Consider the following 55,873-nt stretch of genomic DNA (forward strand, 5'->3'; position numbering starts at 1 on the left):
CGCGGCCCAGCCGGCCCCCCTGAAAGCGAGCTCCGCTCGCTCCAGGGGAAGCTGCGCGCAGCGCATGCTTCAGGGGCGCGGGGAACTGCGCGAGAAGCCACACCGGGCCGCACCCGGCCACGGTCCCCCTCACGCCCCGGCCCCCTTGTCGGACCCGGCCGCCGCGCGGGCGATGCCGTCGGCGATCAGGTTCGTGCCCAGGGCGAGCACGGCGATGGCGACGACGGGCGCCAGGATCGCCCACGGCTGGACGGCGAGGGCCAGCCGGTTCTCGTTGATCATCAGGCCCCAGTCGGCGGCGCTGGGATCGGAGGCGAAGCCGAGGAAGCCGATGGAGGCGACCAGGCCGACCGAGTAGGTGAGCCGCAGGCCGAGTTCGGCGAGGAGCGGGGCCGACATGTTCGGCAGCAACTCGCGGAAGAGGATCCGGGTGCGCTTCTCGCCGAGCGCCTCGGCGGACTGGACGAACTCACGGGTCGCGAGGCCGGTCGTCATGCCCCGGGTGAGGCGGGCGACGCGCGGCGCGTGCGAGACGCCGACGACGAGGACGACCAGCCAGCGCTTGGGTCCGGCCACCGAAAGCAGCACCAGGACCAGGACGATCTGGGGGAAGGCGAGGATCACGTCGCAGATCCGCATGATGACCTCGTCGAGCCAGCCGCGCGCGTATCCGGCGACGAGTCCGGCGGCGACGCCGAGCACCATGCCGAGGACGGTGGCGGAGACGGCGGTGACGACGACCCAGTTGCCGCCCGCGAGGAGCCGGCTCCACACGTCCTGGCCGAGATAGTCGGTGCCGAGCAGCGCGCCGGGCGCGGCGTCCGAGTAGGGGGCGCCGACGATGTCGTTCTCGCCGTGCGGGGAGAACAGCGGGCCGAGGAAGGCGATGCCCACGATGACGACGGTGAGCACGAGGCCGACCCAGGTGCGGCCGGAGGCGAGCGCGCCGCGCAACCGGAACTTGCGGGCCGCGGGGTCCGCCCCGGTCGGCTCGGTGTTGGTGTCGAGAACGGCGGTGGCCATCACCGCACCCCCGTCCGGAGTTTGGGTGTCACGAGGATGGTCAGGACGTCGGCGATCAGGTTCACGACGACGTAGACGGCGGCGATCAGCAGGGCGAGTGCCTGGATCACCGGGACGTCGCGGTTGCGTACGGCGTCGACCAGGGCGGTGCCGATGCCGGGGTAGAGGAACAGGCTCTCCACCACGACGACTCCCCCGGCGAGCCAGGCGAGTTGCAGCGCCATGACCTGGATGGCGGGGACGACGGCGTTGCCGAGGGCGTGCCGGGCGACGGCGCGGCGCTCGGGGACTCCCTTGAGCCGGGCCATCTCGACGTAGTCGCTCTCCAGGACCTCGATGAGGCTGGCGCGCAGGATCCTGGCGACGTACGGGACGACCGCCAGGGTGAGGGTCGCCACCGGCAGGATCATGACGACGGGGTCGGTCCAGGGGCTGCCGGCCCAGGAGACCGCCACGGACGGCAGCCAGGTGAAGACGACCGTGGAGAAGAGGGTGACGAGGAGGATGCCGATCACGAACTCGGGGAGCGCGGCGGTGCCGAGCAGCGCGACCTGGATGACGTGGTCGACGGCGGTGTCGCGGCGGCGGGCCGAGTAGAGGGCGACGAGCGCCGACAGCGGGGCGATGACGACGGCCGACAGGGCGACGAGTACGGCGCTGTTGAGGATCTTCCCGCCGATGAGGGCGGAGACCGGTCCCTTGGTGGCGAGGGAGGTGCCGAAGTCGCCGGTGAGCACTCCGCCGAGCCAGGAGAAGTACTGGTGCACGGCCGACTGGTCGAGGCCGAGCTCGGAGCGGAGCGCGGCCAGGCGTTCGGGGGTGGCCGAGCGGCCGAGGATGGCCTCGGCCGGGTCGCCGAGCAGGTGCGTGGCGGTGAACACCAGCAGGGAGATCAGCCAGAGGGTGAGTACCGCCATGCCGACGCGGCGCAGCGTCCACAGGGTCCAGGTGCGTATGGGGCTGGGGGCGTCGTCGCGGTGGATGGACCCGTCCGCCGCGGGGACCGCCGCCGCCTCAGTCGCTGATCGAGACATTGCGGAACTCGTAGTTGGAGAGGGGGAGGTTGGCGTTCGGGGTGAAGCCGGTGACGTTGGCCGCGTAGGCGTCCACCTGGTTCTTGAACCCCCAGACGATGTGCCCGCCGCGGTCGTACTCGATCTTCTGGGCGGCCTGGAGCAGTTCCTTGCGTTTGTCGGCGTCGAATTCGCTTCTGGCCCGGGCCATGAGGCTGTTGAACTCCGGATCGTTCCAGTGGGTTTCGTTGTACGGGGAGGACTTCAGGGAGCCGGAGTCCACCTGCGGGACGTAGTTCCGGGTGATCCAGTAGTCCTGGGCGAGCGGCCAGCTGAGGTAGCGGTCGCCGTAGAAGGTCGCGGCGTCGGTGATGCGGACGTCGACCTTGACGCCGGCGCCCTTGGCCTGCTGCGCGAAGAGCTGGGCCGCCTCGATGGAGCCGGCGCCGATGCCGGAGGAGGTGACGAGCTCCACGCTGAGGTTCTCGTGCCCGGCGGCCTTGAGGAGCGACCTCGCGCGGCCCAGGTCCTGGTGGCGCTGGGGCAGTTGACTCGCGTAGGCGACGTCGAGCGGCGCGTACATGTCGTTGCCGACGCGGCCCTGGCCGCCGAGCGCCTGGTCGACCATCTGCGGCCGGTCGACGATGAGCCGGAGGGCCTGGCGGACCCGGACGTCGTCGAAGGGGGCGGTGTCGACGCGCATCGTGATGGGGTTCCAGGAGCCGGTCTTCGAGATCAGCACCTGCCCGCCCTGGTTCTTGATCATGTCGATGTAGGCGGGCGGCAGGTTGTCGATGGCGTCGAGCTGTCTGCTCAGCAGTGCGTTGATCTTCGCGGTGTCGTCGGCGAAGTCGAGGATGACGATCTCGTCGAGGTACGCGGGCCGCCGCCAGTAGTCGGCGAACCGCTTGAAGGTGGACCGGTCGCCGGGCTTGAAGGACTGGTACGTGAACGGCCCGGTGCCGACGGGGCGCTTGAGGTCGAAGTCCTCGGGGATGACGCCGAGCGTGTACTGGGCGAGCAAATCCTCGAACAGGGCGTACGGGGTCTTCAGCGGGATCCGCACCGTGGTGGCGTTCTCCCGCTTCAGGCCCTTCGCGTCGAGCATCGCGAGGCTGCCGGCGCCGGCGGTGGGCGCCTTGGGGTCGACGACGCGGCGCAGGGTCGCGATGACATCGTTGGCATCGAGCGTCTTGCCGTTGTGGAACTCGATCCCCTTGCGCAGCTTCACCACCCAGGTCTTGCCGTCCTTCGACGATTCGAGGGACTCGGCGAGCAGCGGCTTGATGCGGTACTCGGCGTCGTGCGTGAAGAGCGGCTCGAAGAGGTTCACGACGCGCGACTGGTCGGGGTAGGTCAGCGGGCTGTGCGGGTCGAGGCTGTCCTTGGCGCTGCCGCCGCTGACGCCGACGCGCAGCACGCCGCCGCGCTGGGGCTTCCCGTTCGAGGCGGCGACGCTGGGCCGCGAGCAGGCGCTCAGCAGGCCCGCGGCCGGGACGGTGCCGGCGAGCAGGGCGCCGCCGCGCAGCACGCCGCGGCGGCTCAGCCCGCGGGACCTGACCCGGGAATCGTCGCCGGGCGGAGAAACACTGTCGGACATGGTGGGGCCTCGCCTCCAGATCACAAGACGTGCGTGACGTTCACATGGCGCGATCGCCGCTCGGATGCTGAGAACATAGGTACGGCCGTGAGGGAGGTCAAGTGAGGAAGATCCAGGTCGCAGGCCGTGCGCCTGCGCTCCTGCCCACGTTGAACACTTGTATTCCCCCGCATGAATATCCGGGCGAGAGAGCCGAGGGACAGATACCTATGCCGAACACACGGCACAGCACGGACGACAGTGAATCCGCCCAGGTCAGCGAGGGTGCGAGCCCTTCGGGCAAGGTCCAGTCCCTGGAGCGCGCGATCACCTTGCTGCGGGCGACGGCGGACAGCGCGCCGGACGGCGACACCGCCACGAATCTCGCCGCCCGCTGCGCGCTGAACCGGGCGACGGCCTGGCGGCTCCTTTCGACCATGGAGCAGTTCGGCCTGGTGGAGCGGAGCCCGGTCACCCACCGCTACACGATCGGCTTCGAGGTGGCCCGGATGGCGTCGGTCGCCGGGTACGACGGGCTGATCCGGCGCGCGCACGGCACGCTGCGCCGGGTCAGCGAGCAGACCGGCGAGACGGCCGACCTCGCGGTGGTGCAGCAGCTCGGGCTCACCTATGTCGACGAGGTGACGCCGCCGGTGGTGCTCAGCGCCAAGTGGCTCGGCCGGCAGGTGCCGCTGCACGCCACGTCCACCGGCAAGGCCCTGCTGGCCTGGCTGCCCGAGGAGGAGGGGGACGCCCTGCTCGGCGACGCGCTGGAGGCGTACACGGACACGACGATCACCGACCGGCGACGGCTGCGGGCCGATCTGGAGCGGACCCGGGAGCGCGGCTACAGCGTCTGCGTGGGCGAGATGGAACGCAGCCTGTACGGGGTCTCCGCGCCGGTGCTCGGCAGCCGGGGCCGGCCGTTCGCGGTGGTCAGCATCTGGGGTCCGCACGACCGGGTGCCGGAGTCGCGGTTCGAGACCCTCGGGCCGCTCGCGCGGGCCGCGGCGGAGGAGATCGCGCGGGCCACGGAGACGCTCTGACACCCATCTCGGAGGCATGTCCCGGCGTTCATTTCGTGCGACGGTCGCTCGCATCATGAAACACGGGACTTGAGATGGGCGCCGGTCCGCGGTTACGGTCGTGACGTCCCGACCCCGAGCCGCCCGCCGCCTTTTCCGGCGAACCCCCTGAGCGGCGAACCTCTTTCCGTCGCCCGCCCGCCTCCCTCCCGAGAGGAACCGACGCGACCCATGAACCAGGACGTCATCATCACCTGCGCCCTCACCGGCGCCGGTGACACCGTGCGCAAGAGCCCCCACGTCCCCGTCACCCCCGAGCAGATCGCCGCCTCCGCGGTGCAGGCCGCCGAGGCCGGTGCCGCCGCGGTCCACATCCACGTACGCGATCCGGAGACCGGCGCGCCGTCGCGCGATCCGCGGCTGTACCGCGAGGTCGTCGAGCGCATCAAGGAGACCGGCACCGACGTCGTCATCAACCTCACCGCCGGCATGGGCGGCGACCTGGTCGTCGACCCCGACGAGCCGCTGCGGCACCTTCCCGGCACCGATCTCGTCGGCGGCCTGGAGCGGCTGCCGCACGTCGAGCAACTGCTGCCGGACATCTGCACCCTGGACTGCGGATCGCTGAACTTCGGCGACGGCTCGAACCTCTACATCTCCACGCCCGACATGCTGCGGGCCGGTGCCAAGCGCATCCAGGAACTGGGCGTGCGCCCCGAGTTGGAGATCTTCGACACCGGACACCTCTGGTTCGCCAAGCAGTTGCTCGCCGAGGGGCTGCTCGACGACCCGACCGTCTTCCAGCTCTGCATGGGCGTCCCGTGGGGCGCGCCCGCCGATCCCGGGGTGCTCCAGTCGATGGTCAACATGCTGCCCGAGGGCGCGCAGTGGGCCAGTTTCGCGCTCGGCCGGATGCAGATGCCGTGGGTGGCGCAGTCCGTCCTGCTCGGCGGGCACGTCCGCGTCGGCCTGGAGGACAACCTCTATCTCGGCAAGGGCGTCAAGGCCACCAACGCCCAACTGGTGGAGCGCGCCGTGACGCTCGTCGAGGCGATGGGCGCCCGGGTCGCCACGCCCGACGAGGCCCGCCTCAAGCTGGGCCTCAAGCCCCGCAGTTGAGCACCGCCCATCCCAAGGAGCCTTCCGTGAACATCCCGAAGAGGACCTCCCCCGAGACCGTGCGCCGGGTCGCCTGCGTAGGCGCCGGAGTGATCGGCGGCGGCTGGGTCGCCCATTTCCTCGGCCGCGGCTACGACGTCACCGCGTGGGATCCGGCGCCGGACGCCGAGGCCCGGCTGCGCCGCCTGGTCGACGCGGCCTGGCCCGCCCTGGAGCAGCTGGGACTCGCTCCCGGCGCGTCGCCGGACCGGCTGACCGTCACCGCCACCCTCGAAGAGGCCGTCGCGGACGCCGAGTTCGTGCAGGAGAGCGCGCCCGAGAAGCTGGAGCTGAAGCGCGAGCTGCTCGCGAAGCTGGACGCCGCGACCCCCGCCGGAGTCGTCATCGCCTCCTCCACCTCCGGCTATCCGATGACGGACATGCAGACGACGGCGGCCGCTCCGGGCCGTCTCGTCGTCGGGCATCCCTTCAATCCGCCCTACCTCATACCGCTCGTCGAGGTGGCGGGCGGTGAGCACACCGACGCGGACGCCGTGAGCTGGCTGTCCCGCTTCTACGAGAGCGCGGGCAAGTCCGTGATCACCATGGACCGGGAGGTCCCCGGCTTCATCGCCAACCGCCTCCAGGAGGCCCTGTGGCGCGAGGCCCTGCACATGGTGGCGAACGGCGAGGCGACGGTCGCCGACATCGACCGGTCCATCACCGAGGGGCCGGGGCTGCGCTGGGCGGTCATGGGGCCGATGCTCACGTTCGCCCTGGCGGGCGGCGAGGGCGGCATGGCCCACATGCTCGACCACTTCGGGCCGTCCCTGAAGTCCCCGTGGACCCGGCTCGAGGCCCCGGACCTCGACAAGGAGCTGTACGACGCCGTGGTCTCCGGCTGCGAAGACGCCGCAGGCGGGCGCACCGTCGCCGACCTGGTCGGCGAGCGCGACCGAGGTGTCATCGCCGTCCTGCGCGCCACCGGCCGACTGCCCGGGACCGGTGACGCGTGAGCGGCCTCCCCCTGTTCCACGAGACCGTGCGGCCGGAGTGGATCGACTACAACGGCCACATGAGCGAGGCGTTCTACGTCCTGGTCTTCGGGTTCGCGACCGACGCGCTCATGGACCGTACGGGCGTCGACGCCGCGTACCGCGAGCGGACCGGCTGTTCGATGTACACGGTCGAGTCCCACGTCCGCTACCTGCGGGACGTGCCCGAGGGCACCGCGCTCACGGTACGGACGCGGGTGCTCGGGGCGGCCGGGAAGAAGGTCCGGTTCGCGCACGAGATGTTCGCGGGCGGTCCGGACGCCGTCGCCACCATCGAGCTGCTCGCCCTGTACGTCGATCAGAAGGCGGGCCGGGCGGTCCCCTTCCCCGACGCGCTGCGGGACCGGCTCGCGGCGCTGTCGGAACCGGCGCCGCCGTGGGCGGGACGGTCGGTCACCGGCCCCTGAAAACCATTGCGGCACACGGCCCCGCCTGATTGCCTACGCGCCATGAACGATCTCCGAATCCGGTCCGCCGCCCCCACCGACCTCGACGCCGTGCTCGCCTTCTGGAAGACGGCCGCAGAGGGCACCAGCATCAGTGACGACCGGGCGGGCGTGGAGCGCCTGGTCGCCCGCGACCACGAGGCGCTGCTGCTCGCCGAGCGGGACGGAGAGCTGGTGGGGACGGTGATCGCCGGATTCGACGGCTGGCGCTGCCATCTGTACCGGCTCGCCGTCCACCCCGACGCACGCCGGCAGGGCATCGGATCGGCGCTGCTCGCGGCGGCCGAGGAGCGGTTCCTCGCGCTCGGCGGGCGGCGCGGCGACGCGATGGTCCTGGACCGCAACGACCAGGCGCACCACGCGTGGCAGGCCGCCGGCTACGCGCCCGAGCCGCAGTGGACGCGGTGGGTCAAGCCGCTGACCGAGCGGTAGCCGGAGCGGGGGCGGACCGTCGCTTTGCCGGTCCTTTACCATGGGCATGTGCCTCGCGCTCTGCGAGGCACACCAAGATCTCCCTCGAAAGGTGTGAGCGTCCGCCCATGGGCGAGCCTCCCAGTACCCGGTCCCTTCCCCTGCACGGTCCCCGAGACCGCGCGCCGCAGCCGTCCCTGGCCGATCATGGGACGGAGGTGACGACCCGATGACGACCGAAGTGCTCCTGCTCGCCGTGGCAGTCCTGCTCTCGCTGATCTGTGGCGCCTTCGTGGCCGCGGAGTTCTCGCTCACCACCGTCGAGCGCGGCGACCTCGAGGACGCCGTCGAGCGGGGCGAGCGCGGTGCCGCCGGCGCCCTGAAGGCCGCGCGCAACCTCACCTTCCAGCTCTCGGGCGCCCAGCTCGGCATCACCGTCACCAACCTGGTCGTCGGCATGCTCGCCGAGCCGTCCATCGCCAAGCTCATCGCGGGGCCCCTCGAAGCCGTCGGCATCCCGAAGAGCGCGTCGTCGTCGGTGGCGCTGGTGCTGGGCACCGCGCTGTCGACCGTGTTCCTGATGGTCGTCGGTGAACTGGTGCCGAAGAACTGGGCCATCTCGTCCCCGCTGGCGGTCGCCAAGCGGGTGGCGACGCCGCAGCGCTGGTTCAGCGCGGTCTTCCGGCCGTTCATCACGCACCTCAACAACACCGCGAACCGGCTCGTGCGCCGCTTCGGCATCGAGCCGACCGAGGAGCTGGCCTCCGCGCGCGGTCCGCAGGAGCTGATGGCCCTGGCCCGCCACTCCGCGAAGGAGGGCGCGCTGGAGGCGGACACCGCCGAGCTGTTCGTGCGCACCCTGAACCTGGCCGACCTGACCGCGGAGAACGTGATGACGCCGCGCGTCCAGGTCGTCGCCCTCGACGTGCAGGCCACCTGCGAGGACGTGGCGAACGCGACCCGCGCGACCGGGCTGTCCCGCTTCCCCGTCTTCCGCGGCAACCTCGACACCGTCGTCGGCATCGTCCACATCAAGGACGTTCTCGCGGTGCCCGCCGGGCAGCGCGCCCGCAAGGGCGTGTCCGAGCTGCTGCGCGAACCGCTCCTGGTGCCCGAGACGCTCTCCGTCGACCAGCTCCTCGACCGGCTGTCCGGCAAGCGCACCATGGCCGTGGTCATCGACGAGTACGGCGGCACGGCCGGTGTGGCCACGCTGGAGGACATCGTCGAAGAGGTCGTCGGCGAGGTGCGGGACGAGCACGACCCGCACGAGACGCCCGACATCGCGGCCGCCGGCGCGGACGCCGAGGGCCGGACCGTGTACTCGGCCGACGGCGCCGCCCGCACCGACCAGCTCGCCCGCGTCGGACTGCGCGCGCCCGACGGCCCCTACGAGACCCTGGCGGGGCTCGTCGCCACCGAGCTGGGCCGCATCCCCGACATCGGCGACAGTGTCGAGGTCGCCGGGTGGCGGCTCGACGTCGTAGACGCGCACGGACACCGTGCCGCCCGCGTGCTGCTGCACGCCCCGCTCGCCACCGACGCCGTGCGGGAGGACGCCCGATGACCGCGATCCAGCTCCTGATCGGTCTGGCGACCCTCGTCGTCAACGCCTTCTTCGTCGGCGCCGAGTTCGCGCTGATCTCCGTACGCCGCAGCCAGATCGAGCCCCATGCCGAAGAGGGGGACCGCCGGGCGCGCAGCGTCCTGTGGGGTCTGGAGCACGTGTCGGCGCTGCTGGCCGCGGCCCAGCTCGGCATCACGCTGTGCACCCTGGTGCTCGGCATCGTCGCCGAACCGGCCATCGCGCATCTCGTGGAGCCGGTCTTCGACGCCGTCGGTGTGCCGCACGGCCTGGTCCACCCGATCGCGTTCGTGCTCGCGCTGGTCGTGGCGACCTACCTGCACATGCTGCTCGGCGAGATGGTGCCGAAGAACATCTCGCTCGCCGAGCCGGTGCGCTCCGCGCTGCTGCTCGGCCCGCCGCTGGTCGCCCTCGCGCGCGCCCTGCGCCCGGTGATCTTCGCCGTCAACGCCTTCGCGAACGCGCTGCTGAAGCTGCTGCGCGTGGAGACGAAGGACGAGGTCGCGGCGACGTTCTCGGACAGTGAGCTGGCCCGGCTGGTCCGGGACTCCTCGGAGGCCGGCCTGATCGACGACCGCGCGCAGGAGCGGCTGCGCGACGCCCTGGAGCTGGGGCGCCGCCCGGTCAAGGACGTCGTGCTCCCGCTGGAGAAGGTCGTCTACGCGCGCGTGGGCGTCACCCCGGAGCAGTTGGAGCAGCTGTCCGCCGAGTCCGGGTTCTCGCGGTTCCCCGTCGTGGACGAGAGCCGGCGCATCGTCGGTTACCTCCATGTGAAGGACGCGCTGGACGCGATGCCGCGCGATCTCCCGTTCCGGGTTCCGGACATGCGGTCCATCGCGCGGGTGCGCGAGGCGACGCCGCTGGACGACGTGCTGACCGCGATGCGGCGCAGCCGGACGCATGTCGCGGCGGTGCTCGGCGCGGACGGCCGGCTCGCGGGTCTGGTCACCATGGAGGACCTGCTGCGCGAGCTGTTCGGCCAGACCGCCTGAGCGTGTGGTGAGGGAGCGGCGTCGCGGGCTCAGTCCGCGCGCCGTCCCGCCGGCTCCGGCGTGGGGGTCTCCAGCACCCCGGGACCGTGCGGGCCGACGCCCGCGGTGCCGACCGCGGTGAGCACCGCGAGCACCGTGGCCAGGCCCGCGGTGCCGAGGGCCGCCAGCCAGTCGACGTCCAGCAGATTGGTCGCCCCGGCGACCAGGACGGCCGCCAGGGACTGCGCGAAGGTCCTGACGGCGCGCTCGGCGGTGGCCTTCCAGAAGCTCACCGTCCACATGCTGCTCATACCCATGCCACTCTCCCCCGTTCTCTTCCCCGACCCCGGGTCCCGGTGCTCGGGTGCCCCGGTGTTCCCGGCATACCGCGGCTGCCTCCCGCTGCCCAGACCTGCGGCGCGCGCGGCCGGGGAGGCCGGGATAACATCACTGGCGCCATGCAGATGAATGCCAAATACACCAGTCTTGTCGCGGTCGGCGACTCCTTCACCGAGGGCATGTCGGACCTGCTGCCCGACGGCTCCTACCGCGGCTGGGCCGACCTGCTGGCCGAACGGATGGCGGCCGAGGCCCCCGGCTTCCGCTACGCGAACCTGGCGGTGCGCGGCAAGCTCATCCGCCAGATCGTCGACGAGCAGGTCGACGTCGCCGCCGCCCTGAAACCCGACGTCATCACGCTCGTCGGCGGCCTCAACGACACCCTGCGCCCCAAGGTCGACATGGTCCGGGTCCGCGATCTGCTCACCGAGGCCGTCGAGAAGCTCGCGCCCTCCTGCGGGCAACTGGTCCTGATGCGCAGCCCCGGCCGCAACGGCCCGGTCATGGAGCGGTTCCGGCCCCGCATGGAGGAGCTGTTCACGTGCATCGACGACCTCGCGGCCCGGCACGGTGCCGTCGTCGTCGACCTGTACGGGTCCGGCGCCCTCGGTGATCAGCGGCTGTGGGACGTCGACCGGCTGCATCTGACGGCGGAGGGCCACCGCCGGGTCGCCGAGGCGGTCTGGCAGACACTCGGGTACGAGCCCGGGGACGACTGGGGCGCGCCGCTGCCGCCCGCGGTCAGGGCGACCTGGGCGACGCGCCGGGTCAGCGACGCCCGCTTCGCCAGGCAGCACCTGGTCCCGTGGATCGGGCGGCGGCTGACGGGCAGGTCGTCGGGGGACGGCAGGACGGGCGCCCAGTACAGCGCCGAGCTGGGCAGGGCCTTCTGGATCACCCCGGCGGACCCCGCCGACCCCGGCCCCGTGACGGGCTGGCGACGAGCGGAGTCCTGACCCCGGACGCCGGGCCCCGTCACCTGATGCGGTGGGCCTTCCAGAAGGGGGCGAGGTCCTTGTCCGTCAGGGACTGGGCGGCCCGCCGGAAGTCGGCGGTGGTGGAGACGCCGTACCAGTGGTCCCGGGCGTACCGCTTGAGCAGCCGGGCCATGGTGCCGGAGCCGAGTTCGCGTTCCAGATCGGCCAGGGCGCAGGGCCCGGCCGTGTAGACCAGGTGGTAGGTGCCGGGGTGCTGCGACCAGTAGGCCATGGAGCCGGTCAGCGCGGCACCGGCGTCGGGCCACTGAACGTCCGACCAGCAGTCCCGGGTGTCCCAGCCGTAGAAGCGGCCGTTGGCGTACTGCGCGAAACTCTCGTCCAGCCACGGTGCGGAGTACTCGTCGTTGCCGACGATGCCGTACCACCACTGGTGCGCCACCTCGTGGACGGCGGCGCCGCCTTCCTCGGTGGTGCCGAGGACGACGAGGCCGGGATACTCCATGCCGCCGCCGAACCGGCTGGTCATCACGAGGTCGATCTCGCCGTACGGGTAGCGGCCGAACTCCCGGCCGAACCGGTCGAGCGCGGCGACCGCGTCCGCACGGTTGCCGCGCACGCCCGCGGCAGGGGTGTCGGGCGCCCAGTACGACTTCACGAGCACGCCTCCGGGCGTGGTGTCGGTCGCCGTGCGGAACCGGCCCGCCGCCCAGGCGAAGTCCCGCACCCGCTCCGCGACGCCGACCGTGACCGTGCGGCCGGCCCGTCCGGGCAGCGTCCCGGTGCGGCCGGTCGTCGGCACCTTCAGGGACGACGGGTGGTCGAGCCGGACCCGGAAGTCGGCGGCCAGGGCGTAGAAGCTCTCGCCGGCCGACACGTAGGGATCGAGGTGCCACCCCTTCGCGTCGTGCACGGCGAGCACCGGCAGCGCGTTGCCGAGGAAGCGGGAGGCGCCGTCGTGGCCGAAGCGGGCGGTGCGGTCGGGCACGGTGATGGAGACGTCGAAGGCGATGGACGTCCGCTGGTCGCGCGCGAGCGGCTTCGGCAGTGCGACCCGCAGGGCCGTGCAGTTCACGGAGAGGGGGTCCGGGGTGCCGCCGCGCATCGTCGTCACGGTGACGGGAGAGGGCGCGGCGGGCGTACCGCACCGGTCCTCGCCGTTGCCCCACAGGCGGAGGTACACCTCGCGCAGAGGCCGATCGGACCCGTTGCGGAACGACACCCGCTGCCGTCCCGTCCAGTGGGCGCCGTCGGCGTCGGAGCGCAGATCCACGTCGTAGCGGGCGCGATCGGGCGTCGCGGCGGTGGTGGACCGTCCCTGCCCGGACGCCACGCCCGCGTCACTCATGCTGCCGCCCAGTGCCGTCACCAGCATGAGCAGCACGACGAACAGCCGACCACCGGACCTGGGCGAACACCACAATGACGGTGACATGCCAGCGGATACTGCCACATCGCACCGTCCCGGGAACCCACTTGGGCGGAAGTGGGTCCGAGCGCTCCGGATCCCCGGCCCCGGGCCTGTGACCTGTACGTTCCTACATTCGATGGACGGTTCGGAGCCTGTAGGGACGCCCGGTAAACTCCGTACACGTGACTGCGCCTGCAAAGCCCCGTATCCCGAACGTTCTCGCCGGACGCTACGCCTCCGTCGACCTCGCCGTCCTCTGGTCCCCCGAGGAGAAGGTGAAGCTGGAGCGCAAGCTCTGGCTCGCCGTGCTCAAGGCCCAGAAGGACCTCGGGATCGAGGTGCCGGACGCCGCGATCGCCGACTACGAGCGGGTGCTCGACCAGGTGGACCTGGCCTCGATCGCCGAGCGCGAGAAGGTCACGCGGCACGATGTGAAGGCCCGCATCGAGGAGTTCAACGCGCTCGCCGGGCACGAGCAGGTCCACAAGGGCATGACGTCCCGCGACCTGACGGAGAACGTCGAGCAGCTGCAGATCCGGCTCTCCCTGGAGCTGATCCGCGACCGCTCCGTCGCCGTCCTGGCGCGCCTGGGCAAGCTGGCCGGCGAGTACGGCGAGCTGGTCATGGCGGGCCGCTCGCACAACGTCGCCGCGCAGGCCACCACCCTCGGCAAGCGCTTCGCGACCGCCGCCGACGAGCTGCTCGTCGCGTACGGCCGGGTCGAGGAGCTGCTGAACCGCTACCCGCTGCGCGGCATCAAGGGCCCGGTCGGCACCGCGCAGGACATGCTCGACCTGCTCGGCGGCGACGCCGACAAGCTGGCGGACCTGGAGCAGCGGATCGCCGTCCACCTGGGCTTCTCCCAGGCGTTCACCTCCGTCGGCCAGGTCTACCCGCGCTCGCTCGACTACGAGGTCGTGACCTCGCTCGTGCAGCTCGCCGCGGCGCCCTCCTCGCTGGCCAAGACGATCCGCCTGATGGCCGGGCACGAGCTGGTCACCGAGGGCTTCAAGCCGGGCCAGGTCGGCTCGTCCGCGATGCCGCACAAGATGAACACCCGCTCCTGCGAGCGCGTCAACGGCCTCATGGTGATCCTGCGCGGCTACGCGTCGATGACCGGCGAGCTGGCGGGCGACCAGTGGAACGAGGGCGACGTGTCCTGCTCGGTGGTGCGCCGGGTCGCGCTGCCGGACGCGTTCTTCGCGCTCGACGGTCTGCTGGAGACGTTCCTGACGGTGCTCGACGAGTTCGGCGCGTTCCCGGCCGTCGTCGCCCGTGAGCTGGACCGCTACCTGCCGTTCCTCGCCACGACCAAGGTGCTCATGGCGTCGGTGCGCGCGGGCGTCGGCCGCGAGGAGGCCCACGAGGCCATCAAGGAGAACGCCGTCGCCTCCGCTCTCGCCATGCGCGAGCAGGGCGCCGAGCGCAACGAACTGCTCGACAAGCTGGCCGCCGACTCCCGCATCCCGCTGGACCGTGCCGGGCTCGACGAGCTGATGGCGGACAAGCTGTCGTTCACGGGCGCCGCCGCCGGTCAGGTCGGCCAGGTCGTCGGCCGGATCGAGGAGATCGTGAAGCAGCACCCGGACGCCGCCGGCTACACGCCGGGGGCGATCCTCTGACGCGGTTCACCGCGGCGGACCTGGAGGCCGCTCGCGACCGTCCGGTTCCGGACGTCGTCGCGAGCGGCCTTCGCGTGCTGTTCTGCGGGATCAATCCCGGCCTGATGACGGCGGCGACCGGACAGCACTTCGCCCGTCCCGGCAACCGCTTCTGGCCGGTGCTGCACCTGTCCGGCTTCACGCCGCGGCTGCTGAAGCCGGCCGAGCAGGACGAGCTGCTCGGGTACGGGCTCGGCATCACGAACGTCGTGGCACGGGCCACGGCACGCGCGGACGAGCTGAGCGCCGAGGAGTACCGGGAGGGCGGCCGTCTCCTGGCGGAGAAGGTCGCGCGGCTGCGGCCCGAATGGCTCGCGGTGGTGGGCGTGACCGCGTACCGGTCCGCCTTCGGCGAGCCCAGGGCGAGGATCGGGCCGCAGGAGCGCGTGATCGGCGGGGCGCGGGTGTGGGCCCTGCCCAACCCCAGTGGGCTGAACGCGCATTGGACGGCGGCGACGATGGCGGAGGAGTACGCGCGGCTGCGGGAGGCCTCCGCCGGCGCGGCGCCGTCGTCGTAGCGCTACGGCTTGCGTGCCACCACCCCGAACTGGGCGACCAGCGGCCCCTCTTCGGTGCCCTCGGTGCGCCAGCGCGCGCAGGAGACGAGGCCGGGCTCGACCAGGTCCAGGCCGTCGAGGAACGCGCTCACCTCGGCGCCGGTGCGGGCGGTGATCGGCGGCGTCGCGTTCTCGTTCCAGAACTTCATCGCCGCCTCGTTGCCCTCCCCGCCCAGCTCCAGGGTGGGGTGGGTGAGGACCAGGTAGCTGCCGGAGGGGACGGCTGCGACGAGGTCGCGCACGATGGACGTCGCCTTCTCGGTGTCGAGGACGAAGTTCAGGATGCCGAGCAGCATGATCGCCACCGGCTCGTCGAAGTCGAGGGTCCCCTGCGCGGCCTCGATGATCGCCTGCGGGTCGTGGGCGTCGGCGTCGACATAGCTGGTGGCGCCCTGCGCGGAGCTGGTCAGCAGCGCGCGGGCGTGGGTGAGCACGATCGGGTCGTTGTCCACGTAGACCACTCGGGAGTCGGGGGCGATGCGCTGGGCGACCTCGTGCGTGTTCTCCACGGTCGGCAGGCCCGTGCCGACGTCGAGGTACTGCCGGACGCCCGCCTCGCCGGCGAGGAACGTGACGGCGCGGCCGAGGAAGGCGCGGTCGGCGCGGGCGACCTCGCCGATGCTCGGGTACATGGACGTGACCATGTCGCCGACCTGCTCGTCCACCTCGTAGTGGTCCTTGCCGCCCAGCCAGTAGTTCCACACACGGGCGTTGTGCGCGATGTGGGCGGAGATCCGCTGCTCGATCCCTTGCTGCTGCGCGCTGTCGTCGCTCATGTGCTCTCCGTTCCCGCGGTCCTGCCGGGGTGCCGCGTGCGGTGGTGATGAGGGGTGCCGCTGGTGATCAAGATGCCATGGTGGCACGGGAGTTCCTCCCGCGCGTCCCCGGTCCGGCGACTCCCGCCTGTGGTGACTCCCTTCGGTGCCGCTAGGGCCTGTCTTCACACTCCCCTCGTCGCCCGGAGGGCGGCCCTGCGGCGTCTGGTACGTGCTCTCGGCCTGTGCCGGGTGCAGGGCCTCGTACTGAACCTACTCGGCCTGGTGCCCGGTGCGGCGAGAGCGTGTGCCAGGCGTCGCGGGGCAGAGGGGAGTGTGAAGACAGGCCCTAGGGCGGCGCCACATCGGTGACGACGGCCAGGAGTTGGTAGGGCTGGTCGTCTCCCTGGTGGGCCACGGCGAGGGCCACCCACCGCTCGCCGACGCACCACGCGTGCAGTTCCTGGGCGCAGGCGCTGAGCCAGCCCCAGGGCTCGGGCACCACCGCGCCCTGCTCCAGCGCACGGGTGTGCACGCTCCACAGGCTGAACCGGTACGGCGCTCCCCAGCCCTGCGCGAGCAGCGCCGACAGGTCGTCGCGGTCCGTCTCCGCCCGGTCCTCGGCCTCCTCGCGGACCCCGTCGCGCCGGGTCAGCTCCGCCACCGCGTAGCCGGGTCCGGCGAAGCCCGCGCCGGATCTGCCGTGGTCGTCCGGGAAGGGAGCCGCCCACAGCTGGTCGATGATCGCGCACTGCTCCGCGAGGTTCACCGTTCCAGTAAAGCGCCCACCACCGACAACGGACCGGCCGCGCGTCAGGCGTCCCTGCGGCGCACGCTCCACCACCCGGCGAGGACGGCCGCGGCGGCCCACAGCGCGGTCACCGCGAGCCCCGTCCAGGGACCCAGGGAGCCCACGGCGTCCTGGCGGAGGACCTGTTGGCCGGCCCGGTCGGGCAGGTAGTCGGCGGCCGAGCCCGCCACGTCGCCGATCACGAACGGCACGATCAGCAGGAACGGTACGAGGATGCCGAGCACCGCCGCGGCGCTGCGCAGCACGGCGGTCAGGCCCGCCGCGAACAGCGCCATCAGCGCGAGATACACACCGCCCCCGAGGCAGGCCCGCACCGCCCCCGGATCGCCGAGGCTCAGCGCGTCGTCTCCCATGAAGGCCTGTCCGGCGACGAACGCCGTGCAGGTGGTGACCGTACCGACGGCGAACGCGCAGCCGCCGACGACCGCGGTCTTCGCCGCGTAGAAGAGGTCCCGGCGCGGGACGGCGGCGAGGGAGACGCGCAGCGCTCCGTTCAGGAACTCGCAGGAGACGGCGGTGGCGCCGAAGGCGACGGCGGCGATCTGGCCGAAGTTGAGGGCGTAGAAGGCACCGAGGAGGAGGTCGTCACCGCTCTCGACCTCGGACCGGCCGACGGTGGCGAAGACCAGGACCGTGACGCCGACGGTGGCGGCGAACACGGCGATCAGCGAGCCGAGGCTGCCGCGCAGCGACCTGATCTTGATCCACTCGGAGTGCAGCACGGCGGTGAGCGGTACAGGGGTGTGCGGTACAGGGGTGTGCGCTACAGAGGTACTGGACATGGTCACGCCTCCTGGAAGGGCGCCGCGGCGAACTCGGCGTCGCCTGCGGTGAGGGTGAGATAGGCCTGTTCCAACGAGACCTGCTCGTCGGTGAGTTCGAGGACGGGGATGCCGTCGGCGGCGGCGAGGGCGCCGACCTCCGCGGCGAGGGCTCCGTCGACCGTGCAGCGGCCGTCGTCGGCGAGTGTGACGGTGTGGCCGGCACGCGTGAGCACGGCGCGCAGCCGCGCCGGGTCCGTGCTGCGCACCCGGGCCCGGCGGGCGCTGTGGGCGGCGATGAAGTCGGGCATGGGCGTATCGGCGAGCAGCCGGCCGCGGCCCAGGACGACGAGGTGGTCGGCGAAGGTGGCGGTCTCGTTCATGAGGTGGCTGGAGACCAGTACCGTGCGTCCCTCGCGCGCGAGGTCGCGCAGCAACTCCCGGATCCAGACGATGCCTTCGGGGTCGAGTCCGTTGGACGGTTCGTCGAGGAGCACCACCTCGGGATCGCCGAGCAGTGCGGCCGCGATGCCGAGCCGCTGCCGCATGCCGAGCGAGAAGGTCTTCACGCGGCGCTTCGCCACGGCGGCGATACCCGCCTGTTCGAGCACGTCGTCGACGCGGCGCACGGGAAGGCCGTTGCTGACGGCGAGCGCCAGCAGGTGGTCCCGCGCGGTCCGGGCGCCGTGGGCGGCCTGCGGGTCGAGCAGCGCGCCCACGTGGCGCAGCGGTGCGTCGTGCGCCGCGTAGGGGCGGCCGCCGATGAGCACCGTCCCCGAGGTGGGGCGGGCGAGGCCGAGGGCGAGCCGCAGGGTGGTGGACTTCCCGGCGCCGTTCGGGCCGAGGAATCCGGTGACGCGGCCCGGCTCGACGCGGAAGGTCAGCCGGTCCACCGCGCGGGTCGTGCCGTACTCCTTGGTGAGGTCCTGGACGTCGATGCTGGTCATGACGCCAGCCTGGTGGACGGACCGGGGTCGGGTCCTCCCCCGCCGGTGGGGCTCTTCTCCCCCGCCCGGGGGAGCCGCGCGAAGCGGCCCGGCTGACACGATGACCGCATGCGCCGCTTCCCGGGACCGCTGATACGCGCGGTCACTTACACCCGCTGGCTCCATCTGCTGTGCGCGGCGGCGTTCGCGTTCGTGTGCGGCATGGTCTTTCCCGGTCTCTCCTCGCCGAGCCTGCGCGACTGGCTGATCATCTACGCGGTTCCCCTGCCGATCCTCGTGGTGTTCGCCCTGGTTCCGGCGGCCCGGCGCGCGGAGGGCCTGCAGGCGCGGCTGATGCTCTTCCCGGGCAGGCACGCGCGCGTGGCGGGCGACGGCGCGGAGAGCGGGATCTCGGTCGCGCCGTCGGCGTCCTGGCAGGACCGTGGACGGACTGCCGTCTGGCTGGTGCTGCGGCTGTTCCTGGGACTGTCCGTGGCCCTCGCCACCGGGCAACTGATGGCGTTGTCCCTCGAGTTGATCGGGGCCGCCGCGGGACACCCGGCCGGCAGCCTGTCGGTGCTGCCCGCGCCGGACGCGGGCCCGGCGTGCGCGCTGCTCGTCCCGTTGCCCCTGCTCGCCCTGGTGTATCTGGTGGCGGGTGTCGGGTGGGTGCTCACGCGGGCGTCGCTGCGGCTGCTCGGCCCGTCGGCCGCGGAGCGGCTCGCCACCCTGGAGGAGCGCACCGAGCAACTGCTGGAGCGCAATCGCATCGCGCGCGAGCTGCACGACTCCATCGGGCACGCCCTGACGGTGGCGGTGGTGCAGGCCGGTGCGGCGCGGGCGGCGGGCGACCCGGCGTTCACCGAGCGGGCGCTGGACGCCATCGAGGAGACCGGCCGCGCCGCCCTGGAGGATCTGGAACGGGTCCTGCGGGTGCTGCGCGAGGCGGAGCGGCCGGCCGGCAGCCGCCCGACGCTCCAGGAGGCGGACCGGCTGCTCGACTCGGCGCGGGCCTCGGGAGCCGCGGTGGAGGTGGCGGTGGACGGGCCGCTGGAGACGGTGCCGGGTCCGGTGTCCCGCGAGGGCTACCGCATCCTTCAGGAAGCGCTCACGAACGTCCTGCGGCACTGCGGAACCGTCCCGGTCACCGTGGCCCTCCACGTCGCGGACCGGCACCTCGTCCTGGAGGTCCGCAATCCGCTGCCCGCGGCAGGTGCGTCCGGCGACGGCGGTACGGGAAGCGGGCTGCGCGGGGTACGGGAGCGGGCGGCGCTGCTCGGCGGACGGGCCCGCACCGGGCCCCTCGGCGACGAGTGGCAGGTGCACGTCGAACTGCCCGTGGGGTGACCTAGTCTGACGCCGTGCCGCTCACTGTTCTCCTCGTCGACGACGAGCCCCTGGTCCGCGCGGGTCTGCGCGCCGTACTCGAAGCGCAGCCCGACATCACGGTGGTGGGCGAGGCCGCGGACGGCGCGGCCGTGGTGCCCCTGGTGCGCGAGCTGCGGCCGGACGTGGTCGCCATGGATGTCCGGATGCCGCTGCTCGACGGGATCGAGGCCACCCGCGCGGTGCTGCGCGCGGTGCCGGACCCGCCGAAGGTCCTCGTCATCACGACCTTCGAGAACGACGAGTACGTGTACGGGGCGCTGCGCGCGGGCGCCGACGGGTTTCTGCTGAAGCGGGCGCGGCCCGCCGAGATCGTGCACGCCGTGCGGCTCGTCGCGGACGGGGACTCCCTCCTCTTCCCGGCCGCGGTGCGTCGGCTGGCCGCCGAGTACGGGAATCCGGGGGCACGGGCCGCCATGGCGCGCGCGGCGCTCACCGAGCGGGAGTCGGCGGTGCTGCGGCTGATGGCGCGCGGGCTGTCGAACGCGGAGATCGCCACGGATCTCGTCGTCGGCACCGAGACGGTCAAATCCCACGTGAGCGCGGTGCTGGCCAAGCTGGGGGCGCGCGATCGCACCCAGGCGGTGATCGCCGCGTACGAATCCGGTTTCGTCGCGCCGGGCTGACGCCCGGTCCGTCCGTTTCGCCCGGCGCCCGGCTGAGCACCCGCCACCACAGAAGTGCACCCGGCTCTCGCCGCTGCCCGTCTCGACGAGTAGCATCCGGCGGACACGCGCACTAGCTGGGAGGACTGACGTTGGGGCTGCTGACCGGCGGGGATCCTTCTCTGCTCAGGCGGATCAACTCCGCGGTGGTGCTGCACGCGCTGCGGGCCACGGATTTCGCGACGCTCACCGAGATCACCCGGGTGACGGGGCTGTCACGGCCGACCGTCGAGGGCGTGGTCGAGGATCTCATCGGGGCCGGGCTCGTCGTGGAGACGGCGGTCGAGGAGCCGGGCGCACGGCGTCAGGGACGGCCCGCGCGGAAGTTCCGCTTCCGGGCCGAGGCGGGGCATCTGCTCGGTCTGGAGATCGGCCCGCACCGGGTCGCCGCGGTGCTGTCCGCGCTCGACGGCAGGATCATCGGCACGGCCGCCAAGGACGTCGACGAGGCCGCCTCCGCGGAGGAGCGCATCGAGCGGCTGCGCGGGACCGTCGCCGATCTGCTGCGGCGGGCCGGGGTCGCCCGTGGGTCGCTGCGGGCGGTCGGTGTGGGCAGTCCCGGGATCGTGGAGGCCGACGGCACCGTCCGGCTCGGTACGGCGCTGCCGGGGTGGACGGGGCTGCCGCTGGGCGAGCGTCTGCGCCGCTCCTTCAAGTGCCCCGTCATCGTGGAGAACGACGCCAACACCGCGGCCGTGGCCGAGCACTGGAAGGGTGCCGGCGTCGACTCGGACGACATGGTGTTCGTCATGGCCGGGCTCAGCCCGGGGGCCGGTTCGCTGATCGGCGGGCGGCTGCACCGGGGGTACGGGGGTGCCGCCGGGGAGATCGGGGCGCTGCACCTGCTGGGGCGCGGGGTGCGGCCGGAGACGCTGCTGTCGACCACCGACGAGCCGTTGCACCCGCTGGACGAGCAGGCCGTGGCGAAGGTGTTCGCGCTGGCCCGGGAAGGCGACGCGCAGGCCGGCGCCGCCATGGAGCGGTTCATTCAGCGGCTGGTGCACGATGTCGCCGCGCTGGTGCTCGCGCTCGATCCGGAGCTGGTGGTGGTCGGCGGGTGGGCCGCCGGGCTCGACGGGGTGCTCGATCCGTTGCGGCGGGAGTTGGAGCGGTACTGCCTGCGGCCGCCTCGGGTGGCGCTGTCGTTGTTGGGGGAGGCGGCTGTGGCGACCGGTGCGTTGCGCTTGGCGCTGGACCATGTCGAGGAGCAGCTGTTCGCTACCGAGGGGACTGTTACCGCTCGGCGGTGATGGGGCCCGGCCGGGGCTGGGCGCGCAGTTCCCCGCGCCCCTGAGGGGGCGCCTGGCCGTCGTGCCGCTTCAGGGGTCGTCGCGAGCGCGCTGTGTACGTGGCTGGGCGCGCAGTTCCTCGCGCCCCTGGCGGGGCGTGTGCTCGTCGTGCCCCGCCAGGGATCGTCGCGAGAGCGCCCCCGGCCGGGGCTGAGCACGCAGTTCCCCGCACCCCTGGCGGGGCGCTTCACACGGGCGGTTTCTCGCGAACGGCGGGGTCAGGACGCCTGGGTGTGGGGGGCGTGGTGGATTTCTACGTCGGGGGTGTCGCCGAACGTCAGGCGGCAGGTGTCCGCTCGGTACGTGGCCATGGAGACGGCCGCCGTGGTGCCCTCGCTGAAGTAGCGGGTCGTCACCACCAGGACGGGGGCGCCGGGGAGGCGGTCCAGTTCCTTGGCGTCGTCGGCGCGGGCCGAGCCCAGCTCGACCGCGCGGTCCTGGCCGTCGAGGCCGAGGCGCTGCAGCTCCCGCAGGACGGCACGCGCGCGGGCGGCGCCGGACGGGGCGTCTATGGCCGACAGATCGGGCACCGACGCCGCGGGAACGTAGAGCATCTCGGCGGCGACGGGCTGACCGTGCGAGACGCGCGTGCGGCGCAGTACGTGCACGCTCTCGTCCGGAGCGGTCTCCAGCATGTCGGCGACGACGGCCGGGGCCACGTCGAAGACACAATCGACGGCTTGCCAGGCGTCGCCGCTCGCGCCCGGCCGGTCGTGGCCGGTGGCGGAGACGTCCACCCCGACGCGCGGCGGTGCGACGGTCGTGCCGACACCGCGGCGGCGCTGCAGCCGGCCCTCCAGCTCGAGCTGCTCCAGCGCCTGGCGGAGCGTGGCCCGGGCGACGCCGAAGCGAGCCGCGAGATCACGCTCGTTCGGCAGGATCTCCCCCACGGCGAACTCCGAGTCGAGCGCCTCGCTGAGCACGGTCTTGAGGTGCCAGTACTTCGGCTCCGGTGCCGCTTCCAACTGCGTGGTCCCCACCCTGTCCTCCGCAACAGCCGTGTTCCGGCGGCTTTTTAGCGCCCTTGTTTATTAAAGGTTCCTGCACTATCTCTGCGAGCGTAGGGCCGCCCCCGGACTTGGTCAAGACCAATCATCGATCGGCTACAGCGCACACAGGCGTCGTGCCGCAGAGCATTCATGGAGCGCCGCACGGTGTTCACACCGCGTTCGTGAGGCGTGGCTGAACGTCGCATGAGAAGTCGCTCAAGAAGCGGCCGGAAAGAGGCCCGACGCGACGGCCCGCCTAGAGCAGAGCTTGCAGTTTGTCCGGGTTCCGCACGATGTAGATGTGCTGGATCCGGCCTCCGGAGACGCCCAGTTGGAAGAACGCGTCGGGCTTGCCGTCGACGAAGGCGAGGAGCGCGGGCGCGCCGTTGACCTCGGCGAAGCGGAACTCGAAGCCGAGGTGTGCGTCCTTGGTCGCGGCGCCGCGCAGGAACCGCCCCACCTTGTCGGCGGAATCGATGACGCGCAGCGGCGCCTTGGACTTTCCGCCGCTGTCGCCCACGAGCCGGACGTCGGGGGCGAGCAAGGCCATCAGGCCGTCCAGGTCGCCCCCGGCGGCCGCGGCGAGGAACCGCTCGGTGAGATCGCGCTGCTGGGCCGGGTCGACGTCGAACCGGGGGCGCCGCTCCTCGACGTGCTTGCGCGCGCGGGCGGCGAGTTGGCGCACCGCGCTCTCTCCGCGCTCCAGCACGGCGGCGATCTCGGCGAAGGGCAGCCCGAACGCCTCGCGCAGCACGAACACCGCGCGCTCCAGCGGCGAGAGCGACTCCAGGACGACGAGCACGGCGAAGGAGACGGAGTCGGCGAGCACGGCCTGCTCGGCGGTGTCGGGCACGGTCGGCCCGAAGTCGGTGACCAGGGGTTCGGGCAGCCAGGGGCCCACGTAGGACTCGCGACGCGCCTGTGCCTCGCGGAGCCGGTCGACGGCGAGGCGGGTGGTGACGCGCACCAAGTACCCGCGCGGTTCGCGGACCTCGCTCCGGTCGGCGCGCGACCAGCGCAGCCAGGCGTCCTGCACGACGTCCTCGGCGTCGGCGACGCGGCCCAGCATGCGGTAGGCCACGCCCATGAGGACGGGTCGGTGCTCCTCGAAGGTGTGGAGGGAGTCGTCGGTCGGCGTTTCGGCGGCCACGCCCCCATCCCATCCGACGGATCACGTCCTGTCCAGGCGGAACCGGATCGTCCGCCCGCACGAGGGCGTCCCCTGTCCCCGCCCCCTTGAACTCGACGCTACTGGGCGGTAATTGTTGCTGACAAGGAGTCTAAAGAACCGTCGCGGCGTGGCGGGGACAGGGAGCGAACGACATGGCGGAACAGGCGTCCTTCACCATCGAGAGCCCCGGCGGACCGCGCGAGGTGACGCTGACGTACGAGCGTGCGGGCGCCGGGGAGCCGCTGCTCCTGCTGCATGGGATAGGCCACCACTGGCAGGCGTGGCAGCCGGTGCTGCCGATCCTGGCGGCCGAGCGCGATGTCATCGCCGTGGATCTGCCGGGGTTCGGCTCGTCCCCGGCACTGCCGGAGGGGCTGGCCTACGACCTGTCGAGCGTGGTGCCGGTCCTCGACGCGTTCTGCCGTCACCTGGGCATCGGGCGCCCGCACGTGGCCGGCAACTCGCTGGGCGGCCTGCTCGCCCTGGAGTTGGGCCGCGAGCGGCTCGTACGGTCCGTCACGGCGCTCTCCCCCGCCGGGTTCTGGACGCAGGCCGAGCGCCGGTACGCGTTCGGCACGCTGCTGGCGATGCGGCAGGGCGCGCGGGTGCTGCCGCTGCCGGTGATCGAGCGGCTGTCCCGCTCCGCCGCCGGGCGCACCGCGCTGACCAGCACCATCTACGCGCACCCCGGGCGCCGTTCACCCGAGGCCGTGGTCGCCGAGACGCTGGCGCTGCGCAACGCGACCGGGTTCCGCCAGACCCTCGACGCCGGGCGCGACGTGCAGTTCCGCGACGACGTCCCCGAGGTCCCCGTGACGGTGGCCTGGGGCACCCGTGACCGGCTGCTCGTGCGTCGCCAGGGGGTCCGCGCCAAGCAGGTCCTGCCGGGGGCGCGGCTGGTCAGGCTCCCGGGCTGCGGCCACGTCCCGATGCACGACGACCCCGCGCTGGTCGCGCGCGTGGTCCTCGACACCAGCCGCTGAGACACCAGCCCCTGAGACACCGACAGCTGAGGCACCGGCTGCTGAAGCACGGGCTGCTGAAGCACGAACCGCTGACCGGCGCCCGCCCCACACCCCCGAGCCCAGGGCGACACCGGCGCCCACCAAGGCGCTGCCCACCGCCTGGGCGGCGCCGTAGGTTCCCGAGCCGACCAGGGGTGCCGTGCACGCGGCGGCGACGGGGATGAGACCGGAGAACAGCGTGGCGCGTTCGGTGCCGATGCGCTGCATGCCCATGTACCAGCAGACGAAGCCGATCACCGTGACGACCGCCGCCTGCCACACCAGGGCGGCGGTCTCCGCGGCGTCCGGAACGCGCAGCCAGGACGTGCCGTCGACGACCAGGCCCACCGCCGCCGACTCCAGGGCCGCGACGGCGCACACGGTGCACGACAGCAGCCGTGGGCCGAGCGGTGCGAGCACGGGCCCGGCGAGCACCGCGAACCCCACCTCGCCGGCGAGGGCGCAGGCGGAGAAGGCGATCCCGAGGGCGTCCGTGCGGCCCCAGCCCTGCACCGTGAACGCTCCGGCGGCGACGAGCGACGCGCCGTGCAGGACGGCCCGGCGGGGCCGCCGCCCGGACAGGAGCGGCACCAGGACGGCGACCACGACGGGCGCGCATCCCACGAGGACACCGGGGACGGCGGGCTCCGCCGAGCGTTCCGCGGCGAGCACCGCGAGGTTGAAGCCGACCATGCCGACGGCCGCGAGCAGCGCCAGCCGTATCCATTGGCGGCCGGCGAGGGCGCGCAGCGGGGCGAGTCCGAGACCGGGCAGGAGCAGCAGGCAGGCCGCGCCGTAGCGCAGGAACTGACCGCCCGCGTAGGGGTAGGCGCCCAGGACGCTGTTGGCGGTGAAGGAACCGCCGACCAGCACGCAGGCAAGGGCGGCGAGCAGGGAACCGCGAAGGGACGGAGCGTTCATGCGGTCGACGCTAGGAGTGGAAGTGGTCCCGCAGGAGAGCCAATCGACCGGGTGCTTCCTGGACCAATCCCGTTTCGCCGGGGCCGTCCACCTCCGGCCCGTCGGGGGACGGTCAGCGGTCGGTCAGCGATCGGTCAGCGGGCCGCACTAGATTCCCGTGTCATGACGAACGAGACCCATGCACCCTCCGCGGCCTGGGAGTTGCTGCTGCCCGCCGTCGCCATGCCGGTGCGGGCGCGCGGCCGCTCCTTGCAGTCCGCGCTCCGGGAGGCCGTGCGCTCGGGGCGGCTGGTGCCCGGGACACGGATGCCGTCGAGCCGGGACCTGGCCCGGGACCTCGGGGTGTCGCGGGGCCTGATCACCGAGGCCTACGAGCAGTTGGCCGCCGAGGGGTACCTGCGCAGCGGCCGGGGCGCCGGGACCTGGGTCGGTGACGCGGTGCGGGCCGCGCCGCCGGGCGCCCACGACCTGGCACCGCGGCCGGCCGCCGGGGTGCGGGCCGACTTCGTCGCGGGCAGCCCGGACCTGTCGCTGTTCCCCCGCGCCGCCTGGGCCGCCGCCCAGCGCGACGTGCTGGCGGGGCTGACGCACCGGGGGCTCGGCTATCCGGATCCGCGCGGGCTGCCCCGGCTGCGGACGGCACTCGCCGAGCTGCTGGCCCGGCGCCGGGGCGTGGTGGCCGACCCCGAGCGCGTCATCGTGTGCTCCGGGGTGACGCAGGCGGTGACGCTGCTCGGCTTCGTGCTCCGGGAGCGCGGGCAGCGGCGCATCGGCGTGGAGCGGCCCGGCAGCCCGCAGTACGAGGACCTGTTCGCCGCGACGGGCTCCGCGGCGGTTCGGATCGCCATGGACGCGGACGGGCTCGCCATGGAGGCGCTGCGCGCCTCGGGGGTGCGGACGGTGGTCACGACGCCGTCGCACCACTTCCCGTCCGGTCTCGCGTACTCGGCGGCGCGCAGGACGGAGCTGCTCGCCTGGGCGCGCGGGTCGGACGGTCTGCTCGTGGAGGACGACTACGACGGCGACTTCCGCTACGACCGCGCTCCGGTCGGCGCGCTCCAGGGTCTCGACCCCGCGCACGTCGCCTATGCGGGCTCGGTGAGCAAGTCGCTGGCCCCCGGGCTGCGGCTGGGCTGGGCGGTCGTGCCCGACGCCCTGGCCGAGGAGGTCGTGGAGCGCAAGCGCTACATGGACCTGGGCAACCCCGCGCTCGACCAGGCGACGCTCGCCCGGTTCATCGAACGGGGCGACTACGACCGGCAGTTGCGCCGCTGCCAGCGCGCCTACAAGGAGCGCAGGGACGCCCTCGTGACCGCCCTGGGCGACCAGTTGCCGGGGACCGAGGTGACGGGCATCGCGGCCGGTCTGCACGCCATCGCCACCCTGCCGGTCGACTCCGCCCGCGAGGGGGATCTCCTGGACCGGTGGGCGGCCGCGGGCGTCTCCGTCCGCGCCCTGAGCCACTACGGCGGCGAGTCCGGCGCGCGCGTCTCCCTGGTGCTCGGATATGCGCACCTCTCCCCCGCCCGCATCACCGAGGGAGTGCGTCTGCTGGCTTCCGTGGCACGGGAGCCGGACCGCCCGCGTGCGCACGGCACGCGCCGGAGTCCCTCCGGAAGAGGGCCGTCCCCGTAGCCGCCGGCCGGAGCGCTGTTCCGCCCGCGGCCGGGGCCGGGTCTCGCGCGCCTGGTTCCCTGCCGGGGGGAGCAGTTGTTCACTTGGGGTTCGTGTGCGTGCCGTGGTGACCCAGTAGGTGTGGCTTCGCGGCGCCGCGCGCCGGTCCGCGCTCTTGGCACCGCACCGCCGTCGAAACCGTCACTGGAGGCGTCCATGTCGCACCGTCCGTCAGTTCCGCTGCCCGGCCGCCGAGGAGTGCTGCGCGGCGCGCTCGCCGCGTCGGCGGGGCTCGCCCTGCCCGCGGTCGGCGGTGTCGCGGCGCCCGCGTTCGCCCTGTCGGGGCGCCCCGGGGCGGGCTGGGGCGTGCAGGCAGGAGACGTCACGGCGCACTCGGGTCTCGTCTGGGTGCGTGCGGACCGGCCGGCGCGGATGATCGTGGAGACGTCGGCCACCGAGTCGTTCAAGCGGACGACGAGATGGCGCGGCCCGCTGGTCGGCCCGGACACCGACTTCACCGGGACGACGCGCCTGCGCGGTCTGCCGTCGGGCGAGCAGATCCACTACCGGGTGCTGCTCGCCGACCCGGACGATCCGCGGCGCACGGGCGAGCCGGTGACGGGCACGTTCCGCACCGCCCCGACCGGGCGGCGCGGCGGCGTGCGGTTCCTGTGGTCGGGCGACATCGCGGGCCAGGGCTGGGGTATCAATCCGGACCGGGGCGGCAATCGCGTCTACGAGGACATGCGCGCCCTGGACCCCGACTTCTTCCTGTGCAGCGGCGACAACATCTACGCGGACGGCCCGATCCTGCCCAGCGTGACGCTGCCCGACGGGCGGGTGTGGCGCAATGTGACCACCGAGGAGAAGTCGAAGGTCGCCCAGACCCTCGGGGACTTCCGCGGCGCGTTCCGCTACAACCTGCTCGACGAGAACGCACGCCGGTTCAACGCCCAGGTCCCCACCATCACCCAGTGGGACGACCACGAGGTCCACAACAACTGGTACCCGGGCCAGATCCTGGACGACGCCCGCTACACGGAGAAGAACGCGGACGTGCTGGCGGCGCGCTCGCTGCGGGCGTTCAGCGAGTACTTCCCGATCTCCACGCTGTCGCCGGGCGACAAGGACGGCCGGGTGTACCGGGTGCTGCACCAGGGCCCGTTGCTCGACGTGTTCGTGCTCGACATGCGCACGTACCGCAACGCGAACTCGCCCGACCGGCAGCCCGACGACGCGACCGGCATCCTCGGCGCCGAGCAGCTGGCCTGGCTGAAGCGGGAGTTGTCGCGCTCGCGCGCCACCTGGAAGGTGATCGCCTCCGACATGCCGCTGGGGCTCGTGGTGACCGACGGCGCCACGAACTTCGAGGCGGTGGCCCAGGGCGACCCGGGCGCGCCGCTCGGCCGCGAGCTGCAGATCGCCGAGCTGCTGCGGCACATCAAGCACCGGCGGATCACCGGCACGCTGTGGCTGACGGCGGACGTCCACTACACGTCGGCGCAGCACTACGAGCCGTCGGGCGCGGCGTTCCAGGACTTCGAGCCGTTCTGGGAGTTCGTGTCGGGGCCGCTGGCCGCGGGCGGCTTCCAGGCGACGAAGCTGGACGGGACGTTCGGACCGCGGCAGGTGTTCATCAAGGCGCCGTCGCGGGCGAACACCTCGCCCATGGAGACCCCGCCGTACTTCGGCGAGGTCGAGATCGACGGCGGCAGCGGGGAGCTGACCGTGCGGCTGCGTCAGGAGGGCGGGGACGTCCTCTTCACTCAGACGCTGCAGCCGGGGCGGGTGGGACAGTAGCGGGGCCGCGACCGCACGCGAACCCGGAAGAGCAAAGCGGACATAAGCTCTCTTTACCCATCGGACACACATCGTTCGTGATCGCGCAACACCACTCCTTCACAGTGGATGCATGAGTCCAGACATGTCTGATGTGACGCGAGTGAAGCACGGCCGTCCCGTCCACCACTGGCGGCGGGATCTGGTCGAACTGGCGGCCCTGTTCACGGCGGTGGCCGTCGCCGACGCGGTGGCGAACATGATCGGGCACGGCCCCGACGGCCCCGTCCTCCTCGTGTTCTCGGCGGTGGCGCTGCTCGCCACCGCCGGGTTCCACGTGTGGTGGGCACGACGCCACGAACACGCGCCACCCACGGCGGATACCGGCGCCCGGCCGTCCGCCCCCGCCGAGAGCGGGGCGTCGACGGCCGGGCGCCGGAACGCGGACCCGCTCGACCCGGCCCGGAGCACGCTGTGGCGGATGCGGACCACGGTGCGCGACGAGCCGGGTTCGCTCGCCGCGCTGTGCACGGTGCTGGCCCACCGCCGGGTGGACATCCTCAGCCTGCAGACGCACCCGCTGGCCGACGGCACGGTCGACGAGTTCCTGCTGCGCGCCCCGCTGGAGACGGCCGCCACCGATCTGACCCGGGTCGTCTCCCGGGCCGGCGGCACCGACACCTGGATCGAGCGCGCCGACACCCACGACCTGGTGGACGCCCCCACCCGGATCCTGGGCCTGGCCACCCGCACGGCACAGGACGCCGCCGAACTTCCGCTGGCGCTGCGCCAGTTGCTCGGCCGATGCACGATCAGGTCACTGCCCGCGAAGACCACGGGCGGCACGCAGGCCGAGGGTGGTTTCGACGCCACGGAGCTGCGGCTGCGCACCCCGGACGGCGGCCTGATCACGGTGGAGCGGCCGTATCTGCCGTTCACCCCGACCGAGTTCGCCCGCGCCCGCGCCCTCGTGGAGCTGGACAGCCGGCTCGGCCCGCGGGTCCCGAGCGGCCACGACGTGCTCACCCTGCCCGAGGGCAACGAGATCACGGTCCGCCGCGCCGACCCCTCCGACGTGGCGGCCGCCAAGGAGATGCACGACCGGTGCTCGGCGCGGACACTGAGCATGCGCTACCACGGCCCGGTCGGCGACGCCGACCGCTATCTGGGCCATCTGCTCAGCCCGCGCTTCGGCCGCACGCTCGCCGCGCAGACGGCCTCGGGCCGGATCGTCGCCCTCGGCCATCTGCTGTGGGACGGCGACGAGACGGAGCTGGCGCTCCTGGTCGAGGACGGCTGGCAGCGCCGCGGCATCGGCGCCGAACTCCTCGGCCGGCTGGTCGCGATGGCCGTCGAGGCGGGCTGCGAGAGCGTGTACGCGGTGACGCAGGCGTCCAACACCGGCATGGTCGCGGCGATGCGCGGACTCGGCCTGCCGCTCGACTACCAGATCGAGGAGGGCACCCTCGTGGTCACCGCACGTCTGGACGCGACGCCGGTGGCGTCCCGGCTGCCGTACGAGACGGACGCCCAGGCCTGAGACGCGCGACGACTACGCCTTGACGGGGTCGGCGCCGGGTCGCTTCACGATCCGGTCGCCGGCCTCGACCGACTTCCACAGCCGGCGGTCGATCCGCACCTTGGTGGTGTCGCCGTCGGCGAGCCGGATCTCGACGTAGTGGTACATGTTCGAGCCGTCGGTCATCCCGCGGGACTTGTCGACGACGACGCCGTCCCAGGATTCGTCCCGTCCCGCTTTGCGTGATTTGAACATGCCGCGAGTCTACGAGGCATCGCCCCGCCCAGCGCCCGGTCGAGATCGGCCCACAGGTCGTCGACGTCCTCCAGACCGACCGAGAGACGCAGCAGCCGGTCGCCGACCCCGGCGGCCCTGCGGTCGTCGGCGGCGACCACGCGGTGGCTGATGGACGCCGGGTGCTGGATGAGCGAGTCGACGCTGCCGAGGCTGACGGCGGGCGTGATGAGTTCGACCCCGGCGGTCACCGCGTGCGGGTCCCCGGCCACCTCGAAGGCGACCATCGCGCCGCCGATCCGCGGGTAGTGGACGCGGGTGACGCGCGGGTCGTCGGCCAGCCGCCGCGCCAGTTCCGCCGCCGTCGCCGACGCGGCGCGCACCCGTACGGGAAGGGTCGACAGGCCGCGCAGCAGCAGGTAGCCCGCGAGCGGGTGCAGCACACCGCCCGTCGCGAACCGCATCTTGCGCAACTCCCCCGCGAACTCCTCGTCGCAGGCCACCACGCCGCCCAGGACGTCGCCGTGCCCGCCGAGGAACTTCGTCGCGCTGTGCAGCACGAGCCGGGCCCCGCTCCCCGCGGGCCGTTGCAGCACGGGCGTCGCGAACGTGTTGTCGACGAGCAGCGGCACGGTGCCGCAGCCGTGGGCGACCGCCCGCAGATCGACCTCCGCGAGGGTCGGATTGGCGGGCGACTCCACCAGCACCAGGCCGGTGTCGGGGCGGACGGCGTCGGCGATCCCGGCCGGATCGACCCAGGTCACCTCCGTGCCGAGGACGCCCGCGTCGAGGAGGTGGTCGCTGCACCCGTACAGCGGACGGACCGCGACGACATGGTTCAGGCCCGCCGAGCGGCGTACCAGCAGGACCGCGGTCAGGGCGGCCATGCCGCTGGCGAAGGCGACCGCCGCGTCGGTGCCCTCCAGGCGGGCGAGCGCCGTCTCGAACCGGGCGACCGTCGGATTGCCGACGCGGCCGTAGACCGGCGGGCCGTCGTCGAGGACGCCGTCGGCGGCGAACGCGTCGATCCGGGCGGCCTCGGCCCGGCTGTCCGCGGAGGGATAGGTGGTCGACAGGTCGATGGGCGGGGCGTGCAGCCCGAGCGCGGCGAGGTCGTCACGGCCGGCGTGCACTGCTTCGGTGGCGAGGGCCCGGGTCCGGGGGCCCGCCACGTCCTCGTGGTGGTCCAGGGTGTGGTCCATGCCGGACAGCCTGAACGGATGACCGGCGAGATGGTTCAACTCCCGTGCTACGTTCGGCGGATGATCGATTCCGTCGTACTGGATCCGGTTGATCTGGAGATCCTGCGGCTGCTGCAGAACGACGCCCGTACGACGTACCGGGATCTCGCCGCGCGGGTCGGGGTCGCGCCCTCGACCTGTCTGGACCGGGTGAGCAGGCTGCGCCGGGGCGGGGTGATCCTCGGGCATGCGCTGCGGGTCGATCCGGCGCGGCTCGGCCGTGGTCTGCAGGCGCTGCTGTCGGTCCAGGTACGCCCGCACCGGCGGGAACTGGTGGGCCCGTTCGTGGAGCGGATCCGGGCCCTGCCCGAGGCCCGCACGGTCTTCCACGTCACCGGACCCGACGACTACCTGGTGCACGTCGCCGTCCGCGACATGGCGGACCTGCAGCGACTCGTCCTCGACGAGTTCACGTCACGGCGCGAGGTAGCGCGGGTGGAGACCCGGCTGATCTTCCAGCAGTGGGAGTGCGGGCCGCTGCTGCCGCCTCCCGAGTATCAGGGTGACGAAAACCCCTGACCCGTACGAGGATGTCCGCATGTCAGACACTGCGCACACCCCCCGCCAGGTCGCGGACGCCTACGTCGACGACCTGATCGCCCTCGACCCGGTCACCGGCACCTTCCTCGGCGTTCCGGAGGCCAACAGCAAGCTGCCCGATCTCTCCCCCGCGGGTCTGGACGCGGTCGCCGCGCTGGCGCGGCGGACGCTGGAGCGGCTCGACGCGGCGGAGCGGGAGCCCGCCGCCGACAGCGACGTCGAGCGGCGCTGCGCCCGGCTGCTGCGGGAGCGGCTGACCGCCGAACTCGCCGTGCACGACGCCGACGAGCACCTGCGCGCCGTCGCCAACCTGGGCTCGCCCGTGCACCACGTGCGGGAGGTCTTCACGATCACCCCGGCCGAGACGGACGAGGACTGGGCGGCGATCGCCGAGCGGCTGCGCGCGGTCCCGGCGGCGCTCGCCGGGTACCGCGAGACGCTGACGCTCGGCCTGGAGCGCAAGCTGTACGGCGGGCCGCGCCCGACCGGGACGTTCATCGGGCAGCTCGGCGAGTGGGAGGGGTGGTTCGAGGAGTTCGCCGCCGCCGGTCCCGAGGCACTGCGCGACGAGCTCACGGCGGCGGCGGGCGAGGCCGACGCCGCGACCCTGGAGCTGCGCGACTGGATGCGGGACGTGTACGCGCCCGCCGTCGAGGGCTCCTCGAACGTGGTGGGCCGCGAGCGCTACGCCCGCTGGTCGCGCTACTACAACGGCACGGACCTCGACCTGGACGAGGCCTACGCGTACGGCTGGAGCGAGTTCCACCGGTTGCTGGCCGAGATGCGTCTCGAGGCGGAGAAGATCCTGCCCGGCGCCGCGACGCCGTGGGTGGCGCTGGCCCACCTCGACGAGCACGGACGGCACATCGAGGGGGTCGAGGAGGTCCGGCAGTGGCTCCAGGACCTCATGGACGAGGCGATCGACACGCTCGACGGCACCCACTTCGAACTCGCCGAGCGGGTACGGAAGGTGGAGTCGTGCATCGCGCCCTCCGGGAGCGCCGCGGCGCCCTACTACACGGAGCCGTCGGTCGACTTCTCGCGGCCCGGCCGCACCTGGCTGCCCACGATGGGCCAGACCCGCTTCCCCGTCTACGACCTGGTGTCGACCTGGTACCACGAGGGTGTTCCCGGCCACCATCTGCAGCTCGCGCAGTGGGCGCACGTCGCCGGTGACCTCTCGCGCTACCAGGCGACGGTCGGCATGGTCTCCGCCAACGCGGAGGGCTGGGCGCTGTACGCGGAGCGGCTGATGGACGAGCTGGGCCATCTCACCGACGCCGAGACGCGGATCGGGTACCTGGACGCGCAGATGATGCGCGCGTGCCGGGTCATCGTCGACATCGGCATGCACCTGGAGCTGGAGATCCCGGCGGACTCCCCGTTCCACCCCGGTGAGCGGTGGACGCCCGAGCTGGCCCAGGAGTTCTTCGGCGCGCACAGCAGCCGCCCCGCCGACTTCGTGGAGAGCGAGCTGACCCGCTACCTGTCGATCCCCGGCCAGGCGATCGGCTACAAGCTGGGCGAGCGCGCCTGGCTGCTGGGCCGGGCCAACGCGCAGGCGGCGCACGGTGACGCGTTCGACGCGAAGGCGTGGCACATGGCGGCGCTGTCCCAGGGGTCGCTGGGCCTCGACGACCTGGTGGACGAGCTCTCCAAGCTGTAACGGCGGTTCAGCAGCCGCAGTCGGCGTCGTCGGCCGGCGCCGTGAGGGGGTCCGCGTCCCGTCGCGCGGGCCCCTCCCACGTCTCGTACGGGAAGCCCTCGCGGGCCCAGTACTCGAACCCGCCGAGCATCTCCTTGACCTGGAAGCCGAGTTCGGCGAGGGCGAGGGCGGCGCGAGTGGCTCCGTTGCAGCCGGGTCCCCAGCAGTACGTGACGACCGGGACGGACCGGTCGAGAAGCCGGCCGGCCTGCTCGGGGATGAGAGCGGTCGGCAGGTGGACCGCGCCGGGGACGTGGCCCTGGTCCCAGGAGGCCGTGGAGCGCGAGTCGACGACGACGAAGCCGGGGTCCTCTCCGCCGTCGGCGAGCGCGGCGGCGACGTCGGACACGTCGGCGTGGAAGGCGAGGCTCGCGCCGAAGTAGGCCGCGGCGGCCGCGGGCGATGCGGGCGCGACACGCAGCACCGGGTTGGTGGCGGCGGGCCTGGGGGCGGTCTCGGGCAGGGTCATGTCGGGTCCTCTCGGGGGGGGCGGGACGGTGCGCGGGTGCGGTCCCGCTGCTCCTGTCGAGAAATCTACGGCCGCCGACCGCTTCCCTGAAGAGACGATCCCCGGCATCTCATTTGCTCGGCCGGGGATTCCCCGGTTAGCTCTGGGGCATGACCGACGATTCCCCTGACCCTGCCGATGGGCCCGTGTACGTGCCCGATGCCACGGACTGGCAGATTCTGCGGGTCCTGCAGAGCGAGGGCCGCGCCAGTTATGCCGAGCTGGCCCGGGCCGTGTCCATGTCCGCGAGCGCGGTGACGGAGCGGGTGCGGCGGCTCGAGGAGTCGGGGGTGATCGCGGGGTACTCCGCCGTGGTCGTCCCGGAGCGGCTCGGCCTGCCGATCCTGGCGTTCGTCCGGCTCAGGTACCCGAACGGGAACTACAAGCCGTTCCACGATCTCGTCGAGGTGACCCCGGAGATCCTGGAAGCGCATCACGTCACGGGCGACGACTGCTTCGTCATCAAGGTCGCGGCACGGTCGATGCGGCATCTGGAGGAGATCTCCGGGAAGATCGGCACGCTCGGGTCGGTGACGACGAGTGTGGTGTACTCCTCGCCGCTGCCGCGGCGGGCGCTCGGCCGCTGAGGCGCTGCCGCGCCGGATCGGCGAATGGGCCGATGCCGCCGGTGGCCGGTCGCGCACTCCCCCGCGCCCCTGCGGGGCGCGGCCGTCACCGCTGCTTGACCTCCGATCCGTCCCGTCCCTTCACGATCTCCAGCTGGGCGTGGACGCGGCGGCGCAGGTCGCCGACGTGGCTGACGATGCCGACGCTGCGGTCGCGTTCGCGCAGTGAGTCGAGGACGTCGAGCACGTCGTCGAGGGTCTGGTCGTCGAGGCTGCCGAAGCCCTCGTCGATGAAGAGGGTGTCGAGCCGCACGCCGCCCGCCTCGTCCGTGACGACGTCGGCGAGGCCGAGGGCCAGGGCGAGGGACGCGAAGAAGGTCTCGCCGCCGGAGAGCGTCGCCGTGTCCCGCTCGCGGCCCGTCCACGCGTCGACGACGTGCAGGCCGAGGCCCGATCGGCCGCGCCCGGCCAGGGAGTCGGAGTGCACGAGGGTGTAGCGCCCGGACGACATGCGGCTCAGGCGCGCGGTCGCCGCCGCCGCCACCTGTTCGAGGCGGGCGGCGAGGACGTACGACTCCAGGCGCATCTTGCGCTCGTTGTCCGCCGCCGTGCCCGCGGCGAGGGCGGCGAGCCGGGCCACGCGGTTGTACGTGGTGCGCAGCGGGCCGAGGCGGCGGGCCTCGGTGGCGGCGCGGCGGGACAGCCGGTCGAGGTCCGCGCAGCGGCGCTGGGCCGCGTCCCGCGCGGAGCCCGCGGCCCGGACCCGCGTGTCGGCGGCCTCGGCCGCGCCCTGGGCGGCGGCGACGTCGGCCACCGGTCGGCGCGCGGCGGCCGCGGTGTCCTCCTCGGCGAGGACCGCCCGGACCGCGGCCTCCTCGGACTGCCGGACGTCCAGGCGGTGCTGCAGCTCGCGGTGGTGTGCGTCGTCGAGCTGGGCGGCGGCCGCGGCCTCCGGCGTGTCGAAGCCGGCCCTGAACGCGGCGTCGGCGAGTCGCGCGTCCGCGTCCTTCAGGCGCTGCGCGGTGTCCTCGACGGCGCGGGCCGCGTCGGCCGCCGTGCCGAGCACGTCCACGAGCCGCTCCAGCTGGGCGGCGCGGGCCTCGACGCTCACCGCGGTACCGCGCGCCTGCGCCAACTCGCTCTCCAGGTTCGCCTGTTCACGCTCCAGCGACTCCCGCGTCGAGGCGCGGCCGGCGGCCCGGGTGGCCGCTTCCTGGCGGGTGGTGAGCCTGCGGTCGTGCTCGCTCTGGGCGTGCGCGAGCCGCTCGCGGGCCGCGTGCAGGGCGGACGCCTCGGCGCGGGCCTCGGCGTGTCGATCTTGCAACGCGCCTGCCGCGTCGGCGAGTTCCCCGGCCGGGGCGTCACCGGCGGCCGCCTTCGCCGCGGCCAGCTCCTCCCGGACGACGCCGGAGCGGCGCTCGGCCTCGGTGTGCCGGTCCTCGGCGGCGCGGTGGGCGGCGAGCGCTGCCTCTTCGGCGGCGCGGTCGACGTGGCCGGCCGACTTCCGCTGGGGCGCGGGGTGTTCGGTGGCTCCGCACACGGCGCAGGGCGCGCCGTCCCGCAGCTCCTCGGCGAGTTCGGCGGCGATGCCGCGCAGCCGCTGCTCCTTCAGGCCGAGCCAGTGCTCATGGGCGTGTGCCGCCTCCTCGCGGGCGCGCAGGGCGTCGGCCCGCGCGGTGTCGGCCTGCTCGGCGAGCCGGTCGCGCTCGCGGGCGGCGCGGGCCTGCCGCAGCGCGGGCTCCAGCTGTCCGGCGAGGTGCTCGACGCGGGTCGTGGCCTCCTGGGCCCGGTCGACGCCGTCCTGGAGTTCGGTGCGGCGGGTGTCCCACCGGGCCAGCCACTGCTCGGCCTCGTCGAGCAGCTCGCCGTCGGCGCGCTCCTCCCGGTCGAGGTCGGCGCGCTCCCGGCCGACCGCGGCGAGGCGCCGCTCGGCCCGGCGCGCCGCGTCGAGCCCGCCGAGTTCCTGCGCGACACGCCGGGTGGCCTCGGCGAGGGCGCCGGGACCGGCGTCGGCCGCGTCCTTCAGGGCCCCGGGCGCGTCCGGCACCGTGCCGGTCTCCGCGCGCAGCCCGGCCCGGGCGCGTGCCTCCTCGCGCAGGGCGTCGCGGTGCTCGGCGTCGGCGGCCTCGCGCAGGTCGAGCGCGGGGGCGACCGCGGCCGCCTTGCGGCCCCGCTCCATCCGCTCGCGCACCGCACGCAGCTCGGCCTCCTGTGCGGCCAGCGCGGCCGCCCTGGTCTCGGCCTGCGCGAACCGGCGCTGAAGCCGGTCCGTCTCCTGCGCGTCGGTGAGGGCGCGGCGGGCCGCCACGCTCGCCGACTCGGCGGCGGTCAGGGCGAGATGGGCGTGCGTGTAGTGCTCCCGCGCCGTGGAACGGGCGACGGCCGCCCAGCCGAGGACCGCCTCCGCGACCCCGGGGTCGCCGGGCGCCGCGTCGACGGGGGGCGTCTCCACGACGTCCCCGGCGGCCTGCTGCATCCGGTGCGCGTCGGCCAGCAGCTGGGCGTCGCCCGCCGTCACCTGCTTCTCGGCGACGCGCCGGTCCTCGGCGAGCCGCTGCTCGACGGCGGCGAACCGGCGCGTGTCGAAGAGCCGGCCGAGCAGCTTGCCGCGGGCCTCGGCGTCGGCGCGCAGGAAGCGGGCGAAGTCGCCCTGCGGGAGCAGCACGACCTGGCAGAACTGGTCCTTGCTCATGCCGAGCAGCTGGGTGATCTCCTCGCCGATCTCCTGGTGGGAGCGGCTGAGGTCCTTCCACTCCCCCGCCACGGCGTCGTACTCGCGCAGCCAGCTCTGCGCCTTCTCCGTCGTGAATCCGGTGCCGCGCTTCTTGGGGCGGGCATACGGCGGCTGCCGGGTGAGTTCGAGCCGGCGTCCGGCGACGGTCAGGTCGAGGCGGACCTCGGTGCGCACCCCGGGCTCGGCGTGGTCGCTGCGCAGGTTCTGGCCCTGGCCGCCCGCGCTCTGCCGGGCGCCGGGCACCGATCCGTACAGCGCGTAGCAGACCGCGTCGAGGACGGAGGTCTTGCCGGCGCCGGTCGGGCCGTGCAGCAGGAAGAGGCCGGCCGCCGACAGGGCGTCGAAGTCGACTTCCTGGCTGCCGCCGAAGGGGCCGAACGCCGTGATGCGAAGGGTGTGCAGCCTCACCGGGCGACCTCGCGCACCACATCGTCGGTCCGTACGGCGTCGAACGCGGCGCGCAGCACCACCCGCTCGTCCTCGTCGGGCCCGGCTCCCCGGACATGGGTCACGAAGTCCTCCGCGATCTCGTGGTCGTCGCGCCCCTTGAGGCGCTCCGCGTAGCTGGCGTCCGGTTCCGTCTCGGTCCTGCGCGGGTCGAAGAGCAGGCTGAGGGTGTGCGGGAAGCGCTCGGTGAGCCGGGCCATCGGGTCGTCGGGCCGCACCGCGTCGGTGAGGGTGGCCTCCACCCAGGACTCCTCGTGTCCGGCGAGCGCGGCGTCGGCGAGCAGGTCCTCCAGGTCGCCGCGGATCCGGGCGAGCGGCCGGGGCACCGGGCAGTCGAGGCGCTCGGCGGTCACCGAGCCGTCGGCGGCCAGGTCGATGAGCCACATGCTCTTGCGGTGGTCGGCCTCGGAGAAGGAGTACGGGAGCGGGGAGCCCGAGTAGCGGACCCGCTCGGAGATGACCTGGCTGCCGTGCAGATGTCCGAGCGCCACATAGTCGACGCCGTCGAAGACGCCCGCGGGGACGGCCGAGACGCCGCCGACGGTGATGTCCCGCTCGCTGTCGCTCGGCGCGCCGCCGGTGACGAAGGCGTGCGCGAGGACGACGGACCGGGTCCCGGCCGGGCGTCCGGCGAGATCGGCCCGCACCCGCTCCATGGCCGCGGCGAGCACCTGCTCGTGGCCCGCCTTCTCGACCCCGAACTCGTCCTTCACCAGCGCGGGCTCCAGATACGGCAGCCCGTAGAACGCCACGTCGCCGTGGTCGTCGCCGAGCACGACGGGCTCGCCGCACCGGGCCGCCTCGGTGCGCAGGTGGATTCCGGCGCGGCCGATGAGCCCGGCGCCGACGCCGAGGCGGCGCGCCGAGTCGTGGTTCCCGGAGATCATCACGGTGGGCACGCCGAGGTCGGCGAGGCGGTGCAGCGCGTCGTCGTACAGCTCGACGGCGGCCAGCGGCGGCACGGCCCGGTCGTACACGTCGCCCGACACGACCACCGCGTCCACCTCGCGCTCGCGCACGGTGTCGACGAGGTGCCCGACGAACGCGGCCTGGGCGCCGAGCATGTTCACTCGGTGGAACGCGCGCCCCAGGTGCCAGTCGGACGTGTGCAGCAGCTTCATGACACACGAGGCTAGCCGCTGGGTCGGACATCACGTGCGGAACGCCCTCATCAGGCGTCCCGCACCGTGACGTGGGTCACGCGTCAGCCGGTACTCACCGTGAAGCTCTGCGCGGCCGAACCGTCACAGGCGCGCTGGGTCAGCTGCGCGCTGTTCGTGGCGGCGGCCGCCGCGGTGAGGCACTTGCCGCTGTGCCGGGCGGTGAGGTGGTACCTCCCGGCGGCTTCCTTCACAGGGAGCCACTGCTGGTTCTGCCCGCCGCCGTACGCCCACAGCTGGAGCGGCGCGCCGTCGGCGGTCGAGACGCCGGTCACGTCGATGACCTGCTGCGGGTTCGGGCGCACTCCGATGCGCCGGTACCCGCCGTCGGTCGCGGCGAGCCGGAACTGCTGCGCCTGGGTGGCGTTGCAGGTGTACTGCTGGATCGCGGTCCCGTCGGCGGTGGCGGCGGCGCGGGCGTCGACGCAGGTGCCGTTGCCGACGTTCTTCAGGGAGTACCAGGACGTCTCGGAGAGCGTGTCGTCCGGCGGGGTCGTGCCGCCGGCGCCGCCGAGCCACTTCAGCCCGTCGAGCAGGAACCGGTTCTGGGTGGCGCTGGCGAACGTCGACGACGTACGGGTGTTGGTGTCGTAGTTCATCGCGTTGTGGCCGAAGTTCGCGTAGAGCATCTTGTACTTCGTGTTGGTCCACAGGATCGGGTAGTAGCCGCTGTACCAGGACTGGTTCGGGTCGGTGCCCAGCGGGAAGCTGCTGGGGTCGACGGAGGCGAGGATCTTGATGTCCGGGTTCTGCCGCAGGTCGTTGGACCAGCTGTACCACTCGCTGACCGACGACGTGAACGAAGCGGGCAGGTTCACGGTGGACGGGTGCGTACGGTCCTCGACCTTGAGGACCGCGGACGTCGGCCCCCAGGTGTTGGACTTGAAGTTGCCGCTGCCCAGGAAGGTGTTGTGGTACCAGGACCAGCTCGCCGCGTCCGTGGTGAACGCGGAGACGTGGAAGCCCATCCAGGCGCCACCACCGCGCATGTAGGCCTCGAATCCGCTGCGTTGGGCAGCGGTCTGCGGCAGGTCGTCGAGGAACAGGACGACCTGGTAGGCGTTGACGCCGCCGTTGGCGAGCAGGTTCCAGTCGTTGCTGGCGGTGTAGGTGAAGCCGTTCGCGGCGGCCTGCTTCGGCAGCCAGTCGTTGGCCTCCTTCTCGAAGTCGATGTGTGCCGCGTCCCAGGTGCCGCTGTAGAGGCCGAGCACCTTGAAGGGGGCCGCCGCGGTGCTCGCGTGCGCGGCGGGTGGTGCCGCGAGCCCGATGAGGGCCGCGAGCAGCAGGAGGATCCGCAGGGCCGTGCGGGCGGATCCGGATCTGATGGTGTGCATCTGCGGTCGTTCCTTTCCCTGCGGTCTACGGGTAGTTGGTCAGGTACGCGACGTTGGAGCCGGAGTTGGACGGCCCTCCGGTGTTGTTGATGACGTGGCTGATGGTCCCGGTGCCGCCGAGCGAGACGGTGACCATGTCGTGGAATCTGACCCCGGAGGTGCTGGGCACCTCGAAGGCCCGGTCGGCGACGACACTGGAGTTGGTGCTGAAGTAGCAGTAGCTGCCGAGGCCCCATGCCTCGTGGCTGGTCACGGAGTTGGCCACCTTGTAGGCGGGGTGGCCCTTGCCGCTGCCGTTCATCCAGGCGGACTGGTTCGGCGGGTCGTAGGGCATCTCGTTCTGGAAGAAGTAGGTGCGGCCGCCGTTGCCGTTCCAGACGACCTGCGTCTTCTGGAAGTGTTCGACGAAGAGGCCGTACGCGGTCACGTTCGCGCCGTTGACGACGAGTCCGGTGTCGGCGGTGTTGGTGCTCCAGCCGACCGTGCCGCCGTTGCCGTGGTCGGCCCGCCAGATCCAGGTGTGGTCGATGACGGTGTTCGGGCTGTTGACGACGAGGGAGTTGGTCGCCCGGCCGTTGGTGGCGCCGCCGATCCGGATGAAGAAGTCCGTGAGCTGGATCGGGTCGGCCGCGTGGTCGGCGGAGGCGCCGTCCGGGCCGATCCGCACGAGGGTCTGGGAGTTGGTGGTGCCCGCGTCGATCAGCAGGCCGGCGAGCTGGATGCCGTCGACGTCGGCGGTGGTGATCGCGGTGATCCCGCCGTCCGGCACGAGGGTGGCGAGGCCCATGCCGAGGACGACCGTGTCGGGGCGCGTGATGTTCAGCGTCTGATCGAGGTGGTAGACGCCCGGGGTGACCAGCAGGTTCTTGCCGGCCGCGAGAGCCGCGTTCATGTCGGCCGCGGTCGCGCCGGGCTTGACGATGAAGAACTGGTCGAGCGGCAGCGAGGTGCCCGCCGGGGTCCTGCCGCTCCACGTGGTGCCGACGGCGTTCGCCCGCAGCGCGGGCACGAACACCTTGTAGGCGCCCGCACCGTCCACGTACAGGAACGGCTTCTCGCGGATCGTCGGGGTGCTCGCCACCGTGGTGTACGTCGGGAAGGACTGGGCGGGTGCGCCCTGGTCGCCGACGAAGACCATGTTCCAGTTCGATCCGGACCAACTGGCCATCTGGGAGTTGCGGGTGAGGAACTGCTGCTGGGAGCCGGAGCGGATCTGGCCGTCGACCTTGGTGTCGGAGATGAAGCCGCCGCTGGACCAGCCGCCGTCGTCGAGCGCGAGGTTGCCGCGCACGTGCATGCGCCGGTACGGGGCGGCCTGCGAGACGGCCCAGCGGTCCGTGCCGCCGGTCGGGTTGACCGACAGGTTCTCGGCGTCGCGCCAGAAGTTCTGGGTGGCGTTGCCCTGGAACCAGTCGGCCTCCGCGTGCACCGCGCCGTTGATGGTCACGTCGTCCGGGGAGAGGCCGAGCCCGGCGACCTGGGTGTAGAAGCCGACGTTGGCGTCGGCGCTGTACGTGCCCGGCTTGAACAGCAGGGCCTGGCGGGCCGAGCCGAACTGGTTGGTCTGCTGCTGGGCGAAGACCGAGTTCAGCTTGGACTGGATGCTCGACGCGGACATCGACGGGTCGAACACCGTGACGTTCGGGCCGAAGTCGGGGGTGCCGGGCGGGTTCGTCGTGCCGCCGCCGAGCGTGAAGGACTGCGCGGCCGTGCCGTTGCAGGTGTACTGCGCGAGCTGCACGCCGTCCGCGCCGGAGGCGGCGGGGACGTCCAGGCACTTGCCGCTGTTGCGGTTGACGAAGTGGTACGCGCCGTCGGCCTCGGCGACGGGCAGCCACTGCTGGTTGGCGCCGCTGGAGTACGTCCACAGCTGCACGGCCGCGGAGTCGGCGGTGGAGACGTCGGTGACGTCCCACGCCTTCGTGGCGTCGAGACCGCTGTCGACGCGGTAGTAGCCGCCGCTGGTGGCGACCAGCCGCCAGTTCTGGGCGGCGCTGCCGTTGCAGGCGTACTGCTGGACGGCGGTTCCGTCGGCGCTCGCGGCCGCGCGGGCGTCGACGCACTTGCCGCTGCCCTTGTTGATCACGGTGGCGGGGCCGGTCGGGAGCGCGGCGGCCGCTTCGGTCTGCGCGCTCGCCGGCGTCTGGGCGGCGATCTCGATTCCGGTCGCGGTCGTCGCGACGAGCGCGACCGCGGTGAGGAGTCTCGGTATCCGGCGTCTGAGCGCGGACCCGGGCACGGATCTGAACACGGAGGTCTCCTGTGGGGGGTGCGGCCGTCAGCCGGTGTACTTGGCGAAGATGCCGGTGAACTGCCAGGCGCTCTGGGACACGCCCGAGCAGGTGTCGTCGTTCGGGTAGCCGCCGGAGCAGGGCCGGTCGCGGTTGGCGGACCAGAACGTGAGGCGCGCGAGGTGGTGCTGCTGCGCGTAGCCGAGGATGGTCTGGAAGTCGGCCGGGGTGACGGTCTCGTTGTCGTCGGTGATCCCGTTCATGGACGAGATGCCCATGCCCCGGTACGCCTGGTCGTCGCTGTAGCCGTAGGCGTTCTTGAGGGCGTTCTTCAGTCCCTCGGCCGCCTTGGTGGTCAAGGTCCCCATGTTCTGGCCCGCGCCGCCGAAGTCGAACGGCATGATCGTCCAACTGTCCACGGTGAGGCCGGAGTTCGCGGCCCGGTTGATCAGGCTGGTGTCCGGCCCCGACTGGCCCGTGCCGATGGTGACGTACACCTTGATGCCCGGGTTGTTGGCCTTGACCGTCTTGAGCGCGTCCACGGTGCGCTGCTGGACGGTCCCGTTGCTGTAGGCGTCGGCCTCCAGGTCGATGTCGATGGCCTTGAGGCCGTACGCGTCGATGACCTTCTGGTACGCGCCGGCGAGCGCGCTGGCGCTGGTGCAGGAGCTCTCCAGCTTGTTGCCGCTGTAGCCGCCGAACGACGGGACGACGTCGCCGCCGCCCGCCCGCACGGTGTTGATCGTCTGCTGGTCGACGCCGCCGGTGAGCGGACGGCCGCCGTCCCACTGCGGGTTGCAGGTGCCGTTGCTGAGGACGAAGGCGAGGGTGAACCACTTGACGCCGGTGGCGTTCATGATCGTGGTCGGGCTGGGCGGGTTGCCCCAGCCGTTGTAGAGGTACGGGGCGACGGCCATCGGCGCCGACACGGGAGGGGTGCCGCCGCCGCTCGGCGCGGTCCACTTCTGGTTGGCGGCGCCCGTGCAGCTCCAGATCTGGACCGGAGTGCCGTTCGCGGAGGTGTTGCCGGTGACGTCGGCGCACTTCCCGGACTGCTGGCCCACGAGGTCGCGGGCGGCGGAGACGGTCCACTTCTGGTTGGCGCTTCCGGCGCAGTCCCACAGCTGGAGCCGGGCGCCGTTGGCGGTCGAATTCCCGGTGACGTCGAGGCACTTGCCGAGGGCGCGGATCGTGCCGTCGGTGCCGACGGTCCACTGCTGGGCGGCGGTGCCGTTGCAGTCGTAGAGCTGTACGGCGGTGCCGTTGGCGGAGCTCGCGCCCGCCACGTCGAGGCACTTGCCGCCGAGCCCGGTGATCGTGCCGGTGGCCGCGGCGGCGGGGGTGGCGGCGAGTGCGCCCGCCGACACCGCGAGCAGTGCGGTGGCGAGCGCGCCGCGCAGCGCGGTGGAGCGCGGGAGAGCGGTTCTGGACCTGCGGGACATAGGGGGGTTCACAGCCCTTCATGGGAGGCCGTCGATGGGGGGGTTGCCGCCGTTCAAGGAGATGAACGGCGGTTGCATTCATGAAGCTGTGGCGAACGGGAACCTAAAGGTCTGCACCAGAGCCGTCAAGAGATGAAACCGAGATGGCCATCAACGGGCCGACGCCCAGCAGGACTTGAACACAGCAAAGCCCCCGGTGGGCCTCCCGGGGGCTTCAACAGTACTTAATTCAAGGCGTGTTAAGAAGGGTGCTGCCACACTCCGCGCACGAGCCCGAACAGGCGCGGCCGGGTCCGGTCCTCAGGCGGCGGCGAGGCGGGAGCCGGTCGGCAGGGCGTCGCGGAAGCGGTCGAGGACCGGGGCGAGGGCCTCCCGCGTCTCGGGGACGAGGGCGACCGCGCCGTCCGCGTCGACGGTGATGTGCCGGTCCAGGACGAACCAGCCCTGCGCGACATCGGCACCGAGCGAGGTGAGGACCGGCCGCAGCGCGTAGTCGACGGCGAGGACGTGCGCGGGCGAACCCCCGGTGGCCAGCGGCAGCACGGGCTTGCCGCGCAGCGCGTACTGCGGCAGCAGGTCGAGGAAGGTCTTCAGCACGCCGGAGTACGCGGCCTTGTAGACGGGGCTGGCGACGATCAGGGCGTCGGCACGGGCCACGAGGGCGACCGCCTCGGCGATGTCGGGGGCGGTGGTGTCGGCGGACAGCAGTCCCTCGGCGGACAGGGAGCGGACGTCGAGATGGCGTATCTCGTGCCGGTGGGCGGCGAGTTGGGCACCGAGGTCGCGCACGAGGTGGGCGGTGCGGGAGGTGCCGGGGGCGGAGGCGCTGCCGGTGAGGGTGAGGAGGAGGGCCACGGGGGTGTCCTTTGCGGGGAGGGAGTTCGTTCTCGGCTGCGGGCCGGTGGGGCCTGTCACGCGGGGAACTGCGCGACAAGCCGCTACGAAAGCCGCACTCGCTGACGGAACAGGGCGCGTCGGAGCGACAGTTGGGCGCGGCGGAAAGGAGAGGCGGGCCGGGCGAAAGGCTCAGCCGGAGACGCGACAGGAGGCGCTGCTGACCCGTGCGAGGTCGACGTGACGTCGCCGCGTGAGGTCGTGCCGTCCTGCGTCCATGGGCCGATTGAACCAGGTGCCCCGTACATCCGTCGAGACCCGCCCACGCCGTGGACAGCTCAGCCGTACGCCTCTCCGCCCAGCTCGAAGCCCGCGGTCCCCGCGCTGACGTCGGCGAGCCACGCACGGAACCGCTCGACGTCCCCCTCGGGCAGCCCGATCTCGATGGTGACGGCCTCCGCGTAGCTGACGTCGCGCACCTCGCGCCCGGTGGCCCGCAGATCGTTCTCCATCTTTCCGGCACGGCCGTGGTCGACGGTCACCGTGGCGAGACGGAAGCGGCGGCGGGTGACGGTGCCGAGCGTGTCCAGCGCCTCCCCCACCGCGCCGCCGTACGCCCGGATGAGTCCGCCGGCGCCCAGCTTCACCCCGCCGTAGTAGCGGGTGACGACGGCGACGACGTAGCGCATCTCGCGCCGGGTGAGCATCTGGAGCATGGGCACCCCCGCGGTGCCGCCGGGCTCGCCGTCGTCGCTCGCCTTCTGCACGGAGGCGTCGGCGCCGATCACGTACGCGTAGCAGTTGTGCGAGGCCGTCGGGTGCTCCTTGCGGACGCGCGCGACGAAGGCCTGCGCCTCCTCCTCGGTCGCGGCGGGTGCGAGCGCGCACAGGAACCGGGAGCGGTTGATCTCTGTCTCGTGCACGCCCTCGTGGGCCACCGTGCGGTACTCGTCCTGCATCCGACCAGCCTATTCGCAGGTGCGGCAGAGGTCGCCCCCACCCGGTGTGCGGGCGACGATGTGGTGGATACTCGCTCGTCGCCACTGTCATGAACGGGCTGCCGCGGGGCAGTGCATTCCCGTACTCGACCGGCGACACCACCGAGCCTGACGGCAGCCTGACGACAGAGAGCCCCCCATATGACCGGCACCCGGGCCGACGCCCCACCCGCCAGCACCTCGCGCTGGCGGTCCTGGCTGCTGGAGGGCCTGAGCGAGCAGACCGCCCGCCACCAGGGGCCGCACGGCCGGGTCCCGGAGGAGCACCGCGGTCACCGGTGGTGGCGCGTGATGTGCCTGACGGGTGTCGACTACTTCTCCACGCTGGGCTACCAGCCGGGCATCGCGGCCCTGGCGGCCGGCCTGCTGTCGCCGCTCGCGACGCTGGTCCTGATCGCGCTGACCCTGCTCGGCGCGCTGCCCGTGTACCGCCGGGTCGCGAAGGAGTCGCCGCACGGCGAGGGCTCGATCGCGATGCTGGAGCGGCTGCTGCCCTGGTGGGCGGGGAAGCTGTTCGTCCTGGTGCTGCTCGGCTTCGCCGCGACCGACTTCATGATCACGATGACCCTTTCGGCGGCGGACGCGGCGGCGCACGTCGTGGAGAACCCGTTCGCCCCCGGCTGGCTGCACGACGAGAACCTGTGGATCACGCTGGTGCTGCTCGCGGCGCTCGGCACGGTCTTCCTGAAGGGGTTCAAGGAGGCCATCCGGGTCGCGGTCGTCCTGGTCGGCGCCTATCTCGCGATGAACGTGGTCGTGCTGATCACGGCCGCCGCCCATGTGTTCACCCAGCCGGTGAAGATCACCAACTGGTGGGACGCGATGACGGCCGAGCACTCCTCGCCGTTCGTGATGGTCGGTGTCGCGCTGCTCGTCTTCCCGAAGCTGGCGCTCGGCATGTCCGGCTTCGAGACCGGTGTGGCGGTGATGCCGCAGATCCAGGGCGGTCCCGACGACACGTACGCCAGACCGGCCGGCCGGATCCGCGACACCCGCAAGCTGCTGACCACGGCCGCGCTGATCATGAGCTGCTTCCTGCTGCTGTCCAGCCTGGCCACGACGATCCTGATCCCGCAGGCCGAGTTCGAGGCGGGCGGCGCGGCCAACGGCCGGGCGCTCGCCTATCTCGCGCACGCCTATCTGGGCGAGGCGTTCGGCACGGTCTACGACATCTCGACCATCGCCATCCTGTGGTTCGCCGGCGCCTCCGCCATGGCGGGCCTGCTCAATCTGGTCCCCCGCTATCTGCCGCGCTACGGCATGGCGCCCGAGTGGACCCGGGCGGTGCGTCCGCTGGTCCTCGTCTTCATGGCGGCGGCCGTCTTCATCACCCTCTGGTTCAACGCCAACGTCGACGACCAGTCCGGCGCGTACGCCACGGGCGTGCTGGTGCTGATGCTCTCCGCGTCCTTCGCCTCGACGGTCGCGGTGCACCGGCACGGCCACCGGGGGGCGACGCTCGGCTTCGGCGCCATCACGGCCGTCTTCGCCTACACGCTCGTCACGAACGTCGTGGAGCGCCCCGACGGCATCAAGATCGCCCTGATCTTCATCGCCGCGATCCTGATCTCGTCCTTCGCCTCCCGGGTCCACCGCGCCTTCGAACTGCGCGCGGGCGCGGTGACCTACGACGAGGAGGCCGTCCGGCTGATCGACGAGGCGGCGGCCCTGGGTCCGCTGCGCATCATCGCCAACGAGCCGCAGGAGCACACCACCGCCGAGTACCGCGCGAAGGAGAAGGACCAGCGCGAGGACACCCACATCCCCGACGACGGCGCCCTGCTCTTCCTGGAGGTCTTCATCCAGGACTCCTCGGACTTCACCGAGGACCTCGTCGTCCACGGCGACGAGAAGCACGGCGTGCGGCGGCTGCGCGTGCACGGCCCGGGTGTGCCGAACACGGTGGCGGCGGTGCTGATGAACCTGCGCGACCGCACGGGCGAGGTGCCGCACGCCTACTTCAACTGGACGGAGGGCCACCCCGTCAGCCACCTGCTGCGCTTCCTCGTCTTCGGTGACGGCGAGGTCGCCCCGGTCACCCGCGAGGTGCTGCGCCGCGCGGAGTCGGACCCGCAGCGGCGGCCCCGCGTGCACGTGGGCTGACCCGGCCGCGGAATCCCCGGGGCCGCCGGAGGGTTGTGTCAGCATCAGCCCGCGCTCACAGGAGGCAGTCATGTACGGCGACCAGGACACGGTCCGCAAGATCCTCACCGAGTCCGGCGACACCTGGGCCGTCGTCGGTCTCTCGTCGAACCAGGCGCGGGCGGCCTACGGCGTCGCCGGTGTGCTCCAGCGCTTCGGCAAGCGGATCGTCCCGGTCCACCCGAAGGCGGAGACCGTCCACGGCGAACAGGGGTACGCCTCGCTCGCCGACATCCCCTTCCCCGTGGACGTCGTCGACGTCTTCGTCAACGGCGATCTGGCGGGCGGGGTGGCCGACGAGGCCGTGGCGATCGGCGCGAAGGCGGTCTGGTTCCAGCTCGGTGTGGTCGACGAGGCCGCGTACGGGCGGACCCGCGAGGCGGGGCTCGAGATGGTCATGGACAGGTGCCCGGCGATCGAGATCCCCCGGCTCGGCTGAGCCGCCGCACCGCGCCCGGTCCCGGGCACAGGTGCGGGGCTCGGGCGGCCTGCACAGTGCTTCCCCCCACGGAAAGTGCAGGCCGCCCGAGCCCCTGGACAGGTGGCTCTGAGGGGGCGACTACCAGACGGAGTCCAGCGGTGCGATCGCCCGGGTCGACACATCGGCCGGGGCCGTCTCCTGGTTCGGCTCATTGGCCGGTTGCGGATCGGCGGGCGCCAGCCACACGCTGTCGGCACGCGTCGTCGTCGCCGCTCCGTGCGCCGACTGCGCGTGCGCCACGCCGGCCAGGGCGGCGACGGTCAGGGCGATGAGGGCTCCGATGCGGCGTGCCATGTGGGTCATCGTTGTCCTTCCGGGCGCACAGGGACGATGTCGCCTGGGCGAAGACGGTTCGCAGGTACCGGGTGGGGCCCCACGGATAGAATGTGGCCCATGCGGCGGCGCGGCTGCAATCGAATCCGCTGTCGTCTTGCTGCCTGGCGTAGGTACGCCAACAGGCCGACGGCCGAGTGGCGTTGACCCTGACGGAGGGTTGGGTGGGAGAGAGCACCGCACCCGAGGACGCGCGCGGGCGTGCGCTGCCGGGACAGGCGCTGTCGGCCGCCGCGGTCGACCTGTACGGGCGGCTGTCGACGGGCCGCCCGACCGGCCCCGCGGACGCCGAGGCGCTCGCGCAGTTACAGGCCTGGGGCATGGTCGGCGTCCCCGAGGACGGAGCGCGTCCGGTGCCCTTACCGCCCACGGCGGCCGCCTGGTCGGTCGCCAAGGAGGCGCTGGTGCACCTTCAGGAGCAGACCCGGATCCTGATGGAACTGCCGGGCGCCGTGGAACAGTTGAACCTGGCGTTCGCCCAGTCGCGCAGCCGGGCGGCGGGCACCACGGGCTCGGAGTTCCTCTCCGACCGGGCCGAGGTCAACGAACGGATCGGGGCGATCCTCGGATCGGCCCGGTCGGAGCTGCTCGGCGCGCATCCGCACGGGCCGCGGACCCGGGAGCAGATGGACATCGGCGTACCGCGCGACACGGCGGCCCTGGAGCGCGGGGTGCGCTACCGGACGCTGTATCAGGACGCGGTCCGCGACGACGTGGTGACCTGCGAGTGGGCGTCGACGATGGCGCCGCGCGGGGTGCACTTCCGGACGCTGGCGGACCCCTTCGAGCGGGTCGTCATCGTCGACGAGCGGGTCGCGGTCATCTCCGACTACGTGGTCCCCGACGCTCCGGACGGCTCGGCGTGGATCATCACGGACCGGGCGATGGTCGCCTTCTGCAAGCACGCGTTCGAGCAGGAGTGGCGGCGGGCCAGCCCCTGGCACGGTCAGCGCCGGGTGCGCGGCCAGAGCCCGGAGGGCGGGCTGCTGAGCCAGTTGCAGCGGGCGATCCTGCGGGCCCTGTCCGAGGGAGAGACCCAGGACGGGGCGGCACGCCGGCTCCAGGTGTCGACACGGAAGCTGCAGCGGGAGCTCGACCTGGTCCGGGCCGCGTGGGCGCTGCCGCAGGCGACGGTCGCGCAGCTCACCTTCCGGTGGGCGACCTCGCCGGAGCGGGAGGCGACGCGCGAGAAGGCCGCCTGGCGCCGGACGCTGACGCCCGGCGCCGACCCCGGCCTCCCGGTCAATCTCCCGGCCGCCCCGGCGGGACCGTCGTCAGCGTCCTGAGGGCTCCTCGGGCCGATGGCCGCCGTCGAACGACGCGAAGTAGGCGGCGGCCATGTCCTCGTCCCCGTGGCCCTGCTCGGCGGCGCGGGCGAAGCGGGCCGCGCTCGCCTCGGCGACGTCGAGGCGGACGCCGCCCGCCCGGCCCGCCTCCACGATGAGCCGGGCGTCCTTGGCGGCCGTGCTCACCGCGAACTGAGCCGGGGTGAGCCTGTCCTCCCGCACCAGAGCGGTCTTCATCCGCAGATACGGCATGTCGAGGCCGCCGCCCGCGATGGCGTCGAAGAAGTGGTCCGGGTCGACGCCGAGGGCCTCGGAGAGGGCGAGGACCTCGCCGGCGGCGTTGGTCGCCGCCAGGACCCAGCTGTTGGCGACCAGCTTGAGCCGGGTGGCGCTGCCCGCGGCGCCGTCCTCGCCGGTCCACACGGTGCGGCTGCCGACCGCTTCGAGGACCGGGGCGATCGCGTCGCGGTGCTCGCCGGGGCCCGCCGCGAGGATCAGCAGCTGCCCCTCCTCGGCGGGGCCGCGGGTGCCGAGCACGGGGGCGTCGAAGAAGACGAGCCGGTTGCGGTCGGCGAAGTCGGCCAGCTGGGTGACGCCCTCGATGCCGGCCGTCGTCGACTGGATCCACGCGGCGCCGGGGCGCAGCCCGTCGGCCGCCTGGCGCATCACGTCCAGGGCGGCCGGTCCGTCGTGGAGCATGGTCAGGATCGTGTCCGCGCCGGTGACGGCCTCCGCCGGGGTGTCGGTGACGTGCACGCCGTCGGCGGTGAGCGGTTCCGCCTTGGCGCGGCTGCGGTTCCAGGCGCGGACGGTGTGCCCGGCCCGTGCGATGTTCCGGGCCATCGCGGCGCCCATGATTCCGGTACCGAGGACCGCCACGGTCGGCTTGTCGGTCGGTGCGCTCATGCCTTCGACTCCCTTGTGTCTGTCTGGTGCCCGTGCTCACTGTGCCGCGCGGCCGGTGATCGCGTCGAGCCGGGCCGGTCGGGTCGGTCCTTGCGGCGGGCCAGCCTGAGTTCGGTCAGGTGGCGCTTGGTGACCGTGCCCCCGTAGCGGCGGTCGATGAGGCGGCCGACGCAGTCGAGGAGTCCTGCGCGGGCGGCCGGGGCGAGGGCGCGGGTACCGGAGAAGGTGCGCAGGAGGTCGAGGTACTGCCGGGTGGTGAACGTGAGGTCGCGTTCGTAGCGGCGGAAGACGGGCGGCTCGAACCGGTCGGCGCCGGGCAGCGCAGCGTTGCCCTGCGCGACGTTCCGGCTCGGTGCCTCCTGGCTGTCGTACGGGATGTCGTCCGCGGCGGTGAGGCGCAGGCCGGGCGGTGTGGCCGGGTCGAAGCGTTCGTAGCAGTCCTGTACGTCGACGAAGAACTGTTCTGTGCCGCCCGCGACATGATGGGTCGACAGCGTCGCGAGCATGCCGCCGGGGCGCAGCGCGGCGGCGGACTTCGCGACGCGCACGGCGGGGTCGATCCAGTGGAACGAGGTCGCCGCCAGGACCAGGTCGAAGGGTTCGGGCGGCAGCGGCCAGTCCTCGAACGCGGCGGTCTCGACGGTGACTTCGGGATACCCGGCGAGGTTGCGGCGGGCGACGGCGGCGAGTTCGGCGCCGAGTTCCACGGCGACGATCCGGCAGCCGCGCCCGGCGAGCGGCACGGTCGCCAGGCCGGTGCCGCAGCCGATCTCGAGCACCCGGCAGCCGGGCCCCGCCCCGGCGAGCGCCGCCAGGTCGTCGTGGACCCGCGGCGGATAGCCGGGACGGGCCCGGTCGTAGGTCTCGGCCGCCTCGGTGAAGGTGCGGCGCAGGCGTTCTCGCTCGGTGTCGGTCACCCGGGCACGGTACGGAACGCGCCCGGGTGGCGCAGCTCAGAAAGCGCGGGCCTCCCCTTCCTTCAGGCGTGGCGCCAGCGCCGCCGCGATCTCGTCCACGGGTCCGTCCCTGAGGAGTTCGGGGTGGGTGCAGGGCAGGTCGTGGTTGGTGAGGCGGCCGGTGACGTGCGGGCGCCAGGCCTCGCGGGTGAGCCAGTCCTCGGGGCGCGGGGCCGCCGCCGTGACGAAGAGGACGTCGCCGTCGTAGCGGCGGTGGGTGTGCTCGCGCATCATGCGGGCGTGGTGCGGGACGATGTCGACGATGCGGGACAGGGTGCCGTCGGTGAGGCCCGCCAGCGGGCTGCCCGCCTTGCGGAGCGTGGCGAGGACGTCGGCGCGGGTCCGCTCGGCGCCGCGTTCGAATCCGGCCATGCGCAGGACGGCGGTGAGGGCGTCGCCCTCCTCGGGTGCGGGGCGCTCGCGCCACTGCTCGGCGGGGAACGCGTCGAGCAGGGCGAGGAGTTCGACCTCCTCCCCCGCTTCCTGGAGCAGGACGGCGACCGAGTGGGCGAGGATGCCGCCGACCGACCAGCCGAGGAGCCGGTACGGGCCGTGCGGCCGGATCGTCCGGATCTCGTCGGCGTAGTCGGCCGCCTGGTCCCACAGGGTGGGCGGCAGCGGGGCGTCGGAGGTCAGGCCGCGGGCCTGGATGCCGTAGACGGGCTGGTCCTGGCCGAGGCGGGCGGTGAGGCCCGCGTAGCACCAGGAGATGCCGCCCGCCGGGTGGATCGCGAACAGCGGCGCCCGGGTGCCCTCCGCGCGCAGGGGCAGGATCACGCCGAGGGCGTCCGTCGCGGCGGGTCCGCCGTCGTCGATGCGGGCGGCGAGCGCGGCCGGGGTCGGGGCCTCGAAGAGCGAGCCGATGGTGAGGTCGGCGCCCAGCTCCTCGCGCACGCGTGCCACGAGGCGTACGGCGAGCAGCGAGGTGCCGCCGAGATCGAAGAACGCGTCGTCCGGGCCCGCCTGCGCGATGCCGAGGACCTCGGCGAAGAGGCGGGTCAGGGCCTCCTCGCGGGGGCTCGCGGGAGGGCGGCCGCCGGTGCCGCCCGCGAAGACGGGGGCGGGGAGTTCGCGGCGGTCCAGCTTTCCGTTGGGGCTGAGCGGGAACGCGTCGAGGGGCACGATCGCCGAGGGCACCATGTGCTCGGGCAGCTCACGGGCGAGGGCCGCGCGCAGTTCCGTGGGGTCGGCGGTGCCCGTGACGTAGCCGACGAGCCGGTCGTCGCGGACGAGCGCGCAGGCCCCGTCGACACCGGGCCGGGCCGCGAGCGCCGCCTCGATCTCGCCGAGTTCGATGCGCTGGCCGCGCAGTTTCACCTGGTGGTCGGTGCGGCCCAGGTACTCGGCCTCGCCGTGTTCGGTCCAGCGGGCGAGGTCGCCGGTGCGGTACATGCGGCCGCCGCGGAACGGGTCGGGCACGAAGCGTTCGGCGGTCAGCTCGGGCCGGTTCAGATAGCCGTCGGCCAACTGGCGTCCGGCCAGGAAGAGTTCGCCCACGATGCCGGGCGGGCAGGGGCGGCCCGCCGGGTCGAGGACGTAGAGGCGGGTGTTCCAGACGGGCCGCCCGATCGGCACCGGCCCGGTGTCCTGCGGATCGCAGGCGTGGAAGGTGACGTCGACGGCGGCCTCCGTGGGGCCGTACAGGTTGTGCAGTTCGACGCCGGGCAGGGTGCGGGCGAAGGCGGCCGCGGTCTCGCGGGGCAGGGCCTCGCCGCTGCAGAACACGCGGCGCAGACCGGCGGAGCACGTGGCGGCGTCGGGCCCGGCGAGGAACACCTGGAGCATCGACGGCACGAAGTGGCAGGTGGTGACGGCCTGTTCGCGGATGAGGGCGGCCAGATAGTCGGGGTCCCTGTGGCCGCCGGGCTCGGCGACGACGAGGGTCGCGCCCTCCCGCAGCGGCCAGAAGAACTCCCAGACGGACACGTCGAACGAGGACGGTGTCTTCTGGAGCACCCGGTCGCCGGGCCCGATCGGGTAGGTGTGCTGCATCCAGCGCAGCCGGTTGTCGATCGCCGCGTGCGGGACGACGACGCCCTTGGGGCGGCCGGTGGAACCGGAGGTGTAGATGACGTACGCGGGGTGCGCGGGTGTGAGCGCGCGGGCCGGGTTCACCGTGGCGTACGCGGAGAGGTCGAGGCCGTCGAGGACGACCCGGGGTGTGGCCGGTCCGGCGGGCAGTCGCCCGGGGCGGTCGGTGACGGCGCACACGGGCGCCGCGTCGTCGAGCATGTGGGCCAGGCGCTGTTCGGGGTAGTCCGGGTCGAGCGGAAGGTAGGCGGCGCCCGCCTTCAGGACGGCGAGCAGGGTGACGATCAGCTCGACGGAGCGCGGCACGCAGACGGCGACCAGTTCGCCGGGCGCGGCGCCGAGGGTGCGCAGATGGCGGGCCAACCGGTTGGCGCGGGAGTCGAGTTCGGCGTACGTGAGGAGGGTGTCGCCGTACACGAGGGCGGGCGCGTCCGGGGTGCGGGCGGCCTGTGCCTCGATCGGTCCGACGAGGGTGGTGGGGGGAAGGACGCGCTCGGTGCGGTTGAACTCGTCGAGGACGAGGTGGAGTTCGGCGGGGGTGGCGATGGAGCGGCCGGCGAGCGAGGTGTGCGGGTCGCTGTCGGCGAGGCCTTCCAGCAGGTGGACGAAGCGGGCCTGGTGCGCGGCGAGGTCGGCCTCGTCGTAGAGGGCGGGGTTGCCGTCGTGGTCGATGCGCAGGCCGCGGCCGTCGGCGCGGTCGTAGATGTTGACGGTGAGGTCGTCGACCGGGCCCGCGGACAGGTTGTGGGCGGTGGCCGGGGCGCCGGCGAAGTCGACGCCGTAGTCGAACGGCATGACGTTGACGAGGGGGCCGACCAGGCCGCGCTGCTCGCCGAGCAGGCCGAGGTCGCGCCGGATGTCCTCGTAGCGGTAGCGCTGGTGGCGGCGCACGTCGCGGATGCCGAGGACGACCTGGCGGACCAGTTCGGCGAAGGTGGCGTCCGGGGCGACGGTCAGCCGCAGGGGCAGCACGTTCATGACCATGCCGGGTACGCGCAGGGCGACGGAGCCCATCCGGCCCATCATCGGCAGGCCGAGGACGACGTCGGCGCGGCCGGTGGCGCG

The 55,873-nt window shown here is 72.9% G+C and carries 48 protein-coding genes and 1 pseudogene (1 of these 49 cut by a window edge); 23 read left to right on the forward strand and 26 right to left on the reverse strand.

From position 1 onward, the window contains the following. Positions 1-129 precede the first annotated feature (129 nt). The 3 genes from ABZ930_RS31530 to ABZ930_RS31540 are packed head-to-tail and all read right to left on the reverse strand — an operon-like array spanning position 130 to position 3,636. The gene (locus ABZ930_RS31530) at positions 130-1,023 is read right to left on the reverse strand and encodes an ABC transporter permease (protein ID WP_361555330.1); all 894 of its coding nucleotides are present in this window, start codon (positions 1,021-1,023) and stop codon (positions 130-132) included. Next, a complete protein-coding gene (locus tag ABZ930_RS31535) occupies positions 1,023-2,057 on the reverse strand; it encodes an ABC transporter permease (protein WP_361555333.1) in 1,035 nt (344 codons plus the stop codon). Before ABZ930_RS31535 ends, ABZ930_RS31530 begins: the two co-directional genes overlap by 1 nt. Continuing rightward, positions 2,038-3,636 (reverse strand): ABC transporter substrate-binding protein, encoded by a 1,599-nt coding sequence (locus ABZ930_RS31540; RefSeq protein ID WP_361555336.1) that lies wholly within the window; start codon positions 3,634-3,636, stop codon positions 2,038-2,040. Before ABZ930_RS31540 ends, ABZ930_RS31535 begins: the two co-directional genes overlap by 20 nt. A gap of 209 nt (positions 3,637-3,845) precedes the next feature. Here ABZ930_RS31540 and ABZ930_RS31545 point away from each other — a divergent pair, with 209 nt between their 5' ends. The 7 genes from ABZ930_RS31545 (at position 3,846) to ABZ930_RS31575 (ending at position 10,227) form a co-directional block, all read left to right on the forward strand. Continuing rightward, a complete protein-coding gene (locus ABZ930_RS31545) occupies positions 3,846-4,661 on the forward strand; it encodes an IclR family transcriptional regulator (protein ID WP_361555339.1) in 816 nt (271 codons plus the stop codon). A gap of 210 nt (positions 4,662-4,871) precedes the next feature. After that, the gene (locus tag ABZ930_RS31550) at positions 4,872-5,759 is read left to right on the forward strand and encodes a 3-keto-5-aminohexanoate cleavage protein (RefSeq protein WP_361555342.1); all 888 of its coding nucleotides are present in this window, start codon (positions 4,872-4,874) and stop codon (positions 5,757-5,759) included. Between the two features lie 26 nt (positions 5,760-5,785). Then, positions 5,786-6,754 (forward strand): 3-hydroxyacyl-CoA dehydrogenase NAD-binding domain-containing protein, encoded by a 969-nt coding sequence (locus ABZ930_RS31555; protein WP_361555345.1) that lies wholly within the window; start codon positions 5,786-5,788, stop codon positions 6,752-6,754. Continuing rightward, the gene (locus ABZ930_RS31560) at positions 6,751-7,200 is read left to right on the forward strand and encodes a thioesterase family protein (RefSeq protein WP_361555348.1); all 450 of its coding nucleotides are present in this window, start codon (positions 6,751-6,753) and stop codon (positions 7,198-7,200) included. Before ABZ930_RS31555 ends, ABZ930_RS31560 begins: the two co-directional genes overlap by 4 nt. Before the next feature lie 42 nt (positions 7,201-7,242). Then, positions 7,243-7,671: a GNAT family N-acetyltransferase gene (locus tag ABZ930_RS31565; protein WP_361555351.1), complete on the forward strand. Its 429-nt coding sequence runs from the start codon at positions 7,243-7,245 to the stop codon at positions 7,669-7,671. A gap of 208 nt (positions 7,672-7,879) precedes the next feature. Next, complete coding sequence (locus tag ABZ930_RS31570; RefSeq protein ID WP_361555354.1) at positions 7,880-9,217, forward strand: hemolysin family protein; 1,338 nt, start codon at positions 7,880-7,882, stop codon at positions 9,215-9,217. Beyond that, positions 9,214-10,227, forward strand: a complete 1,014-nt coding sequence (locus tag ABZ930_RS31575) for a hemolysin family protein (protein ID WP_361555357.1) — start codon at positions 9,214-9,216, stop codon at positions 10,225-10,227. Before ABZ930_RS31570 ends, ABZ930_RS31575 begins: the two co-directional genes overlap by 4 nt. Positions 10,228-10,256: 29 nt before the next feature. Here the strand turns inward: ABZ930_RS31575 and ABZ930_RS31580 are convergent, their stop codons facing one another. Beyond that, positions 10,257-10,523, reverse strand: a complete 267-nt coding sequence (locus tag ABZ930_RS31580) for a holin (protein WP_361555360.1) — start codon at positions 10,521-10,523, stop codon at positions 10,257-10,259. Between the two features lie 141 nt (positions 10,524-10,664). On the opposite strand from ABZ930_RS31580, the gene ABZ930_RS31585 reads away from it, so the two are divergent. Beyond that, positions 10,665-11,501 (forward strand): SGNH/GDSL hydrolase family protein, encoded by an 837-nt coding sequence (locus tag ABZ930_RS31585; protein ID WP_361555363.1) that lies wholly within the window; start codon positions 10,665-10,667, stop codon positions 11,499-11,501. A 19-nt stretch (positions 11,502-11,520) separates the two neighbouring features. Here the strand turns inward: ABZ930_RS31585 and ABZ930_RS31590 are convergent, their stop codons facing one another. Beyond that, the gene (locus ABZ930_RS31590; protein WP_361555470.1) at positions 11,521-12,855 is read right to left on the reverse strand and encodes a M1 family metallopeptidase; all 1,335 of its coding nucleotides are present in this window, start codon (positions 12,853-12,855) and stop codon (positions 11,521-11,523) included. Positions 12,856-13,073: 218 nt separating this feature from the next. On the opposite strand from ABZ930_RS31590, the gene purB reads away from it, so the two are divergent. Then, positions 13,074-14,513 (forward strand): adenylosuccinate lyase, encoded by a 1,440-nt coding sequence (gene purB / locus ABZ930_RS31595; protein WP_361555366.1) that lies wholly within the window; start codon positions 13,074-13,076, stop codon positions 14,511-14,513. Further along, a complete protein-coding gene (mug, locus tag ABZ930_RS31600; RefSeq protein ID WP_361555473.1) occupies positions 14,510-15,070 on the forward strand; it encodes a G/U mismatch-specific DNA glycosylase in 561 nt (186 codons plus the stop codon). The genes purB and mug overlap by 4 nt, the downstream gene beginning before the upstream one ends. Positions 15,071-15,072: 2 nt before the next feature. Here the strand turns inward: mug and ABZ930_RS31605 are convergent, their stop codons facing one another. The 4 genes from ABZ930_RS31605 to ABZ930_RS31620 form a co-directional block, all read right to left on the reverse strand. Beyond that, a complete protein-coding gene (locus ABZ930_RS31605) occupies positions 15,073-15,885 on the reverse strand; it encodes an SAM-dependent methyltransferase (protein ID WP_361555369.1) in 813 nt (270 codons plus the stop codon). A 328-nt stretch (positions 15,886-16,213) separates the two neighbouring features. After that, complete coding sequence (locus tag ABZ930_RS31610; RefSeq protein WP_361555372.1) at positions 16,214-16,633, reverse strand: hypothetical protein; 420 nt, start codon at positions 16,631-16,633, stop codon at positions 16,214-16,216. 44 nt (positions 16,634-16,677) lie between these two features. Continuing rightward, positions 16,678-17,457 (reverse strand): ABC transporter permease, encoded by a 780-nt coding sequence (locus tag ABZ930_RS31615; RefSeq protein WP_361555375.1) that lies wholly within the window; start codon positions 17,455-17,457, stop codon positions 16,678-16,680. Between the two features lie 2 nt (positions 17,458-17,459). After that, complete coding sequence (locus ABZ930_RS31620) at positions 17,460-18,383, reverse strand: ATP-binding cassette domain-containing protein (protein WP_361555378.1); 924 nt, start codon at positions 18,381-18,383, stop codon at positions 17,460-17,462. A gap of 108 nt (positions 18,384-18,491) precedes the next feature. Here ABZ930_RS31620 and ABZ930_RS31625 point away from each other — a divergent pair, with 108 nt between their 5' ends. The 3 genes from ABZ930_RS31625 to ABZ930_RS31635 all read left to right on the forward strand — a co-directional run bounded on the left by ABZ930_RS31625 (position 18,492) and on the right by ABZ930_RS31635 (position 21,663). Further along, positions 18,492-19,709: a histidine kinase gene (locus ABZ930_RS31625; protein WP_361555381.1), complete on the forward strand. Its 1,218-nt coding sequence runs from the start codon at positions 18,492-18,494 to the stop codon at positions 19,707-19,709. Positions 19,710-19,723: 14 nt separating this feature from the next. Beyond that, positions 19,724-20,374, forward strand: a complete 651-nt coding sequence (locus ABZ930_RS31630) for a response regulator transcription factor (RefSeq protein ID WP_361555384.1) — start codon at positions 19,724-19,726, stop codon at positions 20,372-20,374. Between the two features lie 131 nt (positions 20,375-20,505). After that, entirely contained in the window at positions 20,506-21,663 is a 1,158-nt protein-coding gene (locus ABZ930_RS31635; RefSeq protein WP_361555386.1) for an ROK family protein, read from the forward strand. Positions 21,664-21,920: 257 nt separating this feature from the next. On the opposite strand, the gene ABZ930_RS31640 is transcribed toward ABZ930_RS31635, so the two are convergent. Then, entirely contained in the window at positions 21,921-22,682 is a 762-nt protein-coding gene (locus ABZ930_RS31640; protein WP_361555389.1) for a GntR family transcriptional regulator, read from the reverse strand. A gap of 265 nt (positions 22,683-22,947) precedes the next feature. Continuing rightward, on the reverse strand, positions 22,948-23,841 hold the full coding sequence (gene sigJ, locus ABZ930_RS31645; protein WP_361555392.1) for an RNA polymerase sigma factor SigJ: 894 nt from the start codon (positions 23,839-23,841) through the stop codon (positions 22,948-22,950). 173 nt (positions 23,842-24,014) lie between these two features. Between sigJ and ABZ930_RS31650 the strand changes: the two genes are divergently transcribed. Beyond that, the gene (locus tag ABZ930_RS31650; RefSeq protein ID WP_361555395.1) at positions 24,015-24,845 is read left to right on the forward strand and encodes an alpha/beta fold hydrolase; all 831 of its coding nucleotides are present in this window, start codon (positions 24,015-24,017) and stop codon (positions 24,843-24,845) included. A 114-nt stretch (positions 24,846-24,959) separates the two neighbouring features. Here ABZ930_RS31650 and ABZ930_RS31655 read toward each other — a convergent pair. After that, positions 24,960-25,787, reverse strand: a pseudogene (locus ABZ930_RS31655) (EamA family transporter); the annotation flags it as partial. Positions 25,788-25,949: 162 nt separating this feature from the next. Between ABZ930_RS31655 and ABZ930_RS31660 the strand changes: the two are divergent. From ABZ930_RS31660 to ABZ930_RS31670, 3 genes are all read left to right on the forward strand, one after another. Then, positions 25,950-27,422 (forward strand): PLP-dependent aminotransferase family protein, encoded by a 1,473-nt coding sequence (locus tag ABZ930_RS31660; RefSeq protein ID WP_361555398.1) that lies wholly within the window; start codon positions 25,950-25,952, stop codon positions 27,420-27,422. Between the two features lie 195 nt (positions 27,423-27,617). Next, the gene (locus ABZ930_RS31665) at positions 27,618-29,201 is read left to right on the forward strand and encodes an alkaline phosphatase D family protein (protein WP_361555401.1); all 1,584 of its coding nucleotides are present in this window, start codon (positions 27,618-27,620) and stop codon (positions 29,199-29,201) included. A 124-nt stretch (positions 29,202-29,325) separates the two neighbouring features. Further along, positions 29,326-30,720, forward strand: coding sequence for a GNAT family N-acetyltransferase (locus ABZ930_RS31670; RefSeq protein ID WP_361555403.1), 1,395 nt, complete (start codon positions 29,326-29,328; stop codon positions 30,718-30,720). Positions 30,721-30,732: 12 nt separating this feature from the next. Here ABZ930_RS31670 and ABZ930_RS31675 read toward each other — a convergent pair whose 3' ends face one another. Both ABZ930_RS31675 and ABZ930_RS31680 read right to left on the reverse strand, forming a co-directional pair. Then, the gene (locus tag ABZ930_RS31675) at positions 30,733-30,885 is read right to left on the reverse strand and encodes a hypothetical protein (protein ID WP_361555406.1); all 153 of its coding nucleotides are present in this window, start codon (positions 30,883-30,885) and stop codon (positions 30,733-30,735) included. Then, positions 30,882-32,135 carry a PLP-dependent transferase gene (locus ABZ930_RS31680; protein ID WP_361555409.1) on the reverse strand — a complete coding sequence of 418 codons (1,254 nt, stop codon included), beginning with the start codon at positions 32,133-32,135 and terminating at the stop codon, positions 30,882-30,884. The genes ABZ930_RS31675 and ABZ930_RS31680 overlap by 4 nt, the downstream gene beginning before the upstream one ends. Positions 32,136-32,195: 60 nt before the next feature. On the opposite strand from ABZ930_RS31680, the gene ABZ930_RS31685 reads away from it, so the two are divergent. Both ABZ930_RS31685 and ABZ930_RS31690 read left to right on the forward strand, forming a co-directional pair. Next, the gene (locus ABZ930_RS31685; RefSeq protein ID WP_361555412.1) at positions 32,196-32,693 is read left to right on the forward strand and encodes an Lrp/AsnC family transcriptional regulator; all 498 of its coding nucleotides are present in this window, start codon (positions 32,196-32,198) and stop codon (positions 32,691-32,693) included. 19 nt (positions 32,694-32,712) lie between these two features. Continuing rightward, positions 32,713-34,380: a DUF885 domain-containing protein gene (locus ABZ930_RS31690; RefSeq protein WP_361555415.1), complete on the forward strand. Its 1,668-nt coding sequence runs from the start codon at positions 32,713-32,715 to the stop codon at positions 34,378-34,380. Between the two features lie 7 nt (positions 34,381-34,387). Here the strand turns inward: ABZ930_RS31690 and ABZ930_RS31695 are convergent, their stop codons facing one another. Continuing rightward, on the reverse strand, positions 34,388-34,888 hold the full coding sequence (locus ABZ930_RS31695) for a rhodanese-like domain-containing protein (protein WP_361555418.1): 501 nt from the start codon (positions 34,886-34,888) through the stop codon (positions 34,388-34,390). Positions 34,889-35,037: 149 nt separating this feature from the next. Between ABZ930_RS31695 and ABZ930_RS31700 the strand changes: the two genes are divergently transcribed. Then, positions 35,038-35,514, forward strand: coding sequence for an Lrp/AsnC family transcriptional regulator (locus tag ABZ930_RS31700; RefSeq protein WP_361555421.1), 477 nt, complete (start codon positions 35,038-35,040; stop codon positions 35,512-35,514). An 85-nt stretch (positions 35,515-35,599) separates the two neighbouring features. Here the strand turns inward: ABZ930_RS31700 and ABZ930_RS31705 are convergent, their stop codons facing one another. The 7 genes from ABZ930_RS31705 to ABZ930_RS31735 all read right to left on the reverse strand — a co-directional run bounded on the left by ABZ930_RS31705 (position 35,600) and on the right by ABZ930_RS31735 (position 46,634). Continuing rightward, positions 35,600-38,635 (reverse strand): SMC family ATPase, encoded by a 3,036-nt coding sequence (locus tag ABZ930_RS31705; protein WP_361555424.1) that lies wholly within the window; start codon positions 38,633-38,635, stop codon positions 35,600-35,602. Further along, entirely contained in the window at positions 38,632-39,795 is a 1,164-nt protein-coding gene (locus tag ABZ930_RS31710; RefSeq protein ID WP_361555427.1) for an exonuclease SbcCD subunit D, read from the reverse strand. The genes ABZ930_RS31705 and ABZ930_RS31710 overlap by 4 nt, the downstream gene beginning before the upstream one ends. Positions 39,796-39,878: 83 nt before the next feature. After that, the gene (locus tag ABZ930_RS31715) at positions 39,879-41,168 is read right to left on the reverse strand and encodes a ThuA domain-containing protein (RefSeq protein ID WP_361555430.1); all 1,290 of its coding nucleotides are present in this window, start codon (positions 41,166-41,168) and stop codon (positions 39,879-39,881) included. Between the two features lie 25 nt (positions 41,169-41,193). After that, positions 41,194-43,329, reverse strand: coding sequence for an RICIN domain-containing protein (locus tag ABZ930_RS31720; protein WP_361555476.1), 2,136 nt, complete (start codon positions 43,327-43,329; stop codon positions 41,194-41,196). 117 nt (positions 43,330-43,446) lie between these two features. Then, entirely contained in the window at positions 43,447-44,841 is a 1,395-nt protein-coding gene (locus ABZ930_RS31725; protein WP_361555433.1) for a lectin, read from the reverse strand. Positions 44,842-45,141: 300 nt separating this feature from the next. Further along, positions 45,142-45,696, reverse strand: coding sequence for an NADPH-dependent FMN reductase (gene ssuE / locus ABZ930_RS31730; RefSeq protein ID WP_361555436.1), 555 nt, complete (start codon positions 45,694-45,696; stop codon positions 45,142-45,144). 317 nt (positions 45,697-46,013) lie between these two features. Further along, a complete protein-coding gene (locus ABZ930_RS31735) occupies positions 46,014-46,634 on the reverse strand; it encodes a YigZ family protein (RefSeq protein WP_361555438.1) in 621 nt (206 codons plus the stop codon). Positions 46,635-46,814: 180 nt separating this feature from the next. On the opposite strand from ABZ930_RS31735, the gene ABZ930_RS31740 reads away from it, so the two are divergent. Together ABZ930_RS31740 and ABZ930_RS31745 are read left to right on the forward strand one after the other, a co-directional pair. Then, on the forward strand, positions 46,815-48,776 hold the full coding sequence (locus tag ABZ930_RS31740; protein WP_361555440.1) for an amino acid transporter: 1,962 nt from the start codon (positions 46,815-46,817) through the stop codon (positions 48,774-48,776). 70 nt (positions 48,777-48,846) lie between these two features. Continuing rightward, positions 48,847-49,254 (forward strand): CoA-binding protein, encoded by a 408-nt coding sequence (locus ABZ930_RS31745; protein WP_361555442.1) that lies wholly within the window; start codon positions 48,847-48,849, stop codon positions 49,252-49,254. 120 nt (positions 49,255-49,374) lie between these two features. On the opposite strand, the gene ABZ930_RS31750 is transcribed toward ABZ930_RS31745, so the two are convergent. After that, complete coding sequence (locus ABZ930_RS31750) at positions 49,375-49,590, reverse strand: hypothetical protein (protein ID WP_361555444.1); 216 nt, start codon at positions 49,588-49,590, stop codon at positions 49,375-49,377. Positions 49,591-49,793: 203 nt separating this feature from the next. Here ABZ930_RS31750 and ABZ930_RS31755 point away from each other — a divergent pair, with 203 nt between their 5' ends. Continuing rightward, a complete protein-coding gene (locus ABZ930_RS31755; RefSeq protein ID WP_361555446.1) occupies positions 49,794-50,915 on the forward strand; it encodes a hypothetical protein in 1,122 nt (373 codons plus the stop codon). Here ABZ930_RS31755 and ABZ930_RS31760 read toward each other — a convergent pair. The 3 genes in view from ABZ930_RS31760 to ABZ930_RS31770 are tightly spaced (at most 36 nt apart) and all read right to left on the reverse strand, a layout consistent with a single transcriptional unit that may run on beyond the window. Continuing rightward, on the reverse strand, positions 50,904-51,821 hold the full coding sequence (locus ABZ930_RS31760; protein ID WP_361555449.1) for an NAD(P)-dependent oxidoreductase: 918 nt from the start codon (positions 51,819-51,821) through the stop codon (positions 50,904-50,906). The two genes, ABZ930_RS31755 and ABZ930_RS31760, sit on opposite strands and share 12 nt — an antisense overlap. After that, complete coding sequence (locus ABZ930_RS31765; protein ID WP_361555452.1) at positions 51,818-52,738, reverse strand: methyltransferase domain-containing protein; 921 nt, start codon at positions 52,736-52,738, stop codon at positions 51,818-51,820. Before ABZ930_RS31765 ends, ABZ930_RS31760 begins: the two co-directional genes overlap by 4 nt. A 36-nt stretch (positions 52,739-52,774) precedes the next feature. After that, positions 52,775-55,873 carry the 3' portion of an amino acid adenylation domain-containing protein gene (locus ABZ930_RS31770; RefSeq protein WP_361555455.1) on the reverse strand. The gene runs 804 nt beyond the window's last position, so only the last 3,099 of its 3,903 coding nucleotides appear in the window; the start codon falls outside the window, past its right edge; the stop codon is at positions 52,775-52,777.

Origin of the sequence: Streptomyces sp. NPDC046716 (assembly GCF_040645755.1) — a bacterium.
Lineage (GTDB): Bacteria > Actinomycetota > Actinomycetes > Streptomycetales > Streptomycetaceae > Streptomyces.

Excerpts from the sequence above, each read along its gene's own strand:
- ABZ930_RS31735 (WP_361555438.1), bottom strand. The coding sequence starts at position 46,634 with ATGCAGGACGAGTACCGCACGGTGGCCCACGAGGGCGTGCACGAGACA.
- ABZ930_RS31750 (WP_361555444.1), bottom strand. The coding sequence starts at position 49,590 with ATGGCACGCCGCATCGGAGCCCTCATCGCCCTGACCGTCGCCGCCCTG.
- ABZ930_RS31665 (WP_361555401.1), top strand. The coding sequence starts at position 27,618 with ATGTCGCACCGTCCGTCAGTTCCGCTGCCCGGCCGCCGAGGAGTGCTG.
- ABZ930_RS31545 (WP_361555339.1), top strand. The coding sequence starts at position 3,846 with ATGCCGAACACACGGCACAGCACGGACGACAGTGAATCCGCCCAGGTC.
- ABZ930_RS31760 (WP_361555449.1), bottom strand. The coding sequence starts at position 51,821 with ATGAGCGCACCGACCGACAAGCCGACCGTGGCGGTCCTCGGTACCGGA.
- ABZ930_RS31590 (WP_361555470.1), bottom strand. The coding sequence starts at position 12,855 with ATGCTGGTGACGGCACTGGGCGGCAGCATGAGTGACGCGGGCGTGGCG.
- ABZ930_RS31660 (WP_361555398.1), top strand. The coding sequence starts at position 25,950 with ATGACGAACGAGACCCATGCACCCTCCGCGGCCTGGGAGTTGCTGCTG.
- ABZ930_RS31550 (WP_361555342.1), top strand. The coding sequence starts at position 4,872 with ATGAACCAGGACGTCATCATCACCTGCGCCCTCACCGGCGCCGGTGAC.
- ABZ930_RS31685 (WP_361555412.1), top strand. The coding sequence starts at position 32,196 with ATGATCGATTCCGTCGTACTGGATCCGGTTGATCTGGAGATCCTGCGG.
- ABZ930_RS31565 (WP_361555351.1), top strand. The coding sequence starts at position 7,243 with ATGAACGATCTCCGAATCCGGTCCGCCGCCCCCACCGACCTCGACGCC.
- ABZ930_RS31580 (WP_361555360.1), bottom strand. The coding sequence starts at position 10,523 with ATGGGTATGAGCAGCATGTGGACGGTGAGCTTCTGGAAGGCCACCGCC.
- ABZ930_RS31690 (WP_361555415.1), top strand. The coding sequence starts at position 32,713 with ATGTCAGACACTGCGCACACCCCCCGCCAGGTCGCGGACGCCTACGTC.
- ABZ930_RS31530 (WP_361555330.1), bottom strand. The coding sequence starts at position 1,023 with ATGGCCACCGCCGTTCTCGACACCAACACCGAGCCGACCGGGGCGGAC.
- ABZ930_RS31620 (WP_361555378.1), bottom strand. The coding sequence starts at position 18,383 with ATGACCAGCATCGACGTCCAGGACCTCACCAAGGAGTACGGCACGACC.
- ABZ930_RS31740 (WP_361555440.1), top strand. The coding sequence starts at position 46,815 with ATGACCGGCACCCGGGCCGACGCCCCACCCGCCAGCACCTCGCGCTGG.
- ABZ930_RS31680 (WP_361555409.1), bottom strand. The coding sequence starts at position 32,135 with ATGGACCACACCCTGGACCACCACGAGGACGTGGCGGGCCCCCGGACC.
- ABZ930_RS31725 (WP_361555433.1), bottom strand. The coding sequence starts at position 44,841 with ATGTCCCGCAGGTCCAGAACCGCTCTCCCGCGCTCCACCGCGCTGCGC.
- ABZ930_RS31675 (WP_361555406.1), bottom strand. The coding sequence starts at position 30,885 with ATGACCGACGGCTCGAACATGTACCACTACGTCGAGATCCGGCTCGCC.
- ABZ930_RS31700 (WP_361555421.1), top strand. The coding sequence starts at position 35,038 with ATGACCGACGATTCCCCTGACCCTGCCGATGGGCCCGTGTACGTGCCC.
- ABZ930_RS31540 (WP_361555336.1), bottom strand. The coding sequence starts at position 3,636 with ATGTCCGACAGTGTTTCTCCGCCCGGCGACGATTCCCGGGTCAGGTCC.
- ABZ930_RS31710 (WP_361555427.1), bottom strand. The coding sequence starts at position 39,795 with ATGAAGCTGCTGCACACGTCCGACTGGCACCTGGGGCGCGCGTTCCAC.
- ABZ930_RS31715 (WP_361555430.1), bottom strand. The coding sequence starts at position 41,168 with ATGCACACCATCAGATCCGGATCCGCCCGCACGGCCCTGCGGATCCTC.
- ABZ930_RS31585 (WP_361555363.1), top strand. The coding sequence starts at position 10,665 with ATGCAGATGAATGCCAAATACACCAGTCTTGTCGCGGTCGGCGACTCC.
- ABZ930_RS31650 (WP_361555395.1), top strand. The coding sequence starts at position 24,015 with ATGGCGGAACAGGCGTCCTTCACCATCGAGAGCCCCGGCGGACCGCGC.
- ABZ930_RS31535 (WP_361555333.1), bottom strand. The coding sequence starts at position 2,057 with ATGTCTCGATCAGCGACTGAGGCGGCGGCGGTCCCCGCGGCGGACGGG.
- ABZ930_RS31695 (WP_361555418.1), bottom strand. The coding sequence starts at position 34,888 with ATGACCCTGCCCGAGACCGCCCCCAGGCCCGCCGCCACCAACCCGGTG.
- ABZ930_RS31575 (WP_361555357.1), top strand. The coding sequence starts at position 9,214 with ATGACCGCGATCCAGCTCCTGATCGGTCTGGCGACCCTCGTCGTCAAC.
- ABZ930_RS31570 (WP_361555354.1), top strand. The coding sequence starts at position 7,880 with ATGACGACCGAAGTGCTCCTGCTCGCCGTGGCAGTCCTGCTCTCGCTG.
- ABZ930_RS31605 (WP_361555369.1), bottom strand. The coding sequence starts at position 15,885 with ATGAGCGACGACAGCGCGCAGCAGCAAGGGATCGAGCAGCGGATCTCC.
- ABZ930_RS31615 (WP_361555375.1), bottom strand. The coding sequence starts at position 17,457 with ATGTCCAGTACCTCTGTAGCGCACACCCCTGTACCGCACACCCCTGTA.
- ABZ930_RS31625 (WP_361555381.1), top strand. The coding sequence starts at position 18,492 with ATGCGCCGCTTCCCGGGACCGCTGATACGCGCGGTCACTTACACCCGC.
- ABZ930_RS31745 (WP_361555442.1), top strand. The coding sequence starts at position 48,847 with ATGTACGGCGACCAGGACACGGTCCGCAAGATCCTCACCGAGTCCGGC.
- ABZ930_RS31670 (WP_361555403.1), top strand. The coding sequence starts at position 29,326 with ATGTCTGATGTGACGCGAGTGAAGCACGGCCGTCCCGTCCACCACTGG.